The 54,801-nt window shown below is 58.0% G+C and carries 50 protein-coding genes and 4 tRNA genes (1 of these 54 only partly in view); 29 read left to right on the plus strand and 25 right to left on the minus strand.

The window, feature by feature from the left end; genetic code table 11:
* From F568_RS0107975 to lpxC, 5 genes are all read left to right on the plus strand, one after another.
* A protein-coding gene (locus F568_RS0107975; RefSeq protein ID WP_019018195.1) for a D-alanine--D-alanine ligase crosses the window boundary here: on the plus strand, positions 1-302 show its 3' end. It extends 646 nt beyond the left edge of the window; only the last 302 of its 948 coding nucleotides appear in the window; its start codon lies off the left edge, out of view; its stop codon occupies positions 300-302.
* A 4-nt stretch (positions 303-306) separates the two neighbouring features.
* The gene (locus F568_RS0107980; protein WP_019018196.1) at positions 307-1,029 is read left to right on the plus strand and encodes a cell division protein FtsQ/DivIB; all 723 of its coding nucleotides are present in this window, start codon (positions 307-309) and stop codon (positions 1,027-1,029) included.
* Between the two features lie 206 nt (positions 1,030-1,235).
* Positions 1,236-2,513, plus strand: a complete 1,278-nt coding sequence (ftsA, locus tag F568_RS0107985) for a cell division protein FtsA (RefSeq protein WP_019018197.1) — start codon at positions 1,236-1,238, stop codon at positions 2,511-2,513.
* 37 nt (positions 2,514-2,550) lie between these two features.
* A complete protein-coding gene (gene ftsZ, locus F568_RS0107990; RefSeq protein ID WP_019018198.1) occupies positions 2,551-3,714 on the plus strand; it encodes a cell division protein FtsZ in 1,164 nt (387 codons plus the stop codon).
* 114 nt (positions 3,715-3,828) lie between these two features.
* A complete protein-coding gene (gene lpxC, locus F568_RS0107995) occupies positions 3,829-4,743 on the plus strand; it encodes a UDP-3-O-acyl-N-acetylglucosamine deacetylase (RefSeq protein ID WP_019018199.1) in 915 nt (304 codons plus the stop codon).
* Positions 4,744-4,806: 63 nt separating this feature from the next.
* Here the strand turns inward: lpxC and F568_RS0108000 are convergent, their stop codons facing one another.
* Positions 4,807-5,280, minus strand: a complete 474-nt coding sequence (locus F568_RS0108000; protein WP_040476029.1) for a DUF721 domain-containing protein — start codon at positions 5,278-5,280, stop codon at positions 4,807-4,809.
* A gap of 65 nt (positions 5,281-5,345) precedes the next feature.
* On the opposite strand from F568_RS0108000, the gene F568_RS0108005 reads away from it, so the two are divergent.
* From F568_RS0108005 to F568_RS0108020, 4 genes are all read left to right on the plus strand, one after another.
* On the plus strand, positions 5,346-5,693 hold the full coding sequence (locus F568_RS0108005) for a hypothetical protein (RefSeq protein ID WP_019018201.1): 348 nt from the start codon (positions 5,346-5,348) through the stop codon (positions 5,691-5,693).
* A gap of 68 nt (positions 5,694-5,761) precedes the next feature.
* Positions 5,762-8,488 carry a preprotein translocase subunit SecA gene (secA, locus tag F568_RS0108010; protein ID WP_019018202.1) on the plus strand — a complete coding sequence of 909 codons (2,727 nt, stop codon included), beginning with the start codon at positions 5,762-5,764 and terminating at the stop codon, positions 8,486-8,488.
* A gap of 130 nt (positions 8,489-8,618) precedes the next feature.
* On the plus strand, positions 8,619-9,833 hold the full coding sequence (argJ, locus tag F568_RS0108015) for a bifunctional glutamate N-acetyltransferase/amino-acid acetyltransferase ArgJ (RefSeq protein WP_019018203.1): 1,215 nt from the start codon (positions 8,619-8,621) through the stop codon (positions 9,831-9,833).
* Between the two features lie 27 nt (positions 9,834-9,860).
* On the plus strand, positions 9,861-10,808 hold the full coding sequence (locus tag F568_RS0108020; RefSeq protein WP_026300407.1) for a Nudix family hydrolase: 948 nt from the start codon (positions 9,861-9,863) through the stop codon (positions 10,806-10,808).
* Between the two features lie 208 nt (positions 10,809-11,016).
* Here the strand turns inward: F568_RS0108020 and yacG are convergent, their stop codons facing one another.
* From yacG to pilB, 5 genes are all read right to left on the minus strand, one after another.
* On the minus strand, positions 11,017-11,259 hold the full coding sequence (gene yacG / locus F568_RS0108025; protein WP_019018205.1) for a DNA gyrase inhibitor YacG: 243 nt from the start codon (positions 11,257-11,259) through the stop codon (positions 11,017-11,019).
* A gap of 11 nt (positions 11,260-11,270) precedes the next feature.
* Positions 11,271-11,891: a dephospho-CoA kinase gene (coaE, locus tag F568_RS0108030; RefSeq protein WP_019018206.1), complete on the minus strand. Its 621-nt coding sequence runs from the start codon at positions 11,889-11,891 to the stop codon at positions 11,271-11,273.
* Between the two features lie 61 nt (positions 11,892-11,952).
* Positions 11,953-12,819: a prepilin peptidase gene (locus F568_RS0108035; RefSeq protein ID WP_019018207.1), complete on the minus strand. Its 867-nt coding sequence runs from the start codon at positions 12,817-12,819 to the stop codon at positions 11,953-11,955.
* A gap of 20 nt (positions 12,820-12,839) precedes the next feature.
* Positions 12,840-14,087 (minus strand): type II secretion system F family protein, encoded by a 1,248-nt coding sequence (locus F568_RS0108040; protein WP_019018208.1) that lies wholly within the window; start codon positions 14,085-14,087, stop codon positions 12,840-12,842.
* Positions 14,088-14,158: 71 nt separating this feature from the next.
* On the minus strand, positions 14,159-15,973 hold the full coding sequence (gene pilB, locus F568_RS0108045) for a type IV-A pilus assembly ATPase PilB (protein ID WP_083932999.1): 1,815 nt from the start codon (positions 15,971-15,973) through the stop codon (positions 14,159-14,161).
* 602 nt (positions 15,974-16,575) lie between these two features.
* Here pilB and F568_RS26045 point away from each other — a divergent pair.
* Positions 16,576-16,956, plus strand: a complete 381-nt coding sequence (locus F568_RS26045; RefSeq protein ID WP_019018211.1) for a pilin — start codon at positions 16,576-16,578, stop codon at positions 16,954-16,956.
* Positions 16,957-17,119: 163 nt separating this feature from the next.
* Positions 17,120-17,296 carry a hypothetical protein gene (locus F568_RS0108060; RefSeq protein WP_229804149.1) on the plus strand — a complete coding sequence of 59 codons (177 nt, stop codon included), beginning with the start codon at positions 17,120-17,122 and terminating at the stop codon, positions 17,294-17,296.
* 140 nt (positions 17,297-17,436) lie between these two features.
* Here the strand turns inward: F568_RS0108060 and F568_RS0108065 are convergent, their stop codons facing one another.
* Positions 17,437-17,736: a hypothetical protein gene (locus F568_RS0108065; protein ID WP_019018213.1), complete on the minus strand. Its 300-nt coding sequence runs from the start codon at positions 17,734-17,736 to the stop codon at positions 17,437-17,439.
* Positions 17,737-18,239: 503 nt separating this feature from the next.
* Between F568_RS0108065 and F568_RS0108070 the strand changes: the two genes are divergently transcribed.
* Entirely contained in the window at positions 18,240-18,731 is a 492-nt protein-coding gene (locus tag F568_RS0108070) for a response regulator transcription factor (protein ID WP_189459571.1), read from the plus strand.
* Between the two features lie 44 nt (positions 18,732-18,775).
* Here the strand turns inward: F568_RS0108070 and F568_RS0108075 are convergent, their stop codons facing one another.
* Complete coding sequence (locus tag F568_RS0108075) at positions 18,776-19,939, minus strand: cation diffusion facilitator family transporter (protein WP_019018215.1); 1,164 nt, start codon at positions 19,937-19,939, stop codon at positions 18,776-18,778.
* Positions 19,940-20,018: 79 nt separating this feature from the next.
* On the opposite strand from F568_RS0108075, the gene F568_RS0108080 reads away from it, so the two are divergent.
* Positions 20,019-21,500, plus strand: coding sequence for a TrkH family potassium uptake protein (locus F568_RS0108080; RefSeq protein WP_019018216.1), 1,482 nt, complete (start codon positions 20,019-20,021; stop codon positions 21,498-21,500).
* A gap of 190 nt (positions 21,501-21,690) precedes the next feature.
* Here F568_RS0108080 and F568_RS0108085 read toward each other — a convergent pair whose 3' ends face one another.
* Positions 21,691-22,854 carry a 1-acyl-sn-glycerol-3-phosphate acyltransferase gene (locus tag F568_RS0108085; RefSeq protein WP_026300410.1) on the minus strand — a complete coding sequence of 388 codons (1,164 nt, stop codon included), beginning with the start codon at positions 22,852-22,854 and terminating at the stop codon, positions 21,691-21,693.
* A complete protein-coding gene (locus F568_RS0108090) occupies positions 22,851-23,780 on the minus strand; it encodes a recombination-associated protein RdgC (RefSeq protein ID WP_019018218.1) in 930 nt (309 codons plus the stop codon). Before F568_RS0108090 ends, F568_RS0108085 begins: the two co-directional genes overlap by 4 nt.
* A gap of 194 nt (positions 23,781-23,974) precedes the next feature.
* On the opposite strand from F568_RS0108090, the gene F568_RS0108095 reads away from it, so the two are divergent.
* The 7 genes from F568_RS0108095 to rpsA all read left to right on the plus strand — a co-directional run bounded on the left by F568_RS0108095 (position 23,975) and on the right by rpsA (position 34,429).
* Entirely contained in the window at positions 23,975-24,409 is a 435-nt protein-coding gene (locus F568_RS0108095) for an acyl-CoA thioesterase (RefSeq protein ID WP_019018219.1), read from the plus strand.
* A gap of 176 nt (positions 24,410-24,585) precedes the next feature.
* Complete coding sequence (gene gyrA / locus F568_RS0108100) at positions 24,586-27,339, plus strand: DNA gyrase subunit A (RefSeq protein WP_019018220.1); 2,754 nt, start codon at positions 24,586-24,588, stop codon at positions 27,337-27,339.
* Positions 27,340-27,407: 68 nt separating this feature from the next.
* Entirely contained in the window at positions 27,408-28,490 is a 1,083-nt protein-coding gene (gene serC, locus F568_RS0108105; RefSeq protein WP_019018221.1) for a 3-phosphoserine/phosphohydroxythreonine transaminase, read from the plus strand.
* Positions 28,491-28,526: 36 nt separating this feature from the next.
* Positions 28,527-29,618: a prephenate dehydratase gene (gene pheA, locus F568_RS0108110; protein WP_019018222.1), complete on the plus strand. Its 1,092-nt coding sequence runs from the start codon at positions 28,527-28,529 to the stop codon at positions 29,616-29,618.
* 1 nt (position 29,619) lies between these two features.
* Complete coding sequence (locus tag F568_RS0108115) at positions 29,620-31,872, plus strand: bifunctional prephenate dehydrogenase/3-phosphoshikimate 1-carboxyvinyltransferase (RefSeq protein ID WP_019018223.1); 2,253 nt, start codon at positions 29,620-29,622, stop codon at positions 31,870-31,872.
* Positions 31,869-32,564, plus strand: coding sequence for a (d)CMP kinase (gene cmk, locus F568_RS0108120; protein ID WP_019018224.1), 696 nt, complete (start codon positions 31,869-31,871; stop codon positions 32,562-32,564). The genes F568_RS0108115 and cmk overlap by 4 nt, the downstream gene beginning before the upstream one ends.
* Before the next feature lie 185 nt (positions 32,565-32,749).
* A complete protein-coding gene (gene rpsA / locus F568_RS0108125) occupies positions 32,750-34,429 on the plus strand; it encodes a 30S ribosomal protein S1 (protein WP_019018225.1) in 1,680 nt (559 codons plus the stop codon).
* Positions 34,430-34,552: 123 nt separating this feature from the next.
* Here the strand turns inward: rpsA and F568_RS0108130 are convergent, their stop codons facing one another.
* The 4 genes from F568_RS0108130 to F568_RS0108145 all read right to left on the minus strand — a co-directional run bounded on the left by F568_RS0108130 (position 34,553) and on the right by F568_RS0108145 (position 38,205).
* Complete coding sequence (locus F568_RS0108130; RefSeq protein ID WP_019018226.1) at positions 34,553-35,329, minus strand: RNA methyltransferase; 777 nt, start codon at positions 35,327-35,329, stop codon at positions 34,553-34,555.
* Positions 35,330-35,508: 179 nt separating this feature from the next.
* Complete coding sequence (groL, locus tag F568_RS0108135; RefSeq protein WP_019018227.1) at positions 35,509-37,143, minus strand: chaperonin GroEL; 1,635 nt, start codon at positions 37,141-37,143, stop codon at positions 35,509-35,511.
* 68 nt (positions 37,144-37,211) lie between these two features.
* Positions 37,212-37,505, minus strand: a complete 294-nt coding sequence (locus tag F568_RS0108140; protein WP_019018228.1) for a co-chaperone GroES — start codon at positions 37,503-37,505, stop codon at positions 37,212-37,214.
* Between the two features lie 187 nt (positions 37,506-37,692).
* Positions 37,693-38,205 carry an FxsA family protein gene (locus F568_RS0108145; protein ID WP_019018229.1) on the minus strand — a complete coding sequence of 171 codons (513 nt, stop codon included), beginning with the start codon at positions 38,203-38,205 and terminating at the stop codon, positions 37,693-37,695.
* Positions 38,206-38,375: 170 nt separating this feature from the next.
* Between F568_RS0108145 and F568_RS0108150 the strand changes: the two genes are divergently transcribed.
* Entirely contained in the window at positions 38,376-39,137 is a 762-nt protein-coding gene (locus tag F568_RS0108150) for an SDR family oxidoreductase (RefSeq protein ID WP_019018230.1), read from the plus strand.
* Positions 39,138-39,208: 71 nt separating this feature from the next.
* Here the strand turns inward: F568_RS0108150 and F568_RS0108155 are convergent, their stop codons facing one another.
* The gene (locus tag F568_RS0108155; RefSeq protein ID WP_019018231.1) at positions 39,209-39,478 is read right to left on the minus strand and encodes a ComEA family DNA-binding protein; all 270 of its coding nucleotides are present in this window, start codon (positions 39,476-39,478) and stop codon (positions 39,209-39,211) included.
* Positions 39,479-39,683: 205 nt separating this feature from the next.
* Between F568_RS0108155 and pyrF the strand changes: the two genes are divergently transcribed.
* A complete protein-coding gene (gene pyrF, locus F568_RS0108160; protein ID WP_019018232.1) occupies positions 39,684-40,400 on the plus strand; it encodes an orotidine-5'-phosphate decarboxylase in 717 nt (238 codons plus the stop codon).
* Here pyrF and lapB read toward each other — a convergent pair.
* The 3 genes from lapB to F568_RS0108175 are packed head-to-tail and all read right to left on the minus strand — an operon-like array spanning position 40,378 to position 42,203.
* On the minus strand, positions 40,378-41,565 hold the full coding sequence (lapB, locus tag F568_RS0108165; protein ID WP_019018233.1) for a lipopolysaccharide assembly protein LapB: 1,188 nt from the start codon (positions 41,563-41,565) through the stop codon (positions 40,378-40,380). The two genes, pyrF and lapB, sit on opposite strands and share 23 nt — an antisense overlap.
* Entirely contained in the window at positions 41,566-41,871 is a 306-nt protein-coding gene (locus F568_RS0108170) for a lipopolysaccharide assembly protein LapA domain-containing protein (protein ID WP_019018234.1), read from the minus strand.
* A 35-nt stretch (positions 41,872-41,906) separates the two neighbouring features.
* A complete protein-coding gene (locus F568_RS0108175; protein ID WP_019018235.1) occupies positions 41,907-42,203 on the minus strand; it encodes an integration host factor subunit beta in 297 nt (98 codons plus the stop codon).
* A gap of 201 nt (positions 42,204-42,404) precedes the next feature.
* On the opposite strand from F568_RS0108175, the gene F568_RS0108180 reads away from it, so the two are divergent.
* A complete protein-coding gene (locus tag F568_RS0108180; RefSeq protein WP_019018236.1) occupies positions 42,405-42,683 on the plus strand; it encodes an FAD assembly factor SdhE in 279 nt (92 codons plus the stop codon).
* A 343-nt stretch (positions 42,684-43,026) separates the two neighbouring features.
* Here the strand turns inward: F568_RS0108180 and nadB are convergent, their stop codons facing one another.
* Positions 43,027-44,592: an L-aspartate oxidase gene (gene nadB / locus F568_RS0108185; RefSeq protein WP_019018237.1), complete on the minus strand. Its 1,566-nt coding sequence runs from the start codon at positions 44,590-44,592 to the stop codon at positions 43,027-43,029.
* Positions 44,593-45,163: 571 nt separating this feature from the next.
* On the opposite strand from nadB, the gene F568_RS0108190 reads away from it, so the two are divergent.
* The 3 genes from F568_RS0108190 (at position 45,164) to F568_RS24885 (ending at position 46,566) form a co-directional block, all read left to right on the plus strand.
* Positions 45,164-45,769 carry an exopolysaccharide biosynthesis protein gene (locus tag F568_RS0108190; RefSeq protein WP_040476071.1) on the plus strand — a complete coding sequence of 202 codons (606 nt, stop codon included), beginning with the start codon at positions 45,164-45,166 and terminating at the stop codon, positions 45,767-45,769.
* 75 nt (positions 45,770-45,844) lie between these two features.
* Positions 45,845-46,012 carry a hypothetical protein gene (locus F568_RS24880; protein WP_019018239.1) on the plus strand — a complete coding sequence of 56 codons (168 nt, stop codon included), beginning with the start codon at positions 45,845-45,847 and terminating at the stop codon, positions 46,010-46,012.
* A 404-nt stretch (positions 46,013-46,416) separates the two neighbouring features.
* Complete coding sequence (locus F568_RS24885; protein WP_019018240.1) at positions 46,417-46,566, plus strand: hypothetical protein; 150 nt, start codon at positions 46,417-46,419, stop codon at positions 46,564-46,566.
* Positions 46,567-48,783: 2,217 nt separating this feature from the next.
* On the opposite strand, the gene F568_RS0108225 is transcribed toward F568_RS24885, so the two are convergent.
* The 6 genes from F568_RS0108225 to uvrY all read right to left on the minus strand — a co-directional run bounded on the left by F568_RS0108225 (position 48,784) and on the right by uvrY (position 52,358).
* Positions 48,784-48,871, minus strand: a tRNA-Leu gene (locus F568_RS0108225).
* A 37-nt stretch (positions 48,872-48,908) separates the two neighbouring features.
* Positions 48,909-48,982, minus strand: a tRNA-Cys gene (locus F568_RS0108230).
* Between the two features lie 93 nt (positions 48,983-49,075).
* A tRNA-Gly gene (locus F568_RS0108235) sits at positions 49,076-49,150 on the minus strand.
* Between the two features lie 62 nt (positions 49,151-49,212).
* Complete coding sequence (pgsA, locus tag F568_RS0108240) at positions 49,213-49,761, minus strand: CDP-diacylglycerol--glycerol-3-phosphate 3-phosphatidyltransferase (protein WP_019018245.1); 549 nt, start codon at positions 49,759-49,761, stop codon at positions 49,213-49,215.
* A 61-nt stretch (positions 49,762-49,822) separates the two neighbouring features.
* Positions 49,823-51,643: an excinuclease ABC subunit UvrC gene (gene uvrC / locus F568_RS0108245; protein ID WP_019018246.1), complete on the minus strand. Its 1,821-nt coding sequence runs from the start codon at positions 51,641-51,643 to the stop codon at positions 49,823-49,825.
* A 67-nt stretch (positions 51,644-51,710) separates the two neighbouring features.
* Positions 51,711-52,358, minus strand: a complete 648-nt coding sequence (uvrY, locus tag F568_RS0108250; RefSeq protein WP_019018247.1) for a UvrY/SirA/GacA family response regulator transcription factor — start codon at positions 52,356-52,358, stop codon at positions 51,711-51,713.
* Between the two features lie 253 nt (positions 52,359-52,611).
* Between uvrY and F568_RS0108255 the strand changes: the two genes are divergently transcribed.
* The 3 genes from F568_RS0108255 to F568_RS0108275 form a co-directional block, all read left to right on the plus strand.
* A tRNA-Ala gene (locus F568_RS0108255) sits at positions 52,612-52,687 on the plus strand.
* A gap of 702 nt (positions 52,688-53,389) precedes the next feature.
* Positions 53,390-54,277 (plus strand): DMT family transporter, encoded by an 888-nt coding sequence (locus F568_RS0108270; RefSeq protein WP_211213432.1) that lies wholly within the window; start codon positions 53,390-53,392, stop codon positions 54,275-54,277.
* A 299-nt stretch (positions 54,278-54,576) separates the two neighbouring features.
* The coding region (locus F568_RS0108275; protein ID WP_019018251.1) for an SDR family NAD(P)-dependent oxidoreductase at positions 54,577-54,801 on the plus strand (225 nt) is incomplete at its 3' end.

The following is a 54,801-nucleotide window of genomic DNA, read 5'->3' on the forward strand; positions in this document are numbered from 1 at the left end:
TCTACGATTACGAGGCCAAATATCATTCCAACGAAACGCTTTATCATTTGCCTTGTGGTCTTGATGAGCCAACCGAGCGGGTATTGGCAGCGCTATGTCGGCAGGCCTTCGATGCGATTGGCGGCCATGGCTGGGGGAGAGTAGACGTGATGCGTGATGCTCAAGGCCAGTTCTGGTTGTTGGAGGTCAACACCGTTCCCGGCATGACCGACCACAGTTTGGTGCCGCAGTCGGCTGCGCACGCCGGTCTTGGGTTCGACGCGCTGGTGCTGCGCATTCTCGCTACGTCACTGGAGCGCTGATAGCATGGCCTCGGCCGGATCTCGCGGCTCACTCCTTGGGTTGGTTTTGCTGCTGATACTGCTGGGAGCCGGTGGGCGGACCCTTTGGTTGTGGTTGGACCGGCCGGTCGAACGTGTATCGATTCGCGGTGAACTGGAATATGTAAGCGCTAGCTACCTGAGGGAGCAACTGGCACCGCTGGTGCGCGGCCAGACGTGGCTGACGGTGGATCTCAAGGCGCTGCGCGAACAGGCACGGGCCATCGATTGGCTGGCTGAGGTCAGAGTTTCGCGCCACTGGCCGGATGCCTTGACCTTCGAGCTTTACGAACAGGAGCCGGTCGCGCGCTGGAACGACAACCTGCTGCTTAATCCGCGTGGCACACCCTTCCGGCGTGGCGAGGTAGATGTACCAGATGACTTGCCCGATCTGGCGGGGCCAGAGGGCAGTGGCGCCGAAGTCCTGGCGCTTCTCGATCAGTTACAGAGTGGCCTTGCCCCGTTGGGCCTGAATGTTACCCAACTACGCCTGGAAGACCGGGGAGCTTGGCGTTTCCAGGTCAACGACGGTGTCTGGGTCATGCTTGGTCGCAATCAGCGCGATACGCGCCTGGCCCGCTTTGCAGTTGCCTGGCAGCGTCAACTTGGTGAGCAATCTTCGCAGATTCGCTATATCGACTTGCGCTACCCTAACGGCGTTGTCGTAGCCTGGCATGGCGAGACAAATGTCGAGGTTTCGGAAGGATAGTAACGTTAGCGTTGCTTTTTTTAACGCGAGAGCCCGCCAGCAAAGGTGTCGAGGTATTTCTTTCAACAAAAAATCCCCGTATTCTGTTGCTGACTTTGAGTATGGGCTGGTTAAATAATAATTATTGTTTACTTAATTGGCCAAAATACCTTATTTAGTAAATCAGTGGTTCAAATATTGTGAAGATCGAGGAGTGACCCCGACCCATGGCAGGACAATCCAATGCTTCCAATATGGTCGTCGGGCTGGATATAGGAACATCCAAGGTAGTAGCTATCGTTGGCCAGCCAAATGACGATGGCGGGTTGGAGATTGCCGGGATCGGTTCCCATCCTTCGCGCGGAATGAAAAAGGGTGTGGTCATCAATATCGAATCCACGGTGCAGTCCATTCAGCGTGCCGTGGAAGAAGCCGAACTGATGGCCGGTTGTGACATCCACTCAGTTTATGTCGGGGTGGCGGGCAGCCATATTAGTTCGATGAATTCCGATGGTGTCGTCGCGATCAAGGACCGTGAAGTCACGCCGTCGGACATCGACCGTGTCATCGACTCTGCCCGGGCGAGGGCCATTTCCGAAGGGCAGCGCATCTTGCATGTGCTACCTCAGGAATTTGCCATCGATACTCAGGAAGGCATTCGCGAGCCGTTGGGCATGTCCGGCGTTCGGCTAGAGGCCAGAGTTCATCTGGTGACGGCTGCCCTGAATGCCGTGCAGAACATAGAAAAATGCGTGCGGCGTTGCGGACTTGAGGTGGATGCCATCATTCTTGAACAACTCGCCTCGAGCCATGCGGTCCTTACCGAGGACGAGCGAGAGTTGGGCGTCTGCATGGTTGATATCGGTGGCGGTACGACCGATATCGCCGTGTTCACCGAAGGTGCTATCCGTCATACGGCCGTCATTCCGATTGCCGGTGATCAGGTAACCAACGATATCGCCATGGCGTTACGCACGCCGACGCAATATGCCGAGGATATCAAGGTCAAGTACGCCTGTGCGCTGACCCAACTGGCCTCGAGCGATGAAATGATCAAGGTTCCCAGTGTGGGTGACCGCCCGGCCCGAGATCTGTCTCGCCAAGCCTTGGCCGAAGTGGTCGAACCTCGTTATGAGGAACTGTTTACTTTGGTACGCGAAGAACTGCGACGCAGCGGTTACGAGGACCTCGTGGCGGCGGGTGTAGTACTCACTGGAGGAACGTCGCGTATGGAAGGGGTGGTCGAACTGGCCGAAGAAATCTTCCATATGCCGGTACGTATCGCCTGCCCGCAGAACGTTCGCGGTCTGGCTGACGTGGTGCGTAATCCGATTTATTCCACGGGAGTGGGTTTGCTACTCTACGGAATGCGGGATGCCAGTAAGCAGGCCCAGAGCCGAGCGGTATCCGCCCAGCCCCGTAGAGAGGAAATCTCTCGGCGTGGTAGCAAGGATGGCATCTCGACGCTGGAACGGGTCAAGAGCTGGTTCAAAGGAAATTTCTGACAGGGGCCGCATCCATGCGGTCACAGGAGACGGGGCAATGTTCGAACTGGTAGATAATGCACCTTCCAGCAGCGCAGTCATCAAGGTGATCGGCGTTGGTGGAGGCGGCGGCAATGCCGTCAATCACATGGTCGAAAGCAACATCGAAGGCGTTGAGTTCATCTGCGCCAACACCGATGCGCAGGCGCTCAAGCGTGTTGCTGCCAAGACCGTTCTCCAGTTGGGTAGTGAGATCACCAAGGGGCTCGGTGCCGGTGCCAGCCCTGAAGTCGGCCGTCAGGCGGCGATGGAAGATCGCGACAAGATCGCTGAGCTCCTCCAGGGCGCCGACATGGTCTTCATTACTGCGGGTATGGGTGGTGGCACCGGTACCGGCGGGGCGCCTGTCGTCGCGCAGGTGGCAAAGGAACTGGGTATCCTTACCGTTGCCGTAGTGACTCGGCCTTTCCCCTTCGAAGGCCCTAAGCGCATGCGTGTGGCGGAAGAGGGTATGCGCGAGCTTTCAGAGCACGTCGACTCGCTGATTACCATTCCCAACGAGAAGCTGCTGGCGGTGTTGGGCAAGAGCGCCAGTTTGCTGACAGCCTTCAGTGCGGCCAATGATGTATTGTTGGGGGCCGTGCAAGGGATTGCCGAGCTGATCACCAGTCCTGGCATCATCAACGTCGACTTTGCCGACGTCCGTACAGTAATGTCCGAGATGGGCATGGCAATGATGGGTACTGGTGGAGCCACTGGCGAGAACCGAGCCCGTGAAGCTGCCGAAAAGGCGATCCGCAGCCCGCTCCTGGAAGATATCGATCTGCATGGTGCGCGAGGGATTCTCGTCAACATCACTGCTGGCCCCGATTTGTCGATCGGCGAGTTCAATGATGTCGGCGCGACCGTACAGGAGTTCGCTTCGCAAGATGCCACCATCGTGGTGGGGACTGCCATCGACATGGAAATGGCTGACGAGCTGCGTGTTACCGTAGTGGCAGCTGGCCTCGATGGTCGTAAGGAAAAGGCCGTGACCCGCGAGAGCGCCTCACGTCCAGAGACAACGGACTATCGCAAGCTGCAGCAGCCTACGGTCATGCGTCAGCAGGCGGCCAAGGCCGATCAGGACAATGCCGCCAAGGCGCGCCAGGAGAAGCGTAAGTCACAAGAGCTAGACGATTACCTCGATATCCCGGCTTTCCTGCGGCGTCAGGCCGATTGAGTTGTGCTATCGGAGCCATAGTGATGGCCGGACGACGAAATTTTGTTTAAACAGTCGTTTGATGGTATAGTGAACACTGTTTGACAACCTTTAGTGACAGCCTGGCCATTGCCCATGATCAAACAACGCACTCTCAAGAATACCATGCGCGCCACTGGCGTCGGTCTGCATTCCGGTGAGAAGGTCTACCTCACGTTGCGTCCGGCTCCGGTCAACACCGGGATCGTGTTCGTGAGAACCGATCTCGAGCCCGAGGTGCGCATACCGGCACGTGCCGAAAACGTCACCGACACTGTGCTGTGTACTGCCCTGTCCAGCAACGGTGCCAAGGTGGCTACGGTTGAACATCTAATGTCCGCGTTCGCCGGCCTGGGTATCGACAATGCGATTGTCGAGCTCAGTGCACCGGAGGTGCCGATCATGGATGGAAGTGCAGGGCCTTTCGTCTTTCTTATCCAGTCGGCCGGTATCGAAGAGCAGAACGCAGCCAAGAAGTTCATCCGCATCAAGCGCGAAATTGGCGTGTGCGAAAACGGTAAGGAAGCGGTTTTTCTGCCTTATGACGGCTTCAAGGTATCGTTCTCCATCGATTTCGATCATCCAGTATTCGAGCATCAGAACCAGACCGCTGTAGTCGACTTCTCGACCACTTCGTTCGTCAAGGAAGTGTCACGAGCGCGTACCTTCGGCTTCATGCGTGATCTGGAGTTTCTGCGCTCACAGAACCTGGCGCTGGGTGGCAGCCTCGACAATGCCATCGTGGTCGATGAATATCGTATCCTGAACGAAGGCGGGCTGCGCTACGAGGATGAGTTCGTCAAACACAAGGTCCTCGATGCTATCGGCGATCTTTACCAGCTTGGTTACAGCCTGATTGGCGAGTTCCGTGGCGTAAAATCCGGTCACGCCCTCAACAACCAGTTATGTCGCGCCATGCAGGCCAACCCCGATGCCTGGGAAATCGTGACCTTCGAGGGTGAAGCCCAGAAAGCGCCGATCTCTTACGCAGCACCTGCCATGGCAGTTTAATTGCACCGTATTTGGTAAACCAGGCTTCGACGCCGACCCGAACGGGTCGGCGTTTTTTTATTCTCAGGATTTTCGCTCAGCATGAGCAGCCAAGCGCTCCAGCGAGCGACGCAGGCGCGGGTCTGTCGTATCGGCGGCACAACAAGAGATTTCATCGGCGGCACGTGATGAGAGCTTGCGATGCTGAGTGACCGGCAGCTTCGGTGGCGAGATAGGGCGGACCTTGAAAGTGAAGCCCAGAACGGCCTCGAACTCGGGCAATTGTCGCAGGAGTGCCAAGAGGCGTGCCTGCTCATAACGCAGCCAGGTTAACCAGGCGGCACGATCAGTAATCAGCGTTAGTTTGCCCTGACGATAACCCCCGACGAAAACATGCTCACGTACGTCCTCGGGCAGGTGCTGACGCAGATGCTGCTGGGCACGATCAATGACTCGGGCCATGCGCATCAGGCCGCTGAGCTCACCTGGCGCAGCTTGCGAACCGTCAAGCAGCCGGGTCATGGGCTGGGCGTAGAAACGCTTAGCCTTTATACTCATGGGCTTGCTCGCCACTTTGCGAATCGATAGCGGCAATCTAACACGCAAGGGAGTCCTTCAACAGCATGACCTGTGCCAACCCCTCAACGGCTCATGAGGAGCGCCCGACTCGCCGGCGGACACGTTGGTGGCTGGCGGGGTTGCTGGTCGGCTGCCTATTGCCGGCGGGGCTGGTACAGGCGGAAGCATTGCGCTTGGCGGAAAGGCTGACCCAGATCTGCCTGATGGCGCCCGACGCCATCCGTGCCCAGTCACGTCGAGTCGCGCGTCGCAAGGCACGACGCTCCCTCCCGCTACATGTCGCCCTGTCGCGTCGTCCCATTATTCCAGCCTGCCGGCCGGCTATGGGAATGCCCTGTGCCGGGCAGGATGTCCTGAACCGACGCGGTCCGCCGCAGGCTTTATTGGCCTGACGCCATCACGCGACCATGGCGGGATACCTCGATCTTCCGCCAGTACCTTTTCCGTTTCAGGACAACTTATGCTTAATACCGTTCTCCGTAAATTGGTCGGCTCCAGGAACGACCGCGAAGTCAAACGCATGGGCAAGCTGGTCAGCGAGGTCAATGCGTTTGAAGAAAGCACCCAGGCGCTGTCCGATGCCGACCTCCAGGCGCGTACCGAGCAGTTCCGCGAGCGTCTGCGTCAGGGCGAATCGCTCGACAAGCTATTGCCAGAGGCCTTCGCTACCGTACGCGAGGCCAGCCGTCGCGTGATGGGGATGCGTCACTTCGATGTTCAGCTGATCGGCGGCATCACTTTGCACCGTGGGCGTATCGCCGAAATGAAGACCGGTGAAGGCAAGACCCTCGTTGCTACCCTGGCCGTTTATCTCAATGCGCTTCCTGCGCGGGGCGTTCATGTGGTGACCGTCAACGATTACCTGGCGCGGCGCGACGCCGATTGGATGCGGCCTCTCTACGAATACCTCGGTCTCAGCGTCGGCGTAATCTATTCCGGCCAGACGTCGGGCCAGAAGCGCGAGGCTTATGCCTGCGATATTACCTATGGCACCAACAACGAGTACGGCTTCGACTATCTGCGCGACAACATGGCCTTCTCGCTCGAGGACAAGGTCCAGCGCGAGCTTCATTATGCGATTGTCGATGAGGTCGACTCGATTCTTATCGACGAAGCACGTACGCCGCTGATCATCTCGGGTCCGGTCGAGGAAAACACGCAGATGTATCAGGTCGTCAATCGCCTGGCGACCGAGCTCAAGCGCTGCGAGGACGAGGAAGACCCCTCGACCGGCGACTTTACCCTCGACGAGAAGCAAAAGCAGGTCGAACTCACCGAAGAGGGCCACCACAAGGTCGAGGAACTGATGCGCCGTCAGGGCCTGCTGAGCGAAGGCGATTCGCTGTATGCTGCCCAGAATCTCGGTCTCTTGCACCATATGCATTCGGCGTTGCGTGCACGCCACCTTTTCCATCGTGATGTGGATTACATCGTCAATGACGGCGAGGTGGTCATCGTCGACGAGCACACCGGGCGCAGCATGCCGGGGCGTCGCTGGTCAGAGGGTCTGCATCAGGCCGTCGAGGCCAAGGAAGGCGTAGCCATCCAGAAGGAAAGTCAGACCCTAGCGTCGACCACCTTCCAGAACTATTTCCGTCTCTACGAGAAGCTGTCCGGCATGACCGGGACCGCCGATACCGAGGCGTTCGAGTTCCGTCAGATTTATGGCCTGGATGTCACCGTCATCCCGACCAACAAACCCATTACCCGTATCGATTACAACGATCTGGTGTATCTCTCCGCCGAAGAGAAGTTCGAGGCGATCATAGAGGACGTAAAGACCCAGCGCGAGGCCGGACGACCCATTCTGGTGGGTACCGCTTCCATCGAAACGTCGGAACTGCTGGCGGGGCTGATGAAGCAGGGCGGCATTCCGCACAATGTCCTCAATGCCAAGCAACACCAGAGCGAAGCCGAAATCATCGCCCAGGCTGGGCGGCCCGGTGCCGTAACCATCGCAACAAACATGGCCGGCCGTGGTACCGACATCGTACTAGGGGGCAACTGGGAAGCCGAAGTCGCCAAGCTAGACGATCCAACCCAGGCCCAGATCGACGAGATCAAGGCCGAGTGGCAGAAGCGCCATGATGCCGTGCTGGCGGCAGGGGGGCTGCATGTCATCGGCTCCGAGCGTCACGAGTCCCGGCGTATCGACAATCAGTTGCGCGGCCGGGCTGGCCGGCAGGGGGATCCAGGGTCGACGCGCTTCTTCCTGTCGCTGGAAGACAACCTCATGCGCTTGTTCGGTTCCGAGCGCGTTCAGCGTTTGATGCAGGCGCTGGGGCTGGAACGCGGTGAAGCCATCGAGCACAAGATGGTGTCCAATGCCGTCGAGCGTGCCCAGAAGAAAGTCGAAGGCCGTAACTTCGACATTCGCAAGCAATTGCTCGAGTACGATGACGTGGCCAATGATCAGCGCCGGGTAATATACGAGCAGCGCGACGAGATTCTCGGGGCCGAGGACGTTTCCCAGAACGTAGCCGGCATTCGCGAGGAAATTCTCAATGGCACCATCAGCGACTACGTGCCGCCGCAGAGTCTGCCCGAGCAATGGGATCTCGATGGGCTTCAGCAGGTGCTCAAGACGGAATTCAATCTCGATGTGCCGCTGCAGCAATGGGCTGAAGAAGATGAGAACTTCCACGAAGAGGTGCTGCGCGAGCGGCTACAGAACAGTCATCGTGAGGTCTATGCCGCCAAGGTCGAAGCCATCGGCGAGGAGCTGATTCGCCGCTTCGAGAAGCAAGTCATGCTCCAGGTGCTCGATACCCGCTGGAAAGAGCATCTGCAGTCGATGGACCATCTGCGTCGCGGGATCCACCTGCGCGGTTATGCTCAGAAGAACCCCAAGCAAGAGTACAAGCGCGAAGCCTTCGAACTGTTCCAGGCGCTTCTCTTCAACATCAAGCACGACGTCACGCGCATACTCAGCCACGTTCAGGTGCGTCGCGAGGAAGAAGTCGAGGAACTCGAGCGCAAGCGCCGCGACACTCTCGAGCGCGAACGCGCCACAGCGCAACAGACTCGGGAAGATTCAGCTCGTGAAGACGCTGCCAGCGAGGTCGACGAAGGGGCCCAGGACGACAGGCAGACTGTGCGTCGAGAAGGACCCAAAGTAGGGCGCAACGACCCGTGCCCGTGCGGATCGGGTAAGAAGTACAAGCAGTGTCATGGCAAGCTAGCCTAGGGGATTGGGGGCTATTGCGCTCGGCAATGCGGCGTGTTTCGCCTTGCCTTGCACGTGCCCCCAAATGCGTTCTGGTGCATTCGGGTAAATCGGGTTTCGGTAAGTTCCGAATTGAATAGGGAGTTAGCAAATGGCGGTAGGGCAGGCGTATTTTCCCGAAATGCCGGTCATCCAGGGCGTTCGGCTGGGCTCAGCCAAGGCGGGCATCAAAAAGCCGGGACGTCGCGATCTGGTAGTGATCGAGGTTGCCGAGGGTAGCCGCGTCGCCGGAACGTTTACTCGCAATGCCTTCTGTGCCGCCCCGGTACATGTCGCACGGCGCCATCTGGCACACGGCGGGACGCGTTACCTGCTAATCAATACCGGCAACGCCAATGCCGGGACCGGCGAGAGCGGCATGCGGGATGCCGAGGCATGCTGCCAAGCATTGAGTGAGTTGACCGGCACGTCGGCCGAAGCCGTGTTGCCATTCTCTACCGGTGTGATCGGTGAGCCATTGCCGGTTGAACGACTCCGTGCCGGGCTTCCGGAGGCAGTTTCGTCACTGAACGATTCAGGCCAGGCATGGCGACTCGCGGCAGAGGGTATTCTGACCACCGACACGCGGGCCAAGGGAGCCACTGCCACCTGCGACATCGATGGCCAGGTCGTGACGATCAACGGGATCAGCAAGGGCTCCGGTATGATCAAGCCCAACATGGCTACCATGCTGGGGTTCGTGGCGACCGATGCCGATATCGATCAGGCGTTGCTGGAGTCCCTGCTGCGTGACGGTGTTGATCGTTCCTTCAACTGCATCACGGTCGATAGCGACACCTCGACCAACGATGCCTGTATGCTGATCGCCACGGGACGCAGCGCGCGCGTAGCGAGCGACGAAGCGATTGCTGAGTTCCGGGCCGCTCTCGATCGGGTGCTCATCGAATTGGCCCAGGCCATCATTCGTGACGGTGAGGGCGCAACCAAGTTCATCACGCTTGACGTCTCTGAGGCGCGTTCACGTCAGGAAGCGCTGGATGTGGCGTTTACCGTGGCGCATTCTCCCCTGGTTAAAACTGCGCTCTATGCGTCCGATGCCAACTGGGGGCGTATTCTCGCCGCAGTGGGGCGGGCCCCAGTGGAAGATTTCGACGTCGGGCGCGTAGCAATCGATCTTGGCGATGTGCGGTTGGTAGAGAATGGCGGGCGTGCCGCCAGCTATAGTGAGCAGGCCGGCACCACTGTCATGGCCCAGGAAGAGATCGCTATCCGCATTCGCCTGGGGCGGGGCGACTTCACCGCCACGGTCTGGACCTCCGATCTCTCACATGAATATGTCAGCATCAATGCCGACTACAGAAGCTGAACAGACGCTGAAAGGTAATTTCGCATCATGATCAAACGAAGGGTACACGTGGCGGCAGCCGCCATTTTCAGCAGCGATGGTCAGGAAGTTCTGCTCGCCCGACGTCCCTCCACGGTCGACCAGGGTGGCCTGTGGGAGTTTCCCGGTGGCAAGTTGGCCCCATTCGAGACGGGGTTCGAAGCGCTGAAGCGGGAACTGCACGAGGAACTGGGCCTGTCCATCGAGCGTGCCCAGCCACTGATTCGCGTGCATCACGAGTATCCCGACAAGCATATTCTGCTCGATGTCTGGCAGGTTCATGCGTTCAGTGGCGAGCCCTATGGGCGCGAAGGGCAGGCGGTACGCTGGGTGCCCATGGGGGAGCTTTTCAATTACCCCTTCCCGGCAGCGAATCTACCGATTCTGCGCGCTGTCATGCTGCCTACCGAGTACTTGATTACCGGTGAGGAAAGCGACGACGAGACCTTCCTGACCAAGCTTGAACGTGCGCTGATCGAAGACAAGGTACGTCTGGTGCAACTTCGTGCCAAGAACCTTGATGAAGCCGCCTATCTGCAGCGTGCCGAAAAAAGCCTTGAGCTATGTCGCCGTTACCAGGCGCGGTTATTGCTCAATGGCGAGCCTCGGCTACTGGACACAGTCGATGCCGACGGCATCCACCTGACCAGCGAGCGGCTGATGTCGCTCGAACGTCGTCCAATCCCGGAAGGCAAATGGCAGGCAGCTTCGACCCACGACCGCGCCCAGCTCGAGCAGGCTGCTCGCATCGGTTGCGATTTCGTGACTTTGTCGCCACTGCGCACCACGCCGACCCATCCGGATGCCATGCCGTTGGGCTGGCATGACTTCCAGCAAATGGTCGAGACTGCCGGTATGCCGGTATTCGCCTTGGGAGGAATGACACGTCACGATGCGAACCATGCAAGAGCCGTTGGAGCGCAGGGGATCGCGTCGATCCGCGATTTCTGGAAATAGAACCTGTCCGAAAGGCCTGCGCTCGCCAATACATTGTTGGAAAAAGCCTCAAGCTGCTGATTTATTCCAGTAAATTCCGCACTTCCGGCTTTTTCCGCCTACTCCTGGCATCGCTCGTCAGCTTTTTCAGCAAGTAAGGAAATGGCCATGGTTACTACGGTAATCATGGCCATTTCTTTTTGACTTGGGAGGCTTGGTGCGGAAGCGCTTAAGTGTTTCCACCGCGTTCCAGGCGGTCGATCAGCTCGTCGAGGTCGGCTTCGTCCATGGCGGGTTCGCCGGCAATCCGGTGGGACTCGTCGGCCCAGGCGCCCAGATCAAGCAGGCGGCAGCGCTTGGAACAGAATGGCCGATAAGGGTTGTCCGTAGACCAGACCACCTTGGTGCGGCACTGAGGGCAGGCGACCTCCAGCGGACGTTCGTTCGATGCGTTGTGGTTTGAATCAGTCATGGTCACTCTTGTTAAGCAGGAGTTGAGGCGGCCAGCTGTCGATAGCGCCGATCCAGCTCAGCGACCTGACGCGCCAGATCGTCGTGGCTGCCTTGATTGTCGATTACGTCATCGGCACGCGCCAGGCGTTCGGTCCGGGGCATCTGTGCCCGGATGATCGCCTTTACCTGCGCTTCCTCTACCGTATCGCGACCCACGGTGCGCGAGATCTGCAAGGCTTCCGGAACGTCGATGATCAGGCATCGGTCTACCAGCTTATGCTGTCCGGACTCGAATAGTAGCGGTGATACCAGAAGGTGGTAGGGGCCACCGCTAGCACGCATGTCTGCCAGGTAATGCTCCAGCCGCTGACGTATGCGGGGGTGAGTCACGGATTCCAGCCAGCGACGCTCACTCTCGTCGGCAAAGACGAGCGCGCGTAGCGCGCGCCGGTCTAGGCGGCCTTCGCTATCGATGACCTCGGGCCCGAAGCGCTCGGCAATATCGGCCAGGGCGGGCTCGCCGGGCTCTACGATTTCCCGGGCGATGATGTCAGCGTCCACCCAGGGAATTCCCAGCTTGGCGAACTCGAGCGCCACGGCGCTTTTGCCCGAAGCGATGCCGCCCGTCACGCCGATGGTCAAGGGACGCATGAGGTCTCCGTCATAGGCTGATAGATTGCACTAAGAAAATGCTGAATGTACTAGTAGGATCCTAACCGAGCAGGATGGCTTGATAAACGGCCATTAGCGGTGCGCCGAAGAGTAGCGCAATCCAGCCAGCCATGGCCAGGAACGGGCCGAACGGCATTGGCATGCCCCGCAGCCGGGGAATCGTTACCTGTGCCAGGATGCCGACCACGGCCCCCGCTCCGGCTGAAAGGATCAGCAGCAGGGGGAGCATCTCCCAGCCCGTCCAGGCGCCCAGCGCTGCCAGCAACTTGAAGTCGCCGTAGCCCATTCCCTCCTTGCCGGTCGCCAGCTTGAACAGCCAGTAGAAGCCCCACAGCACGAGATAACCGGCTACGGCACCGATCACGGCACTCTCCAGCAGCAATGGCTGGAACATGACCTGGTACAACAGGCCCAGCCACAGTAGCGGCAAAGTCAGCACGTCGGGGAGCAGTTGGGTACGTAGGTCGATTATCGCTAGAGCGAGCAGAATCAGGCAGGCCGCCAGCACGAACAGGCTCGCCAGATTGGCCCCGTAAAGTGCCACCACAGCTACGGCCAGCGCCCCGCCAGCCAGCTCGACCAATGGATAGCGAATGCTGATCGGCTTGGCGCAACTCGCACAGCGCCCGCGGCGCTTCAGGTAGCCGAACAGGGGAATATTGTCATGCCAGGCAATCGGCTCACCGCACCGCGGGCAACTGGAACGTGGCGTGGCCAGATTGACTTTCGGCAGCGCCGACCCCGGCTCCTCAGCCGGTAACTCCAGTGCTTCACGCGCCTCGGCACGCCATTGCAGCATCAGCATCGCCGGCAGTCGGGCAATCACGACGTTCACGAACGACCCGAGGGCCAGACCAAGGATAACTACCAGCGGCCACAGCAACAGTGAAGGAAGCGTCAATGCCAAGAAAACTCCTTAGGTAGGGATTAGATGGCAGTGCCTAGCTCGAAGATAGGTAGATACATCGACACCACTAATCCTCCGACAAGCACTCCCAGCACCACGATGATAAACGGTTCGAGCAGCGAGGTCAGCGCGTCCACCTTGTTGTCGACCTCTTCCTCGTAGAAGTCGGCGACCTTGTTGAGCATGGCGTCCAGCGAACCGGCTTCTTCGCCGATGCCGACCATCTGCACTGCCAGCGCCGGGAACAGGTTGACGTTGCGCATGGCGAAGTGCAACTGCTGGCCGCTAGAGACATCCTCGCGCACCTGCTGAACGGCACGTTCATAAACCTTGTTGCCGGCAGCGCCGGCAGCCGTATCCAGTGCATCCACCAGCGGCACGCCGGCACCGAAAGTGGTTGCCAGAGTGCGTGAATAGCGTGCCACCGACGACTTGTCGAGAATGTTGCCGATGACTGGCAAACGCAGCACCAACTGATGCATACGATAGGCAAAGCTTTCCGAACGCTTGATGCCCTGGCGAATCGCAACGATCCCGGCGATCAAGCCACCTAACCCCCACAGCCAATACTGCTGAGCGAACTCTGACAGGGCGATGGTCATGCGTGTCATCGCTGGTAGCTCGGCCCCGAAGCCCTGAAACAGGCTTTCGAACTGGGGCACGACCTTGATCAACAGCAGGGCGGTGACGGCGATGCCAACGGTTATGACCGCCGCCGGGTAGTACATCGCCTTGCGTACACGGCCCTTGAGGGTTTCGATCTTCTCGCGGTAAGAGGCCACGCGGTCGAGCATGCGATCCAGCGAGCCCGACTGCTCGCCGGCCTCGACCATGTTGGTGAACAACCGGTCGAAGTGCTTGGGATGCTGGCGTAGCGCCTCCGAAAAACTGGAACCGGCGGAGACGTCATTGGCGAGTTTCTGCACCAAGCTGCGCATGGCCGGATTGTTCAGGCTCTCGGCAACCACATTGAAGGCTTGCAGCACCGGCACGCCGGCACGGATCATGGTCGCCATTTGGCGTGCAAACAACATGACATCACGAGACTTAATGCGCCCACCGCGCCCGAACAGGCTACTCTTGCGGCGGATGCTCTTGACGATGATGCTCTGACCCGACAGCTCGCGCTCCACTTCGCCACGGTGGCTGGCGACGATTTCTCCACTCACGGGTTTGCCGCGGCTGTTCTTGCCAGTCCAGCGCCAACGGTACAGCTTGTTCTGCTCCCGCGACTTGTAGCCGCGCGAGGCACGGACGGATGTCACCATAGTGTCCCCTGCGATGATGCCTGGCTCGTGTCGGCAGGCTTATTATCTTATCGGCCAAACCCTCTGGGGGTTCAGTCCTTGGTGATACGGTTAATCTCTTCCAGGCTGGTAATGCCGGACAACACCTTGAGCAGGCCGCTACGCCTCAGGTCCGGATGGCCTTCATGTCGTGCCTGGGCGGCAAGCTCCAGCGAATTCCCTTCTTGCATGATCAACCGGCTAATTGTCTCACTGACCGGCACCACCTCATAGATACCCACGCGTCCCTTGTAGCCCAATGTGCACTGGCGGCAGCCGACCGGGTGGAAAAGGGTAGCGTCATTCAGCTCTTCATCGCTGAAACCTTCCTGTACCAGCACCTCACGAGGGATTTCCGACGGCTGCTTGCAATGCGGGCACAGTTTACGCGCCAGGCGCTGGGCGATAATCAACGACACCGAGCTGGCTATGTTGAACGGCGCGACACCCATGTTGCGCAGACGGGTCAGCGTCTCGGCGGCGGAGTTGGTGTGGACGGTAGAGAGTACGAGGTGCCCGGTTTGCGAGGCCTTCACGGCGATTTCCGCGGTTTCCAGGTCACGTATCTCACCAACCATTACCACGTCCGGGTCCTGACGCAAAAAGGCACGCAAGGCGCTGGCGAAATCGAGACCGATGCGTGGCTGGACATTGACTTGGTTGACGCCGGGCACCTTGATTTCCACCGGGTCTTCGGCGGTCGAGATGTTGCGCTCCGCCGTGTTCAGGATGTTGAGCCCGGTATAAAGCGTGACGGTCTTGCCGCTGCCTGTCGGGCCTGTGACCAGGATCATGCCCTGGGGCTGGTCCAGGGCGTGCTCGTACATTGTTTTCTGTTCTGGTGTGAATCCCAACGCATCGATCCCCAGGCGAGCGGTAGCAGGGTCGAGGATACGTAGCACGACCTTCTCGCCATACACCGTGGGTAGCGAATTGACGCGGAAATCGATGGAGCGGTTTTTAGATAGGCGCAGCTTGATCGCGCCGTCCTGCGGCAGGCGGCGTTCGGAGATATCCAGCCGCGACATGATTTTGAGACGCGCGGCAATCCGGGTGCGCATGGCAAACGGGGGGCGGGCAACCTCGAGCAGGATACCGTCGATACGAAAGCGGATACGAAAGCTCGACTCGTAGGGCTCGAAATGGATATCCGACGCGCCCCGCTGAATGGCGTCGATCAGGATCTTGTTGACGAAGCGCACCACTGGCGCATCGTCACTGGACGCGGTGATCGCCGTGTCCTCGGCCTCGCTCAGCTCATCCTCGAAAGCCAGCTCGCCGATGGCATCGCTGCCGCCATCGAGCTGTTCCAGCATGTGGTTGGTGTCGGACTGGGCGAGATAGCTCTCCAGGGCTGGACCGAGCTGGTCCACCGAGGCAAGCACACCCTCCACCGACAGGCCGGTGGCGAACTGCAACTCGTCGAGCAGGGCCAGTGACGACGGGAAGGGGACGGCGACCGTTAGCCGATGCTCGGTGCGCATCAATGGCATGATCTTGTGACGGCGCAGAATCTTTTCCGGCATGTCACGGGCCGGGGGGAGGGCATCCAGTCGCAGTGCATCCAAGTCGATCATCGGCAGGCCGTACTCGTGGGCGGCGACTTGGGTGGCGTCGCGCGCATTGACCAGGCCATTATCGATGATCTGCTGCAGCAGGGACTCCTCGCTCTCGCGGTTCTCCTGCTCGGCGCGTCGTGCGGCCGCCTCGCTGAGCAGACCTTCCTTCACCAGCCGCCGCGACAGGCCACTCAATGACTCGCCACTCGAGGAAGACGTCCTGACCAGGGGAGGCTCCCTGTCGCGTTGCAAGGCGTCGTCGTCGGTGTCGCTGAGCGAGGAGTAGGGCGGCTGATGAGATGACGTCATAGGCTGGAGTTGGTCACTGCAGAGGACGAGGCTTAGTAAAGGGAGCTTGTCGGCGATTCTTCTGTACCCGAATTCTAGCGTCAACGGCTGGGGGCAATCATCCCGGCGGCAGTCAACGCCAAGTGATTTGACAGTATCCCCTTGTGGTCATTAACACTGTTATTTAATGTAACGTTATACTCAAGCCTGAGGAAAAATACTCAGCCTGGGGTATGTGTTGCTGCTGGCAACGAGGATTACGAGCCCCATACCGGCGGCCAGTGACTCGCATTGCTGGGTGGTAACGGGGGCATGTCAGCGGCTGTAGGCGCGAGGCGGTAGTAAACCCGCAAAAAGACGCGGGTTCCGTGCGGTAAATGAGCGTTTGATGGCCACGATTTTGCCTTATGGTTTGTTCGAAAGGGCGCAAGGCATTGTCCGACAGGCCGGTGATGAAGCGGCGCGGCGTATGACAGGGCAGGCCCGGTGCCAGCACGAAAACGTTGAAGCCAAGCGGTACACGCCAGCAACGAAATGAGATAGGTTCTCGCCACGCCTGAGTTACAGGCTCGGCAACCGAAGAACGACTGACAGGGCGCAAAGGCCCTTACAGAGGAATGACGATGAAAAGAAGCATGGGAATAAACATGAAGGGACAGGGCGGTTTTACTCTGATCGAGCTGCTGATTGTGGTGGCGATTATCGGGATTCTCGCTGCGGTCGCGATTCCTAGGTACCAAGATTACGTACAACAATCGGCTATTAATGCATGTGAGGCTGAACTATCAGCTTTGAGAACACCTTATTCATTGTATTTGGCAAATGGTGGGGATTCCGATACAACATCAACGGATGGAGACTTCATTTTCCCATCTGGTGATAACTCTGCTTGTACTGGTCATGCATACGCTAATGATCAACTTACAGCGAGCGCAAAGGACAACGCCACCACTACCGTGTCAGTTGCTTTATATCAGGGCGATACCAATAATATTCTGAACTAAGTAAATTGAGGCGGTTATTAACCGCCTCAATTATATAAGGTAATTGACCGATTTTGGTTAGGAGGAGAAGTTGGCTGTATTTAAGGTTAGCTACGAACCCTACTTTCCTAAGAAAAACATAGCTTTTTATGAGGTCCTAGCCTCCTATCCTCATGTTCACATCATGGACTCTTTCTGGCTAATCGAGGCCGATAGCGATGCCAAGACGATACGTGACGAGCTGCACGTACACCTCGAAGGTGGCGATGTATTGTTCGTGGCTCAGGTGAGTAAGGATTGGGCGGGGGCGGGGACTCAATGCGAACAGTGGCTGAATGCGTCCAACAGGAAATACGCTTGAGTAAAATTTCGATTCCAGGCGACTCAACTCTTATATAGCCTGGAATCGATATCTTGATAACGTCGGTCGCTATTTTTCTTGGCTTTCTTCGTTTTTATTACTCGCCTGTCTCTAACTTTTCATCCCTTTGAACACCGCTTTTAGTAAAGCGCCTGCTCCTCGTCTACCACTTCCTTGAGAATCTCCAGATATAGCCGGTCGGCCTCGGAGTGCTCGTTCGGATCCTCGGGGATATGCACGCTCGTAGTATCCGAGATGTCGTTGGCGATTCTGGCCATGACCTCGCGGTCGTTGCTACGCCCCGATTCGGCCTGCTCCTGATAGGCACGACGGGCGATCTCCAGCGAGCGTTCCAGAATCTGCGGGTCTTGCAGCAGTTTCTTGATGAAACCACGCAGTTCGTTGATGACGCGAACTTTCTGCATTTCGGAGCTGGCCATATATCCTCCCGGTTGGTTGACTAAGGTCGTTCTGAAAAGTACCTGCGTTTGCCCCATGCTGAGTTAAAAATTGGCTCAGAATGCTCATTTACTTCCGTAAACTTCGCTTCTTTTTCAATTTTTGCCTTGTCTGGGGTTCGCTCGTGGACTTGTCAGGCAAACTTTGCATGGAAGATAGCATGCCCGCCCCTTAAGCGTCAGCGCTGTTAATTTAGTCGCTCAACATGTTAGGTGACTAACAAGATCACTATATTGCCTGTTAACCCTGTGGTTACTTTGTGTTACAAAAATGAAAAGTTAGTCCATGTAATTGAATGGCCTAGGTAGGGCGAGGATCAGCCCAGCCATCCTGATAAGCGAGAACAGCGCAATAACGGACTATGAAACGACATCTCTTCGTAAGCCAGGATGAAACCCTTGTTGCCCGTGCGTCTTCGGCTTTTCCCGATGCTCGACAGTGTACGTTGCGGCAGGCCCGCTCCCAGGCATGCAGGGGGGATCAGGTGTGGTTGCTAACCGAGGAGGAAGGGTGGGTCGATATGGTGGCGAGATTGTCGAAACGTGGCGTTTTAATGGTAACGCTGGCTTATCGACCCGATGCACGACAGGCCTTGCTGGCATTAGATGCAGGCGCAAGGGCCTATGTGCCCGCAATGGCGCCGCTCCCGTTATTGGCGCAAGTCGCTTTGGTAACCGCCAATCAAGGGTTATGGATTTGGCCGGAATTGCTGCCGCAGATGGTTGGTTGTGCCTGCCGTATGTTGCAGGAGAAAACTCCTGCAAGTAATAGTGTCTTGTCGTGCTTGACGGAACGGGAGTGCGACGTGGCCTTGGCGGTGGCGGCAGGCAAAAGTAACAAGGAAGTCGCGAACGAGCTGGGCATTGCCGAACGTACGGTCAAGACTCACTTGGGCGCTGTATTTCGCAAGCTTGGCCTGCGGGATCGTATGCAATTGGCGGTGACGCTGTCGGGCAAGTCGACCGAAGCACTCTAAAGGGGCTTGGCTTGTCCGTTTGGCGTCGCTCAAGATCCACGGTTTCATGCCTTGCCTGGCCCCTGCCAGATACGCAGACGGCCAAGCCAGGGTAGGGAGGTGCCAGCTTCGCGTAACTGACGGGCTTGTTCATCGAGGCCGGGATGACTGTCGAGAGCAGGCATATATAAAGAGACGTCGATCTGATTGTCCAGGTAATGAAGATCGAGCGCGACACGGCGTTGCCATGCTTCGATATTATGCCAGGCCGTGTCCAGTGCTGCTTCTACCTCGGAGCGTAGTGGCTGTTCAGGCAGTTGGGTAGGGTCATCGAGATCCGAATCGTCCTGTGGGTCGATGTGAAAGGTCACGTCGGACAGGCTGGGGAATGCCTGATTCAATTCACGACAGACCTGGTTGCCGATCTCATGAGCTTCCGAGACGGTAACGCGCGGCGCTACAACGATATGCAGATCAAGCAGCACCTGCCCGCCAATGGTCCGAGTGCGCAGTTGATGGACGCCGCGAACGCCATGTACCTGACGTGCCAGGGCACGCATCTGTTTCTGTTCCTCTTCGGGTAGTGCCGTGTCGATCAACTCGCGTACCGCCTCCCAAATCAGCGCTCCGCCGATCTTGCCGATCAAGAGTCCCACAGTGACAGCGGCCAGGGCGTCCAGCCAACCTGCCCCGAATTGGGCACCGACCAAGCCTATCAGTACGACGACCGTCGATAGCGCGTCGCTGCGAGAATGCCAGGCATTGGCAGCGAGCAGGCGGGAGTCGAGGCGTTTCGCGATTCGTAGGGTATAACGGAAAATCCACTCTTTGCCGATAATACCAATGCCTGCAAGACCAATCGCCCAGATGCCAGGCGGCAAGATGGTGACTCCTGCCATTAGGCGCGTCAGGCTGGCCCAGGCAATGCCGCCTGCCACAAAGATCAGAACGCTGCCCAGCAGCAGGGTGGCAAGGGTTTCGATGCGTCCATGGCCGTAAGGGTGGTTGCGATCCGGTGCCTGACGGCCAAAGTGTGTGGCTACCAGTACCAGGGCGTCGGTGGCCAGGTCGGAAAAAGAGTGCACGCCGTCAGCGATCAGTGCGGCCGAGCCGACGAGATAGCCGACAGTGACTTTGGCGATGCCCAGTAGTGTATCGACCACGGCACCGATCAGAGTGACCTTATGCGCTTCGCTGGTCTCGGCTTGGTGGCGGCCGGGTTCATACATCGGCGAAAACTCCAAGAATATAAGAAAACTCTACGCTATAGTTGCCGCCGGCCATTACATACGCAAGGGAAGAGAACGCATGGCCTCGTTTCGTTTGCCACTCCGGCATGCCATGGTGAGTTGGGCGCCAGTGCTCAAGGTGTTGGCCGTGCTCTGGCTGGTACTCGCGTCGTTCATGGTGCTGCCGTGGTTGGTATTGTTGCTTGAGCGGGACCCGGATGCCTGGGCCTTCGGGTGGTCAATACTGATCGTGATGACGTCCGTCTTTCTGGGGTGGTCCCTGACACACCGAGTCTCGATCGAGCTCAAGCCGCGTCACATGTTTGTCCTGACGACCCTGAGCTGGGTTTCGATTTGCGGATTCGCCAGCCTGCCGCTCATTCTGGGGGCGCCGCAGCTCTCGTTCACCGATGCCGTGTTCGAGTCGGTGTCGGCCATTACCACGACCGGTTCGACGATCCTGGTGGGAATCGAGCGCCTATCAGATGGCCTGAAGTTATGGCGGGGCATGATGCAGTGGTTGGGGGGCATCGGCATCATAGTCATGGCGATCGCCATCCTGCCTTTTCTCAAGGTCGGCGGCATGCGTCTCTTCCAGACCGAATCCTCCGACTGGTCCGATAAGGTCATGCCACGGACCGGTGGTATCGCCAAGGCCACCATGACGGTCTATGGTGGCCTTACACTGGTAGCCATCTTCAGTTACTGGCTGGGTGGAATGCTGCCGCTTGATGCCGTGGTGCACGGCATGACTTCGCTCGCTACGGGCGGTTTTGCCAATTCGGATGCCTCGTTCGGTGCTTATGCGGATAAGCCTGTGCTGCTGTGGCTGGGGTCGCTTTTCATGCTCAGTGGCGCGCTGCCCTTCGTACTTTACATTCGCAGTGTTCGCGGCTCGCCATCGGCGTTATGGCGCGACCAGCAGGTTCGTGGTCTGTTATGGCTGCTGCTATTGGTCATCGCGCTATTGACAGGGTACCTGATTGCCAAGGGCGCACCGGCGTTCGACGCGCTGACCCAGGTCACGTTTAACGTCGTGTCGGTAGTTACCACGACGGGGTACGCTTCCGGTGATTACACGCTGTGGGGCCCCCTTGCGGTGGCAGCGTTCTTCTACCTGACTTTTGTCGGAGGCTGCAGTGGCTCGACCAGTGGTGGCATGAAGATATTCCGCTTTCAGGTCGCGATGGTTATGCTATTCAACCAGTTGCGGTTTCTGGTCCATACCAACGGCGTCTTTGCCCAACGCTACAATGGCACTGTCCTGACCGACGAAGTTGTGCGCGGCGTCATCGCCTTCTCGTTTTTCTTCTTTCTGACCGTCGCCGGATTGGCCCTGGCCCTTGCGATGCTTGGACTGGACTTCGTGACGGCACTGTCCGGGGCGGCCACAGCGGTTGCCAACGTCGGCCCAGGGTTGGGCGACATCATTGGACCGGCAGGCAACTTTGCGACCTTGCCCGACGCTGCCAAGTGGTTGCTATGTGTGGGGATGCTGATGGGACGCCTGGAGATCTTGACGGTCCTGGTGTTACTGACTCCGATGTTCTGGAGAAAGTGAACGGAACTGGCTGTACTCGGCCATACTTCGTTAGCAGTCAGTTCGTTCGTGAGTCCAACCCCGGCGTCCCAACGAAATGCTCACTTAACAGCTAGTGAGCTCGCGTGCGGGACCAGTCCGCTTTTCACTGATTTTGCCTAGGCTATACGCCCCGGGCTGGCGCTCGTCATTTCTTTAGCGCGCTTCGTTGTCAGTCGCTGCGGATCCGGCCTGCGCGGTTGAGAATGGGGTTGGCGTATTGGGCTAGCCACCAGTCGCGCAGTTCGCTGGGTACTTCGTTGAGGCGAGCAGTGAATCGCTCACGATCAGCGCTTGTGACCTCGCCCAGGTCGAGAAGATCGGGGGCCTCGCCGCTGGCCTCGAGTGCCAGTTCGTGGCTGGGGAAGGTGTGGTAGCCACCCAACACCTGGCGGTTGATCTCCTCGGCGACTTGCTCCGGCGTATCGAAGTCGGCAGTCAAAGGGGTGCCGAAGGTCAGCTTGATGCGGCCCTTGGCACCGGTAATGCCGGTGACGATCGAGCGAATGTCCTCGAAATCGGCTTTTTCATAACGCCCCTCGGTATGCACGGCATACAGCTCACGTGCCTTCTGCACATCGCAGGGGTCGTATTCGTAGCTGATCGATACCGGCACCATATGCAGTTCACGGATGGCATCGCCCAGGCTGGCTTCCTTGTCCTGCTGGCGGCGCGCCATGGTGAGCATCTTGATGATTGCCGGATCGGCTTGATCAATACCGTCCTTGGCGCGGCCTTCACGCTGGGCCAGCCACACCGAGTGGTTATCGACGGTAATCGAATATTGAATGTACCGCGAGAGTGCCTGGTAGGCGGCGAGCATGGCCCGCTTGCCCTTGGCGCTACGGGGGACGATAAAGCTCTTGTTAAGGCGCATCAGGTCGGTGACGTAGGGTTTTTGCAGCAGATTGTCACCGATGGCGATACGCACCGTGTTGCGGCCGGCCTGATAGAGCGCGAAGTTGACGAATGCCGGGTCGAGCGCGATATCGCGATGATTGCCGATGAACAGGTAGGCCTGGTCGGGGTCGAGCTTATCGAGACCCTCTACCTCGAAGGCGTCGGTAGTCTTGGCAATCATATGCCGCATATAGTCGGCGATGCGATTCTGAAGCTTGGCCACGCTATCCACGCCACGCATCTGGCGTGACAGGGCGCGGCCTGCGAGAAAGCGGGCCAACCACGGGGTATAACGCGCCATCCGAGGTAGCCTATAGCGCGTAATGGCGTCGAGGAACTCGTTATTGTGTGCAAGCCGCGCAAGTACCTCGGCGACTTCGTCGTCGTGGTAGGGACGGATGTTTTCGAAGTTTTCCTGGGATAGCTGATTTGTCATGGCGTCGGCGTGGCGGGTGTGGCTTCGCCACCCAGCCATTCGATAAGTTGTTCGATAGTGTGTGAAAGTGATCGGGTCATCAGCGCGAAATCGGTCTCGAGGCGCAGGATGGGGTCGTCGCCATCATCGGTCTGGCTGGCTTCGTCGATCAGGGCGTCGGCAAAGCGCAGGCTCTTCAGGGCAAGGTCATCGGTCAACACCAGAGATAGCGACTCGTCGATAGTAAAGGCCAGCCGGGTTGCCTGACGTCCAGCCTCGAGCGCCGTCTGGATCTCTTCGCCATCGAGGTCGATTTGACGTCCGCGCAGCACGCTTTCGTCACCGCTGATGGCCTTGAGTTCGACCTGGTCACCCAGGACAAGGGCCGCCGGGCGCTTGTCCTGATCGCTGAGCCATTCCGTCATGGCGCGCATGGGCGTCGCCCGGGTGGCCAGTGGCGTTACTTTGAGACTGCCCAGGGTCTGGCGCAGCAGGTCGAGAACATCCTCGGCGCGCTTGCGGCTAGAGGCGTTGACGCCGATCAGGTGACGCTGGGTATCCCACCAAAGATCGATACGCTGAGTGCGCACGAAGGCGCGCGGCAGGAATTCCTCGTAGATCTGTTCCTTGAGGGTCTGCTTTTCCTGGCGGCGCAGCGGGCGCCCCTCGGCCTCTTCGCGTTCGGCGGCGCGACTTTCCATCTCTTCCTTGACCACCGAGGCGGGTAGTAGCCGCTCCTGGCGAAGAGCCGACATCAGGCGGTGACCTTGTATCTCGTGTAGATGCTGCTGACTGCCTCGGCCGGCTGGTGCACTCCAGCCCATGCGCTTGGCTTCAACGCTGCCTAGCGGACGAAAGGCCTGCTCATCGAGCGCCACGGCCAAATCGTCATCGCTTAGTGCTGGGGCGTCATGCACGCGGTAGAGATGCAAGTGCTTGAACCACATGGTGTCGTTCCGTTTGAAAGGAGGCACATTATGTCGAATAGCGCTGGAGGGTGCCAGTGGCATTCGGGTAATGGCAAGTGAGTCCATGCTTGTAAAGACGGTGCCTCAGTTTAAAACATCCGTTTGTTACTCGATGGCGATCTGACTAGAATCGAGTGTTGTTTTTACCCTTATATCAAAGGATCTTCCCGGCCATGGATCAACGTATCGCCCGCTCGACCGTGCGCGTGCGCGGCTTTCATCTTGATGGTTATGCCCACGTCAATAATGCACGCTACCTGGAGTTCCTCGAGGAAGGGCGCTGGGCCTATTTCGAGCAGCAGTTTGACCTGGCGGCCTTGTTCAATCAGGGGTTGGCAGTCGTGGCGGTCAATCTCAATATCAACTATCGGCGTGCCGCGGTCATGAATGATGAGCTGGAAATTCTCACCTCGCTGTCAAGATTGAACCATCGTAGCGCCGTCATGCATCAGGAAATCAATCGCGTCGATGGCGGAAAGCGCATTGCTGATGCCGATTTCACCTTCGTGCTGCTCGATAGTCGATCCGGCCGAACCATGAGTATCGAAGACGATCTGCGCGAGACGCTCAAGCCGTTGATACTCGAGCCCGAAAGTCGGCCAGGATGATCGCTCCGCGCGCTGCCTTAATCCTTCGCACAATGGTATAATCCGCCGATTACGATCTCTCCCGACTCGGAAGATCGGCCATCCCGTCTGCGTGCCGTCAGGCTCCGCATGGGATGATGCTTGCATGCCATATGCCAGCTGCTTACCAGTCGCAGTGCCAAAGGATTTGACAACCCATGGGTGATATCGCCAGAGAGATTCTTCCAGTCAATATCGAGGACGAGCTGAAACAGTCGTACCTCGACTACGCGATGAGCGTGATCATCGGCCGCGCGCTGCCCGATGTTCGCGATGGCCTTAAGCCAGTACACCGCCGCGTACTGTTCGCCATGCATGAGCTTGGCAACGACTGGAACAAACCCTACAAGAAGTCCGCGCGTGTGGTCGGTGACGTCATCGGTAAATATCACCCGCACGGCGATAGCGCGGTGTACGACACCATCGTGCGTATGGCGCAGCACTTCTCGATGCGCTATGTGCTGGTCGACGGCCAGGGTAACTTCGGTTCCATCGACGGCGACAGCGCTGCAGCGATGCGTTACACCGAAGTGCGCATGGCCAAGTTATCGCATGAGCTGTTGGCCGACCTCGAGAAGGAAACCGTCGATTGGGTCGATAACTACGACGGCACCGAGCGAATTCCCGATGTGCTACCTACCAAGGTTCCGAACCTGTTGGTCAATGGGGCCTCGGGCATTGCCGTGGGTATGGCGACCAATATCCCGCCGCACAACATGGTCGAGGTCATCAACGGTTGCCTCGCCCTGATCGACGATTACACGCTGACCGTCGACGATCTGATGGAGTACATTCCCGGCCCTGATTTCCCTACCTCGGGCATCATCAATGGCAAGGCGGGTATTCTCGATGCCTACCGGACGGGGCGGGGACGTATCTATGTCCGGGCGCGGCATAGTATCGAGTATCACGAGAAGTCCGGGCGCGACCATATCGTCATTACCGAGTTGCCCTATCAGGTCAACAAGGCACGTCTGATCGAGAAGATTGCCGAGCTGGTCAAGGAAAAGCGTATCGAGGGTATTGCCGAGCTACGTGACGAGTCCGATAAGGACGGGCTGCGTGTGGTGATCGAGACCAAGCGTGGCGAGTCCGGTGAGGTGGTCGTCAACAACCTGTTCGCCCAGACCCAGCTGCAGACCGTATTCGGCATCAACATGGTGGCGCTCGATAACGGCCAGCCCAAGACTCTCAACCTCAAGGAAATTCTCGAGGCCTTCGTACGGCACCGTCGTGAGGTTGTGACCCGTCGTACGCTTTATGAACTCAAGAAGGCGCGTGAGCGCGGCCATATTCTCGAAGGGTTGGCGGTCGCCATCTCCAATATCGACGAGGTGATCGAGCTGATCAAGGCGTCGCCGAGCGCCGCCGAGGCCAAGGAGAAACTACTCGATCGTGCCTGGCAGCCCGGGCAGGTCACCGGCATGCTGGACCGCGCCGGCGCTACATCCTGCCGGCCCGAGGGGTTGGAGGAGGGGTATGGGCTCGCCGAGGACCGCAGCGAATACCGGCTGTCCCCGGCTCAGGCCCAGGCCATTCTCGAACTGCGCCTGCATCGCCTGACAGGCTTGGAAACCGAGAAGCTGCTCAACGAATATCTGGGCATTCTCGAAAGGATCGCCGAGCTTACGGAGATCCTGGCCTCCGCTGATCGTCTGCTCGAAGTCATCCGCGAGGAGCTGATCGCGATTCGCGACCAGTACGGTGACAAGCGCAAGACAGAGATTCAGATCAGTCGTCTGGACTTGACCATAGAAGACCTGATCAACGAAGAGGACATGGTCGTCACCATTTCGCGCAGCGGCTATGCCAAGACGCAGCCGATCAGTGACTACCAGGCCCAGCGCCGGGGTGGTCGTGGCAAGTCGGCGACGAGCATGAAGGACGAGGATGTCATTGAGCATCTGCTGGTCGCCTCGACCCACGATACGGTGTTGCTGTTCTCCAACAAGGGCAAGGTCTACTGGTTGAAGGTCTATGAAATACCTGCAGCCAGCCGAGGGTCGCGTGGCAAGCCCCTGGTCAACCTGCTGCCGCTGGATGCTGACGAGTCGATCAACGCCATGATGCCGGTCCGCGAATATAGCGAGGACTGCTATATCTTCTTCGCAACTGCCAGCGGTACCGTCAAGCGCACCTCGTTGGACCAGTTCTCGCGTCCGCGTAGCGTCGGTCTGATTGCCATCGATCTTGAAGAGGGCGACCGGCTCGTTGGGGCGGCGATTACCTCGGGCAACGATCATGTCATGCTGCTGTCCTCCAATGGCAAGGCGATTCGCTTCGAAGAAACCAACGTGCGCGCCATGGGCCGTACTGCTCGTGGCGTACGGGGCATGCGCCTGCAGAAGGGTGCCGAGGTCATCAGTCTGATCATTCCTCAATCGACCTTGATCGATAGCGAGGCGGATGATGACCAGCGGGACGCAGAGGGCAACGTCAGCCATGTCAGTAATGGCAACGACGAACAGATCTACATCCTGACAGCCTCCGAGAATGGTTACGGCAAGCGCACCCGGCTCGAGGAGTTCCCGTTGCGGGGTCGTGGCGGCCAGGGTGTCATCGCCATGCAAACCAGCGAGCGTAACGGGGCTCTGGTAGCCGCCATGCAGGTGGCCAGCAAGGACGAGATGATGCTGATCACCGATCGTGGCACCCTGGTGCGTACTCGGGTTGAAGAAGTCTCGGTCACCTCGCGTAACACGCAGGGCGTCATGCTGATCCGCCTCGGTGAGGCCGAGTCACTGGTCAAGACGGTGCGTATCGACGAGCCGGCCGAAGACGCGGTGGATGATGCCTCTCTGGAGGATGATGCGGTACCGGCCGAAGCCAAGGATGTCACCAATCATGGCGTGGAAACGCCTATCGACGATGCCTCGGCTGAGGCATCGTCAGACGAGCCGGATTCCGAGTAATAACGATGCACAGCGACCGCCGCTTACCCGGCGGTCGTTTTCGTAGGTCTTTGCGAGAGTCAGCGCTGATGACACGTCACCATAATTTCTGTGCCGGCCCAGCGGCACTTCCCGCCCCAGTCCTTGAACGCGCTCGCGACGAGATGCTCGACTATCAGGGGCGTGGACTTTCCGTCATGGAAATGAGCCATCGTAGCCCCGAATTTACGGCCATCGCCGAAGGGGCGGAAGCGACCCTGCGTTCGCTGCTCAACGTGCCGGACAATTACCGGGTGCTATTCCTTCAGGGTGGGGCCTCGACTCAGTTCGCCATGCTGCCCTACAACCTGCTGGGCAATGGCGGAACCCCCAACTACCTCTATACGGGTATCTGGGGCAAGAAGGCAATTACCGAGGCCAAACACTTGGGCGGGGCGCATATCGCCGCGTCCAGCGAGGCCAACGGGCTGACTGCCGTGCCGCGGCCAAGCGACATTGTCCTGTCCAGTGATGCGGCGTACCTGCACTACACCGACAACGAGACGATCGGTGGGCTGGCCTTCGATTATATTCCCGAATGCGGCGCACCACTGTGTTGTGACATGTCATCGTCGATCCTTTCCGCGCCGTTGGACATCTCGCGCTTCGGTGTGATCTATGCCGGGGCGCAGAAAAACATTGGTCCAGCAGGATTGACGCTGGTTATCGTCCACGAAGACCTGCTCGATCGTGCTCATCCGGACGCTCCGACCATGTTCAACTACCGTGTCATGGCCGAACACGGCTCGATGTACAACACTCCGCCGACCTATGCCTGGTACCTGGCTGGCTTGGTGTTCGAGTGGCTGCGTGATGATATCGGCGGGCTTGACGCGATGAACGCTATCAATGAACGCAAGGCGGCCAAGCTTTATGGTGCGATCGACGCCAGTGACTTCTATAGCAATCCTATCGAGCCGATCAACCGTTCGCGAATGAATGTCCCCTTTGTGCTGGCCGATGAGTCGCTCAATGACCTTTTTCTGAAGGAATCCGAGGCGGTCGGCCTGCTCAATCTGAAAGGGCATCGTAGCGTGGGCGGCATGCGCGCCAGCCTTTACAATGCGGTTCCGGAAGCCTCCGTGGATGCACTGGTGAGCTTCATGCAGGATTTCGAGCAACGTCGCGGATGATGCGGGTTGGAAGTGCTGAGTGAGAGGAACTGAAGAATGAGCGAATCCCCGGTCAATCTCGACGAGTTGCGCAATCGCATCGATGCCATCGATAGCGAAATCCTGCGCCTGATCAGCGAGCGGGCCATGTGCGCCCAGACCGTTGCCCAGGTGAAGACCGCCGATGATCCTCAGGCGGTATTCTACCGTCCCGAGCGTGAAGCTCAGGTACTGCGGAGGATCATGGCCCTGAATACCGGACCGCTGGACTCCGAGGAGATGGCGCGCCTGTTCCGCGAGATTATGTCCGCCTGCCTGGCCCTCGAACAACCTGTCAAGGTGGCCTATCTTGGGCCGGAAGGCACGTTTACCCAGCAGGCCGCGCTGAAGCACTTCGGTGAAAGCGCCAAAAGCCTGCCAATGGCAGCCATCGACGAGGTGTTTCGCGAGGTCGAGGCGGGGGCTGTCAATTATGGCGTGGTCCCGGTGGAAAATTCGACCGAAGGGGTGGTCAACCATACGCTGGATTCGTTCATGGACTCATCCATGAAGATCTGCGGCGAGGTGGTGTTGCGCATACACCATCATTTGCTGGTGTCGTCTACCACCCGACAGGACAAGATATCGCGCATCTACTCTCACCCGCAGTCTTTCGCTCAATGCCGTAAGTGGCTCGATGCGCATTATCCTCAGGCTGAGCGGGTGCCGGTCTCGTCCAACGCTGAGGCTGCGCGCCTGATCAAGACCGAGTGGCACAGCGCCGCGATCGCCGGTGACATGGCTGCCAAGCTGTATGGACTCGACAGGATCGCCGAGAAGATCGAGGATCGACCGGACAATTCCACGCGCTTCTTGATCATCGGGCATGAAGACGTACCGATGTCCGGCGATGACAAGACCTCGTTAGTAGTCGCCATGCGTAACCAGCCGGGTGCCTTGCATGACCTGCTCGAGCCGTTCCATCGTCACCAGATAGATATGACGCGTCTCGAGACGCGTCCATCGCGTACTGGTGCGTGGAATTACGTCTTCTTCATCGACTTCAAGGGGCATGTCGATCAGCCGGAGGTGGCTGCCATGCTCGAAGAGGTCCGTGTACGGTCTGCCGAAGTGAAAGTACTAGGATCCTATCCCCAGGGCGTTCTCTAGTATGGGTGGCCAGCGTAGCGTATCTGACGCGGGCGGAGTGAACGAGCCGCGTATTCTCATCGTCGGCCTAGGGCTCATCGGCGGGTCGTTGGCTGCCGGGCTGAAAGCATCGGGCTACAAAGGAAAGATTGCGGCCTGCGATCGCGATCCGGCTGAGATCGAACAGGGCGTTGCCCTCGGTGTCATCGACGAAGGTGGAACCGAACTGGCGGCGCTGGTGCCGGGTAGCTCACTGATTGTACTGGCTGTACCGGTGCTGGCCATGGAGCCGGTCATGGCTGAACTGGCCCCGTTGATAGAGGATCAAGTGGTTACCGATGTCGGCAGCACAAAGCTGGCGATTCATCAGGCAGCCGAGCGGGTCTTCGGCCGGTTGCCGCCGCGATTCGTACTCGGCCATCCCATTGCTGGCTCCGAGAAGAGCGGGGTGGCGGCCTCCAATCCGTCATTGTACCGCCGTCACAAGGTGATTCTGACGCCCCAGTCCGATACCGACCCTGAAGCGGTAGCACGAGTCCGAGCGCTGTGGCAGGCCTGTGGCGCCCAGGTGCTGGAAATGGACGTGGCGCGACACGACCAGGTACTGGCGCGGACCAGTCATCTGCCGCATCTTCTGGCATTTTCGCTTGTGGATACCCTGGCGCGCCAGGACGAGCGACTCGATATCTTTCGTTACGCCGCGGGCGGATTTCGCGATTTTACCCGTATTGCCGGTAGCGATCCGGTGATGTGGCGCGACATCTTTACGGCCAACCGTGAGGCCGTGCTGGAAGCGCTGGACGACTTCGAGGTTGGTGTTGCGCGGCTTAGGCAGGCTGTTACTGACGGCGATGGCGATGCCATGCTGGGGATCTTCGACCGGGCCAGCCATGCCCGACATTATTTCGATACTCTTTTGAATCAGACGAGATATCAGGCGATGGAACAACGCAACGTCCGCTACCGTGTCAGCCCCGGCGGCAGTGTCCTGGGCACGATTCGCGTCCCGGGAGACAAGTCGATCTCTCACCGATCGATCATGCTCGGTGCCCTGTCCGAGGGGGTGACCCAGGTTCAGGGCTTCCTCGAAGGCGAGGATAGCCTAGCCACGCTACAAGCATTCCGGGAGATGGGGGTGGTCATCGAAGGGCCGCACCAAGGCCGCGTAACTATTCATGGGGTTGGCATGCATGGCCTGAAAAAGCCGGCCGGTCCCTTGTATGTCGGCAATGCCGGCACCGCCATGCGCTTGTTTGCCGGCCTGCTTGCCGGTCAGGCGTTCGATACCGAGCTAACCGGCGATGCCTCGCTGACCAAGCGCCCCATGGGGCGAGTTGCCGATCCGCTGCGCCAGATGGGTGCGGTCATCGAAACGGCTGAAGGTGGTCGGCCGCCCCTGAAAATCAAGGGCGGGCAGGCGCTCATGGGCATCGACTACGACATGCCCATGGCCAGTGCCCAAGTGAAATCCTGCCTGTTGCTGGCCGGTATGTATGCCCAGGGCGAGACGCGTGTGCGCGAGCCGGCACCAACCCGCGACCATACCGAGCGCATGCTCAATGGCTTCGGCTATCCGGTGAATCGCGAGGGTGCCGTGGCCATGCTGCAGGGTGGTGGGCGCCTCACGGCGGCGCCTATCGATGTGCCTTCCGATATTTCGTCTGCAACTTTCTTCCTGGTGGCTGCTGCGATCACGCCGGGTGCCGATCTGACCCTCGAGCACGTCGGTATCAATCCGACTCGCGTCGGGGTCATCAACATCCTCAAGGCCATGGGCGCCGACCTGGAGCTGTCCGATGAGCGCGAGGTCGGTGGCGAGCCGGTCGCTAACGTTCGCGTGCGCTATGCACCGCTCAAAGGGATCGAGATTCCGGTGGACCAAGTGCCGCTGGCCATCGATGAGTTCCCTGCACTGTTCATCGCCGCTGCCAACGCCAACGGTGTGACCCGGCTGCGGGGCGCCGAGGAGCTCCGCGTGAAGGAATCCGATCGGTTGCAATCCATGGCCGATGGTCTTGCCATTCTCGGAGTCGAAAATAAGCTATACGAAGACGGCATCGATATTGTCGGTAGTGGTAGCGATGGGCCCAGCTACGGCGGAGGACATATCGACAGCCATGGCGATCATCGCATTGCCATGGCGTTCACCATTGCCGGGCTGCGCGCCAGTGGCAATATCGTTATCGACGACTGTGCCAATGTGGCGACGTCGTTTCCCGGCTTCGTCGATCTGGCGCGTCGGGTGGGGCTGACTCTGGAGGAGGTGAGTGCATGAACTCCCCGCATCAAGCGGCGGTGCTGACCCTCGATGGGCCCGGCGGTGCCGGCAAGGGAACGATCAGCCGGCTTATTGCTGAGCGTCTGGGTTGGCATCTGCTTGATTCCGGTGCCTTGTACCGGCTGACCGCACAAGCGGCCGTAAAGCATGGCGTCTCGTTTGATGACGAGCCGGCTCTGGCGCGTTTGGCCGAAACGCTGGACGTAACGTTCCTGGCTGAGGATAGCGTCACACGGGTCATGCTGGAAGGCGAGGATGTCAGTACGGCCATTCGCACCGAAGCCGCCGGAGAGCGAGCATCACAGGTTGCCGTCTTGCCCGCGGTACGCCAAGCGCTGTTGGCACGCCAGCGCGACTTTCGGCAGATGCCGGGGCTGGTCGCCGATGGTCGAGATATGGGAACCGTGGTCTTTCCCGACGCACCTCTCAAGATATTTTTGACTGCTTCGGCTGAAGAGCGTGCTAGGCGACGCTTCCTTCAGTTGCAGGAAGCTGGCGAAAATGCTAGTCTACCGAGTCTTTTAAAAGAGATTCAGGCTCGAGACGCGCGCGATATGCAGCGCGCCGTGGCGCCACTCAAACCGGCACATGATGCCATTGAGCTGGATACCACCGAGCTGGCGATACCGGATGTGGTGGATCACATACAGAGACTTCTCGCTGATCAAGGCTTTATTCCTTCGGCCTGAGTCCAGTGAGACAGACGCTTCCGGGTCCCCCGGCAAGATGTGAAGACGTGGTTCGGCAACTGACTGAAAGCCGAGCCAGGTCAAACCAGCGCTAACATCCCCGGGGATTTGTGCAGTAGGCCCGTACTTGCTGGTGGTGCGGAGAAGGCGACAACCGCCATTAACGTTGATCACGTAGGATGCTCATGAGCGAAAGCTTTGCTGAATTGTTTGAACAGTCTCTCCAGGACATCAACATGGAACCCGGTGCCATCGTCATGGCAACCGTGGTGGACATCGATGGTGACTGGATTACCGTCAACGCCGGCCTGAAGTCCGAAGGGCAGATTCCCGCTGCTCAGTTCAAGGACGATAATGGCGAGCTGACCATTGGCGTTGGCGACGAAGTCAAGGTTGCATTGGAAGCCGTTGAAGACGGTTTCGGTGAAACCCGCCTGTCCCGCGAGAAGGCCAAGCGTGCCGAAGCGTGGAAAGAGCTGGAAGCAGCCTTCGAGAAAGACGAGATCGTCAAGGGCGTGATCAACGGCAAGGTCAAGGGCGGTTTCACCGTCGACGTGGCATCTATCCGTGCCTTCCTGCCGGGCTCTCTGGTCGACGTTCGCCCGGTTCGCGACACCGCGCACCTGGAAAACAAAGAGCTCGACTTCAAGGTCATCAAGCTCGATCCCAAGCGTAACAATGTCGTAGTTTCCCGCCGCGCCGTCCTCGAAGCCGAGAACAGCGCCGAGCGCGAAGCTCTGCTCGCTACCCTGCAGGAAGGCCAGCAGATCAATGGTATCGTCAAGAACCTGACCGATTACGGTGCGTTCGTTGATCTGGGTGGCGTTGACGGTCTGCTACACATCACCGACATGGCCTGGAAGCGTATCAAGCATCCTTCCGAGATCGTGGCCGTTGGTGATGAGATCAACGTCAAAGTGCTCAAGTTCGACCGCGAGCGTAATCGCGTATCGTTGGGCCTGAAGCAGTTGGGCGAAGATCCGTGGGTCAACATCAAGGATCGTTACCCGGAAGGCACCAAGGTCAACGCCCGCGTCACCAACCTCACCGACTACGGCTGCTTCGCCGAGCTGGAAGAGGGTGTCGAGGGTCTGGTTCACGTGTCCGAAATGGACTGGACCAATAAGAACATCCACCCGTCCAAGGTCGTTCAGGTCGGCGACGAAGTGGAAGTCATGGTTCTGGACATCGACGAAGAGCGTCGTCGTATTTCCCTGGGTATCAAGCAGTGCACCACTAACCCGTGGGAAGATTTCAACGCGCGCTACAACAAGGGTGACCGCGTTTCTGGCACCATCAAGTCGATCACCGACTTCGGTATCTTCATCGGTCTCGAAGGTGGCATCGACGGTTTGGTTCACCTGTCCGACATTTCCTGGACCGAGACCGGTGAAGAAGCCGTTCGTCAGTTCAAGAAGGGCGACGAAGCCGAAGCGGTCATTCTGTCCATCGATCCTGAGCGTGAGCGCATCTCGCTAGGCATCAAGCAGCTTGAAACCGACCCGGTTTCCGAGTTCCTGGCTGTGAACGACAAGGGCGCTATCGTCACAGGTCGTGTAGTGGAAGTCGATGCCAAGGAAGCCCAGGTCGAGCTGGCAACTGATGTCATCGCCGTTCTGAAGGCTTCCGAAATCAGCGCGGATCGTATCGAAGATGCACGTAACGTGCTGAGCGAAGGCGACAGCGTCGAAGCGCGTATCGTGGGTGTGGATCGCAAGAACCGCGCCATCAGCCTGTCCATCAAGGCGAAGGATCAGGCGGCCGATACCCGTCGCAACGTGAACCGTGGGCGCGATCAGGAAACCGAGTCCGGTGGACCGACCACTATCGGCGACTTGATCAAGCAGCAGATGGGTCAGGACTGATATTGCCTCCCTCGGGGTGCTTTCCCCGAGGGATGATCAGCCAAATGATCATCTAAGCCGCGGCCTCCTTTGGGGGCCGCGGCTTTTTTATGCTGGCATTAATACCGAGTGACAACCGCAACGTCATTTTTTAGGCGCATCACCATTTACACCTGCATCGACGCAACGTGATGGGCCTGCCTTTTGCTCTATGGAATTTAAGAAGCCGCGCAGGATCGAAAGCTCCTTGCGTGTCGGCTGGGCCCGTGTAAACAGCGCGTGCATATGATCCCCGGTTCGTGCATGTGGCTGGGTGAGAAAACCGATGTCCTGCATCACGCGATGTAAATGGTCGTGAAACTGCGTCACTTGCTGCTGGGTAGGTAGAGGTGTACTACGCGGTGCAGCTGTTTTGAAATTGCTGTCCGGTCGATGTCGCCAGGCGCGGAATACTTCGTAAGCCAAGACCTGGACCGCCTGGGATAGATTAAGTATTCCGTAGTCAGGGTTGGCAGGGATACTCACCTGATGAGTACAACAGCGGATCTCTTCATTAGTCAGGCCGAAGCGTTCACGACCGAAAACCAAGGCAACCGGGGCGTCACTGGCAAATGAAACGATATCGCGAGCCATGTCGTCGGGCTCATCATAATGGGGAAGTGGCATATTGCGTAGACGTGCACTGGCGCCTACAACCTGCACGCAATCGGTTATGGCCTCTTCAAGCGTAGTGACTACGCGAGCGTTATCGACAACATCCTCCGCGCCGGCGGCTAGACGGCTGGCCTCCTCATCGGGAAATTGACGCGGGTTGACTAATGTCAGCTGATTCAGGCCCATGGTTTTCATGGCGCGGGCACTGGCCCCAATGTTACCGGGATGGAACGTCTGGACGAGTACGATGCGAATATTTTCAAGCATGAAGAGATGTCATGATTGCAGAATGAAGGGCTAGTTTACGTGAGGCACTCCGCCTGCGGGAGTCATTAGCCTTAGCGAGGGGCTGGTTTGCTGGTAATGAATAACTGGGCATGAAAAAGCCCCGCCAATCTATGGCGGGGCTCGATACTAGCTAAGGCTAGTGGTGCAGGGCCGACTGCTTACATCATGCCGCCCATGCCACCCATGCCGCCCATGTCCGGAGCGGCTTCCTTCTCATCCGGATCGTCGGCGATCATCGCCTCGGTGGTGATCATCAAACCAGCCACGGAACCGGCAGACTGCAGCGCAGAGCGGGTCACCTTGGCCGGGTCGAGAACACCCATTTCGAAGAGGTCGCCGTACTCACCGGTCTGGGCGTTGTAGCCGAAGTTGCCTTCACCATCCTTGACGCGATTGAGGATGACAGATGCTTCTTCGCCAGCGTTGGTGACGATCTGACGCAGCGGAGACTCCATAGCACGGATCGCAATGGCGATACCGTGGGTCTGGTCTTCGTTGTCGCCCTTGAGGTCCCGGATCTTGGACAGGATGCGGACCAGAGCGGTACCGCCACCAGGTACTACGCCTTCCTCGACGGCTGCACGAGTGGAGTGCAGGGCGTCTTCGACGCGAGCCTTCTTCTCCTTCATCTCGACCTCGGTCGCGGCACCGACGCGGATGACGGCAACACCGCCAGCCAGCTTGGCGACACGCTCCTGCAGCTTCTCGCGGTCGTAATCGGAGGATGTCTCTTCGATCTGGGCGCGGATCTGGCTGACGCGCGCTTCGATGTCGCCCTCGGCACCTGCACCATCGATGATGGTGGTGTTTTCCTTGGACATGGTGATGCGCTTGGCGCTACCCAGATGATCCAGGTTGGCCTGCTCGAGGGTCAGGCCGACTTCTTCGGAAATCACCGTACCGCCGGTCAGGATGGCGATATCCTGCAGCATGGCCTTGCGACGGTCACCGAAGCCGGGCGCCTTGGCAGCCGCAACTTTGACGATACCGCGCATGTTGTTGACGACCAGAGTCGCCAGAGCTTCACCTTCGATGTCCTCGGAGATGATCACCAGCGGCTTGCCAGCCTTGGCGACAGCTTCCAGTACCGGCAGCAGTTCGCGAATATTGGAGATCTTCTTGTCGACCAGCAGCAGCAGGGCGTCTTCCAGCTCGACGGCCATCGTGTCCTGGTTGGTCACGAAGTAGGGAGACAGGTAGCCACGGTCGAACTGCATGCCTTCGACCACTTCCAGCTCGTCTTCGAAGCCGCGGCCTTCATCGACAGTGATGACGCCTTCCTTGCCGACCTTCTCCATCGCTTCGGCGATGATCTGACCGATGCGCGCATCGCCGTTGGCAGAGATAGTGCCGACCTGAGCGATGGCTTTGGAATCGGTGCAAGGTACGGAGAGCTGCTCGATTTCCTTGACAGCTGCAATGATGGCCTGATCGATACCGCGCTTCAGGTCCATCGGGTTCATGCCGGCTGTCACGCCCTTGAGACCTTCATTGACGATGGACTGGGCCAGAACGGTAGCGGTGGTAGTACCGTCACCCGCCACGTCTGAAGTCTTGGAAGCGACTTCCTTGACCATCTGCGCGCCCATGTTCTCGAACTTATCCTTGAGCTCGATTTCCTTGGCGACGGAAACGCCGTCCTTGGTGACGGTCGGGGAGCCGAAAGACTTCTCGAGAACGACGTTGCGGCCTTTCGGGCCCAAGGTAGCTTTTACAGCGTCGGCGAGGATGTTGACACCACGTGCCATGCGCTTGCGAGCGTCATCTGAGAACTTGATCTGTTTCGCTGCCATTTTCTTTGCTTCCTGAAGTCAGTGCGATAAACGATTAATGGAATAAAGGACCGGGTCTTAGCCCGCTATTAACCTTCAACCACGGCAAGAATGTCTGATTCGCTCATGATCAGAACTTCTTCACCATCGATTTTCTGCTTTTCGACGCCGAAGCCTTCCTTGAAGATGACGGTATCGCCAACCTTGACGTCCAGCGGACGTACTTCACCGTTGTCGAGAATCCGGCCGTTACCGACGGCGAGGATTTCGCCACGAGTCGGCTTTTCCTGGGCGTTGCCCGGGAGCACGATTCCGCCAGCTGTTTTCTGTTCTTCTTCAACGCGACGGACGACGACGCGATCGTGCAAGGGACGGATGTTCATTGCTCACGTTCTCCTGATAGTTGCATGACTCGAAGTGCATGATCCCTGTCGAGCAAAGCTCAAGGGGTGGGAAGCCGAAGCTACCCGCTGTTATTGACCAAACGGTAATACCGCATGATCGAATTCGTTACTGATCCCCTTAGTGGGGTCGGTGAAATCCCTTTCAAGGCCGGCAAAGAAAAAAATTTCAATAGCGCGGCTCGTCCTTGGAAATAAAGTCGCCTTCGATGGGTGTGCCCTGATTCTGGTCTTTGTCGTTGTGTTCCTGATCTAGCGGATCGCTCTCTTGGCGGGGCTGTTGAGACCAGCCGTCGCTTCCTCGCGTATAGCCTGTCGCGGTAAAGCTTTGGAAACGAAAAGGGAGACGTGACAAAAACCTGCCCAGAAGTCGCCGTGACGTAGGCAAGAGGCACATGAAGCCCAGGGCATCGGAGAGAAACCCTGGAGCCATGAGCAGGGCGCCGCCAAAGATCAGGGCCGCGCCGATCATCAGTTCGTCGGAGGGTATTTCCCCTTGGGCAAGGCGCTGCTGAGCGCGCTGGAACGTGGCCAATCCTTCGCGACGTACCAGATGCAGGCCCAGGAAACCGGTTCCCAGAATGAGCAGCAATGTCATTAGCAGGCCAATCTGGGCGCCTACAGAAAACAGAATGACGAAATCCAGCAGGGCGAACAGGGTAAAGGCAAAGAGAATCGGCATAGGTGCTCCGGATCACGTGACTTTTCAGGAAATGGTGGCGAATCGACAGATTGCAAGTCCATTCAAGCATCCAGCTCCCCGCCTAAGGCCAATAGCGGTGGCGATCCAGGCATGCTATGGTCAATATATGTTGCAGTGCACAACGAGTGCTGAGCGCAGGAGATAATATTATGCAGCTAGAAGGTGCGGTGGTTGCCATTACGGGAGGAGCGCGTGGCCTGGGGCTGGCCATGGCCAAAGAGCTCGGAAAGCGGGGCGCGCGCTTGGCATTGATCGACATGCAGGGAGATTCGCTAGATGACGCGGTCAATGCTCTGAAGGATGTCGACATCGAAGCGCAGGCCTTCATCGCTGATGTTGCCGATGAAAACTCGGTGATCGAAACCTTCGCCGAGATACGTGAGCGCATGGGCGCTCTTTATGGCCTGGTCAACAATGCCGGTATTACCCGAGACGGGTTACTGGTCAAAGCCAAAGCGGGGCGTGTCGAAAGCCGTATGTCCCTTGAGCACTGGAAACAGGTCGTCGACGTCAATCTGACTGGTGTATTCCTATGCGGACGTGAGGCGGCCAGCCAAATGATCGAGGCGGGCCACGAGGGTGTTATCGTCAATATTTCCAGTATTTCCCGCGCAGGGAACATGGGGCAGAGCAACTATGCAGCTGCCAAAGCGGGAGTAGTTGCACTGACGGTTACTTGGGCCAAAGAGCTTGCACGTTACGGCATTCGTGTCGGAGCGGTGGCACCTGGATTCATCGAGACGGAGATGACGGCATCGATGCGACCCGAGATTCTCGAGAGGATCACCAAGGGCGTTCCGCTGGGGAGGTTAGGGCAGCCTGAAGCTATTGCCGATAGCGTGCGCTATATCTTCGAGAACGCCTATTTCAGCGGCCGGGTCATCGAGTGCGATGGTGCGCTGCGTATCTAGGCGGTTACGACGGCAGGCACTGTGGCCCCTCGGGACGATGCCTGTGCCTGCCTGATCAGATGCTGAGATGTTCAGATCTCAGCTTGCGCACGCAGGCCTTCGATCGTTCCAGTACCAATGCCACTGACGCGATCGAGTTCGTCGACGCTCGTGAACGGGCCGTTAGCGGTGCGGTCTTCCACGATGGCCTGGGCCTTGGAGTCACCGATGCCGGGCAACTGTGCCAAGGTTTCGGCATCTGCGGTATTGATGTTTACGGTAGAGGCTGCGTCCTGAGCCATGACCAGCGAGGCGCTGCCGAGCAACAGGCTGAAGGCGGCCGCCTTGAGCAAGCTTTTCATCTCATTTCCTTCTGTTTCTGATGGGCGAAAGTGTTGCCGGTCCTACCCTAATCTGCAGGCTTGGCTAAGAAATAGAGAATTTACCGGTGAATGACGTAAGCCATTGACTCGACATGACGACGTTATCGCCTGCAACCTTGGCGGGTTCATGCCGGCTTCAGGACGACGCTGGTATACTGGCGACGAATATCGTTCCGGAGTCGTCATGCCTTCCCCTATTTCCCCTTTGATCATCGCGCTGGATTATGCGTCGCTGGATGCGGCTTTGTGCATGGCGGATCGTCTTGATCCGCGTCGTTGCCGCGTCAAGGTCGGCAAGGAGCTTTTCACGCGCAGCGGGCCTGACATTCTCGAAGCGCTTCACGGTCGGGGATTCGAGGTGTTTCTTGATCTCAAGTTTCACGATATCCCCAACACCGTAGCCAGTGCCGTCCAGGCAGCAGCAGAGCAAGGCGTGTGGATGGTCAATGTGCATGCTTCGGGTGGTCGTCGAATGATGACCGCGGCGCGTGAACGTCTGGAGCAGCACAATCTCGCTACTCGCCTGATCGCCGTAACGGTGTTGACCAGCATGGAGCGAGGCGATCTGGCCGAGCTCGGCCTAGATGTCGAGCCGGTGGCGCAGGTGGAGCGGCTAGCCTCGCTAGCACACGCGAGTGGCATGGATGGCGTGGTGTGTTCGGCCCAGGAGTCCGCACGCTTACGCGAGATTTGCGGCGACGCTTTCCTCAAGGTGACACCCGGCATTCGCCCTGCCTTCGCCGAGACTGGAGATCAGCGCCGAGTCATGACGCCTGCCGAAGCAATGGCTGCAGGAAGTACGCATCTGGTCGTCGGGCGACCAGTCACCCAGGCAGCCGATCCCATGGCGGCGTTGGCTGCCCTCGAGCAGGAACTGGCTATTCGCCCTCAAGGCCAGTGATAGGCTTGGTAGTGCCCCAATGGCGGCAACTGGGGCACTGCCAGAGCAATTGCCCACCCGAGAAGCCACATCGCTGGCAGCGAAAACGCGGACGGACTTTGAGCAGCTTGTCGGTGTGCTGCTTTAGCAGGACGATGCGCTCGCGCTGTGGCGTGACAGTGGTGTCCAGCAACGAGAGGTCCATCAGATAATCGATACCGCGCAAGCTCGGAGTGCTGGCTAGATGCTCGCTGACCAGACGGGTTGCGGCCTCGACGCCTTCACGGCGTTCCAGTAGTTGGGCCAGCATGAGAACGGCGCTGATATGCGGCGTGGTCGTAATCGACTGGTGGAGGTACTGCTCCAGGTCGCGTTCATTTTCAAGCTTGAGGAAAGCATCGCGTAGCGGCTCGAGAATGACGGGAGTAAAGTCACGATCCTGTTCAGGGATACGCTTCAGGTAACGTATTTCCCACTTGTAATGGCCCGTGTCCTGTTCGAGTTTGGCCAGAAGCCAGTTGGCTCTGACGCAGCTGTCATCGATGGAGAGTGCCTGGCGCAACCGCTTGCGTGCCAGCGCAGGACTGGCCGATTGCATGTTCTGCTGTGCCAACTCGCAAAGCCAGTGTGCCGCTGCCCGGCGGATATCCTTATCCTGGCGTACCATCTGGGGCAGGGCCACGTCCAAGGCCTGTTGCCATTCGCGCTCGCGTTCGAACAGGTCCACCAGTAGACGCCGGGCTGCCTGTCGTATCCCGTCGTCGTGGGTGTCCCGTAGCACTTGTTGAAGCAGGCGTTCGGAACGGTCGAGCAGCCCAAGATGCAAGAAATCGCGAGCCAGCTCCAGCTGGACCTGATCACCCTGAGCGTTAGTCAGCGAGGGCCTGGCCAGCAAATTCTGATGAATTTTGACGGCGCGGTCGGCCTCGCCGCGAGTACGAAACAGGTTGCCCAGCGCGATGTGGGTTTCGATGGTATCACTATTGACTTCGAGTGCCTGTACGAAGGTCTCTATGGCACGGTCGGGCTGCTCATTGAGCAGATAGTTGAGGCCCACGAAATAATCGCGGGACAAGGTGGCTTGCTGCTGCGACTGGCGACGTGACTTGACCGCCTCGCGGCGCCCCAGCCACCAGCCAATTGCAATTGCCGCCAACAGCAGGGCCAGCAGCAGCAGGTCTGGCATTTAAGGAATTTCCTTGAACTCCTGAATCCGGAGGCGGTCGAGCTCCTTACGCTGCTGTTGATTGTGGCGCTGGGCTCGGGTCAGCAGCGTACGTAGTCGCAGGTAGACCCCAGTCATTGCCAGCATGCCCAACAGTACGCCACAGGCTAGGGCAATCAGCAGCCAGAGCGATAGCGAGGCGGGGGGCAACTCGACCCAGATTAGGTTCAGTGGTAGCGCCTGCTGGTTGTTCACGGCGAAGAGGATGCCTAACAGCAAGACTACCAGCAGAATCACGGCCAGCAGCAGCCCTTTGAGCCAACGCATAGCAATATCCTTTTTGAATTCGGTCTCGTCCGGGGTCAGTAGCCCAGCGCGCGGCTGGCGTTGACCTGTTCCCTTAGTTCCTTGCCTGGCTTGAAGTGTGGCACGTATTTGCCATCGAGATCGACAGGATCGCCGGTTTTGGGGTTACGGCCAAGGCGTGGTTCTCGATAGTGCAGCGAAAAGCTGCCGAAGCCACGTATCTCGACACGGCCACCATCGGCCAGGGCGTCTGTAATATCGTCGAGTATGATACGTACTGCAGCCTCGACTTCCTTGATGGACAGCTCGGGCTGTCGCATGGCGATCTGTTCGATCAACTCGGACTTGGTCATCGATATCTCCGTGCGGCATGGCCTGCCCAGCAGGCAGCATGTGTTGTTGTTTTGTTCAGCATACTGCGTAAACCGTGAGAAAACAACGCACTAGCCAGACGACAAACGCCACACTTTTCACGGGGCGGCAGTGACAATATCGTACCCGGGAAGGCTCGGGTATACTTTCGCCACATTCATCCGAGACACAAGGGGCCCCTGGTGAGCGAAGATACCACCCTCAAGCGCCTATATTGGCATTCCCGGCGTGGCATGTGGGAGCTCGACCTGTTGCTGCTGCCTTTTCTGGAGCATCGGTATCCCGATCTGGACGAGGGCGATCAGGCGGCATATCGCGCGCTGATCGAAGAAGAGGACCAAGACCTGTTCTTTTGGCTGATGCGTCGAGAATGGCCCGGAGACGATGCGCTGCGCCGTATTGTGAAAATGATCGTGGCATATGCTGAAACAACCAGTAACGATCAATATCGTACCCTCTGACTGGCAACGACGATCGACCTTGGCGATTATTGTGGCCGTATGCCTGCTCCTAGCCGTCTATGGACCGCCGTGGCTTGTCGCCACGGCGGTTATTTGTTTTGGAGTGGTTGAGTTACGGGAACGCAAGCAACGTCGCGTATGGCAGTTGCGCTGGGTACCGGGAAAGGAGGGCGGCTGGCAGTGCCGGGAGGCGTCAACCGGAGAATGGCGTAATGTTCCTCTTCACTATACTTACTTGGGCCCCTGGCTCATCGGGCTGAGTGTGGGCGGGGCCCACCACTGGCTATGGCCCGATAGTGCCAGTGCACAGGAACGCCAGGCCCTGCGGCGGATACTGATCTGGTCAGCATCGTGAAATGCGAGAAGCGCTTGTCTCGGACTGGTGGTCCGGGTAGTCGCAGTTATAGTGGAGGCCGCGGGATTCGCGGCGGGCACTTGCCATCTCCAAGGTCATGGTGGCGAGATTCAGCATATGGCGCAGTTGATACTGGCCAAGGCTGGCGGCATTTTCCAACTCCAATGCGGTGCATAGACGTTTCAGCTTGCACAGGGCCTGACGGCCCGCAGCCAGTCCCGCGTCGCTACGCACGATTCCCGCGCTGTCGCTCATGACACGACGCAAGCTCTGTATGGTACGGGCTATGTCATCGTAAGAAGAGGCTGTCGCTAGTTGTTTAGGTACGTTGACGGGGGCGGCAGGCCTGCCTCCCCTGGCTTGTCGTAGCGCCCGTGCCGCCGAGCGTGCATAGACCAGACACTCTAGCAGGGAGTTGCTAGCCATCCGGTTGGCCCCATGCAGGCCGGTACACGCGACCTCTCCGATCGCATACAGATGGGGAACACTACTGGCGCCACTGGCATCGGTGGCGACGCCGCCGCAGCTATAGTGCGCTGCGGGAACCACCGGAATCGGCTGGCGCGTAATATCTAGCCCACGGCTCAGGCAGTGGGCATGAATGGTGGGGAAGTGGGCACGAATCGCTTGTGCCTCCAGATGGGTCACGTCCAGCAAGACATGCTCCGTTCCGCTGTGCAGCATTTCGCCGTGGATGGCACGGGCCACAATATCGCGGGGCGCCAGTTCAGCCCGTACATCGTAATCGGGCATGAAGCGCCTTCCATCGACGGTACGCAACAGGCCTCCCTCGCCGCGGACCGCTTCGCTGATCAGAAATGGCATACCCGAAGGATCGTAAAGGCAGGTGGGGTGAAACTGTTGGAATTCAAGGTTCATCAGGGTGGCGCCGAGTTCGGCGGCCATGGCCATGCCTTCGCCGCACGCCGGGGCTGGGCTGGTGGTGTGAAGATACAGGCCACTGGCGCCTCCCGTCGCGAGTACAGTGTCGCGTGCTGTCATCACGAATGGCTGGCTATGTTCATCCAGGCAATACGCCCCACAGCATTGCCCCTGGTCATCCTCGAGCAGCCGGGCGGCGCTCAGATCGTCTATGATGCGGATACCCGGCGCTTGCCGGACCCGTGCTATTAGTGTGTCGATGAGGGCCTGCCCGGTCGCGTCGGCAGCATGAATGATACGCCGCGCGCCGTGGCCGCCTTCACGCGTTAAATGATAAGGGTAACGTGCATCCGGCGAGGTATCCGGCGTAAACGGCACACCTAGCGATATCAGCCAATCGATCGCTTCATGGCCGTGCTCCACGGTAAAGCGCACTGCGCTTTCATCGCATAAACCATCGCCGGCAATCAATGTGTCCTGAATATGAGCTTCTATCGCGTCCTGGGGGTCGAGGACCGCGGCAATGCCGCCTTGGGCCCAGCGACTGGCGCCAAGGCTGCTCGAGGATGGAATCAGCAGCGTCACGTCACGATGGCCAGCCGCTTCAAGAGCTAGAGTTAGGCCGGCGACGCCACCGCCGATGATGAGTAGGTCATGCTCGCTGCACATCATGCTTGCCGGTCCCGAATATTCCGTTGAGTTTACCGTCGAGGGCCGGTTCCTGCGGTGAAACCGACTGAAGGGGCAGGGGGCAAGCCGAATCGAGAGTAGGTGTTATCGATATATGGCAACCCAGGCCGACGTGTTGCCGGCAAGACCGGCATGTAACGCAGCGTTATTCTGCTATAGGGGCTATGAAATGCCAAGGTGCCCTTATTATCAGCGGGTTGTACCTGATGGGAGAGATAAGCAAAAAAAACCAGCGTCAAGACTGACACTGGTCGATGCTTAAAGCGAGTGTGCATAGCTTTGAGGGATCCGTGGCAATACTAGCTGGCTTCCTGCCGCTGATGCCGTCCTTTCCTCAGGTCCGTTCATCCTGAACGCGCAATTCCATTTACTGGCGGCCTTCCTGGCCGCTGCATACTGCACATTTCCTACCTTAGTAGTGATATCCGGCGGGTGCAAACCGATGCGGTATGCAATAAGTGTTTTTTGTAACTAGCTTGTTGTCATAAGACCCCTCGGATACGTCTGCCCGTGTTAATCTGAGTAGGGAAAGTGAAAGACAATGGACTGTCAGATGACGAATCAAGAATCACAGCAGCCCCCCGAGGACCTCGAGGGGCTGCTGGACTTTCTCGAGGAGGCGGGCAAGGAAGTTGATGCCGACTCGATAAGTGTGGAAACGATGCTTCACGCTGTCGGCACTCGCTCGTTCGGGGCGATGTTGCTGGTTCCTGGCTTACTCACCTTTTCACCACTCAGTGGCATTGTCGGCCTGCCTTCGTTGTGCGGTCTGCTGGTGCTGTTAATTGCCGGACAATTGCTGGTAGGCAGAAAACACTTTTGGCTGCCCAAGTGGCTGTTGAAGCGTTCGATACCTCGTAAGCGGTTCCTCAAGGCGCTGCGCTTTCTACGCCCCGGCGCACGTTGGGTCGACAAGCTAATCAAGCATCGTCTGACCATGCTGACACATGGTGCGGCGACTTGGGTTGTAGCTGTCATCTGCATTCTTATTGCGCTGAGTATGCCGGTGCTGGAACTGATGCCGTTTGCCAATAGCCTTTCAGGAGCTGCGCTTGCCGCTATTGGATTGGGGCTCATTGGGCGTGATGGGTTGCTAGTCGTGCTGACGGTAGCGATCTATTCGATTGGTCTCGGGACGATTATTTATCAGTTTATGTAAATTTTTGTCCCGAAAGCCCAGCGGGATCGCATGAAACAAGGATGTGACAAGATAGATCGAAGGAAGGGAACAGCAATGAAATCGCTCGCTTTGTTGGTTGTCTTGCTTATTGGGGTGTTGTTCGGATTCGTGATGCTGAGCGGATCGGTGCATACCGAAGAGAATGAACCAGCTTGGGACTTAAACGCTGAGTTGGAGATGGAATCTCAAGCGGAACGTTCCGGATGGGGTGGGCCGGGATGATGTGAGTTTGAAAGCCGCTAAGTATCGGCCTAGCTAACGTCTGAGTAGTCAGTCTTCTTGGCTAGTCGCTGCTCTACTGGGTTACCTCCGCGTATGGTGTGATAACGTAGTTGGGCGACAAGGCCAGCTACGCCATAGCAACGGCGGTCGTGGCACGGCAGATTTATGTGGTGTACTGCCGTTACAGAGAGTGAGCAGGACTGGTCGAGAGCACTTGTCAGTCGACGTGCGCCGTCATGACTGAGCTGGAAGGAGAGGGACTCGGTCGGTATGTAATCCAGATGGACGGTCCATGGTTCGACCGCTTACCTGATGAGGGCGGGTAGTTAGCGTTCTCGGTAAGGATAAAGCTTCGGCGCAAAGCGGGATACCGCGTCCAGGAGGAGCTTGAAGGAGACACAAACATGAAGCCTCTCGTATTGCTAATGATCTTGTTTGTCGGCGTAGGGTTCGGCATTTGGTATTTGAATGAAGAGCGTGCCTCAACGGCGGCCCAGAACGAGCTACTGCAAAGCTACAATCAAGACCATGCTTCACGGAGCGAGTGGAGCTGAACGAAAGTTTCGTCTTATGACTGAAGCCGCCCTCGAGGTGACTTCTCCTCTGAAACAACCACTTGGAAGCATTCGATGTTTCTAATGGCCGCCCCTTATTCACTATGCCGCGTCCAACCACGACCAGCGAGAATCACCTGCCAAGCCAGCCTTGGCTGGCGATGTCCTGTTGTCGAACTCACAGGAGAGAACCCATGCAGAACGTAGAGCGTCTTGAGGTTGGTATGACTACACAGATTGGCACGGACCAGGTGAGTGACCCTCAGGTGGGAAAGGAGTATGTGCGGGCATTGGATTCCAATAGCTGGCTCCTTTTTGCCGAAGACTCGGCTGAGGAACGCTCCATTGTTGTACGCATCGATAGCATCGAGGGTGATGTTTGCCACTGTACAGTTACGAGGAGGCTAGATAGTTCAGTGTGACCCGCCTCGACCTCTAGCTAGCCTTGCCGTTTTCCTGTGCTCACATTGGCAGAAAACGGCGGCACACAGGTGGGCGAGGGTATCGCTGTGAACTGTATCGACCCGTTTACCGCTAACGTGGATAAGTGGCCGCCTGTCATTGGCGAGCATCAAGGTCCACATGAATGGCATCCAGGCATCGGTTGCCGTTGAGATCCCATACATAAGGGCAGGGCGGGAAAGCGTGCTGCGGCAAGTGATCCCATCCTTGGGCGATCATCCTGGACCGATTTCCTTGCAGGATCGTCCTGACCCGAGGCTTACTATGTCATTACTTGCTCAGATGTATGCTAACGCAAGTTAACGAATGGTGTAGGAGATTGCCGTCACGGTTTGTATGAAAAAAGCCCTAGCTATCGCCAGGGCTTAAGCGACGCGCATTGAAGACGAGCCCGGAGGCACGCGTAATAAGGCGTCGTTACAAAACATTACCAGCGTAAAGCTGCCAACCACCATTAGTAAAAGTTTATTGAGGCATTAGCTATAAGCTATCGAGAGCGGTTAGGGAAAACCAAGCAACCAGAGGGCGCAAAGAAGAAATGCGCAGGGGTCAACGAACACGATGGTTGCCTGGGCTGCGCGACTCACCATCAAAAAAAGATATCCGGTCGGCTATAGTGACCGCTCATCGGCGTAACCGCAGGGCCGTCTCTATGCTTCCTTGGCGATGTGGCGCAGTGTGACAAAGCTGATCTCGTTTGAGGTCCAGATAGGATTGATGAAAATTTCCCTAGCCTGAGCGTAAACGGCATAGCGTGCCAACAGCATATAGCATTCCCAGCAGAGCAGACGCCGAATCGGCCAGCGGGCGTTTCGATTCCCTGAAGCCCGCTGGTGTCTCCTTGCCCCATATCATCGGGCCGATAATCACAACGCTGCTGAACAAGGTTGTTGTGCCTCAATCGCGACAGTCGATCTCATTGATACCAATTAGAAAGTCAGAGCATGACGGGCTGCTGCGACCTGCTACGGCGTTAGGTATCCCGCTCTCAGTAATGCGCAGCTGGATGTGGCTAATGGGGTTAAAGCCACGCTGAAGCAGCTTGCCACCGGCGACGCAGTGTCGAAAGTTTGGCGTCGCCTAGGTGTTACTGCCTCTTAATGCGGGGAGATGTCTGATTGATCTAAACGGCTAACCGGGGCCAGTCTATAAGGGGAAGCAAGAACAAAAAGAGGGCTGCATGAGAAAGATTCTCCTGATGGCAGTTCTGCTTGCTGGAATAGCCTTCGGCTACCTAGCTCTAAAGCCATCTGAAGGACAGAGGCAGGCACAAGAGAGCTGGAATCTACAGCAACAACTAGAACGGGAGGCTGAGCAGGCTCGCCCTGGGTGGCGCTAGGTAGCAGCTCATCAGCTCATCACCGAAGCAACATAACTGATGCCGCTGCTGGGCGGCTTCTTCGTGGCTGGAGGGCTCGTTCAACTCCACAGTGGTCGCATAATCTGTGATCACGGAAGACCAATAGCGGTAAGTGCGGATCGTGCCGTTGCCCTGAGTGACGGTTATCTGCTGGAGAACCTGCCATTCCAGGTAGACCGGTAAGAACTACGCAAGGTGTTCGAGACAGAAAGGGAGTGATGACAAGCATCCAGAGTCTGTTGGGGCATTCGTCGCTGGTTGTCACGAGTCGATGTGCGCATGCGGACCCGAATCGCTGGGTAGCAAACGCGAACAAATTACCCTGCATAGGCGGACAAAACGCGGACAGCTTGAAGGGAAGTGAAGCAGGAATTGGGCTAAAGCATTGATTTAACTGGTGCCCGGAGTCGGACTTGAACCGACACGGAGTTAACCTCCGAGGGATTTTAAGTCCCTTGCGTCTACCGATTTCGCCATCCGGGCTGGGAGGGGTAGCCGGTCATGCCGAGCTATAAAGAAATGGAGGCTGGAGTCGGAATCGAACCGGCGTACACGGAGTTGCAGTCCGCTGCATAACCACTCTGCCATCCAGCCTCATAGAGTCGTACTCAGCAGGTAATTAGGATTCGGCTGCGCTGGTATCCCAGTCCGTGATCCTCAATACCTACTCTCCACCGTAGTGGAATCTGGAGCGGGAAACGAGATTCGAACTCGCGACCCTCGCCTTGGCAAGGCGATGCTCTACCACTGAGCTATTCCCGCTTGACTCGGAGACGCATTCTACAGATAAGTGCGCGTATGTCAAATGCTTATCGCCATTCCTCCTACATTGACCGTGACAATTCCGGCCATGCGGCACGCAGATATTGGTACATGGACCACAGTGTGAGGATGGCGGCGGCATAGAGCGTGTATACGCCAATATTGGCAATCAGGCTGTCGGGGATAGATCCCAGCAGAAGCAGAAGGGCAACCATCTGCAGGGTGGTCTTGACCTTGCCGATCCAGGAGACGGCAACGCTGCCTCGCTTGCCCATTTCGGCCATCCATTCACGCAGTGCGGAAATGACGATCTCGCGACCAATGATGACCAGTGCTGGCAGGGTCAGCCAGATCGATTCGTAGCGCTCAATCAACAGCGCCAGGGCAACGGCGACCATCACCTTGTCGGCGACCGGGTCGAGAAAGGCGCCGAATGGGGTGCTCTGGTCCCAGCGGCGGGCCAGATAGCCATCCAGCCAGTCCGTCACGGCTGCCAGGCCAAACAGGACGGCTGTCAGCGGCAAGCTCCAGGCATAGGGGAGGTAGAACAGCAGAACCAGCAGCGGAATGAACACGATACGCGCGAGCGTAAGAAGGTTGGGTATATTCATCGATGTATCGTGGGTCCCTTGCCAGTGGTCGAAATGATTATTCTATCTGTTGCGTTGTGTCTCATCCATGCAACGCCTGGTGAATAGAGGCGGCGAGGCTGGCGCTGATGCCCGGCACACGGGCCAACTCGTCACGTGTGGCATGACGTACCCCCTGCAGGCCGCCAAAGAACTTCAAGAGCTCGCGGCGGCGCTTGGGGCCAACGCCTGGAATATCCTGTAGCGTCGAGGTCCGGCGAGCTTTATCGCGACGCTGACGGTGGCCGGTAATAGCGAAGCGGTGGGCTTCGTCACGAATGTGCTGGATAAGGTGCAGAGCCGGCGAGCCACTTTCCAGGCTCAGCGTGTTATCCACGGTTTCGAGAAATAGCGTTTCCAGCCCGGCCTTGCGAGTGGTGCCCTTGGCGACGCCGATCAGCCGAATATCAGTGATGCCCTGTTCTTCAAGAACCTCTCGCGCCATGTTGAGCTGCCCCTTGCCGCCATCGATCAGCAGGATATCCGGACGTTTGCCGCTGTCTTGCTGTTGTTGCAACCGCTTGAAGCGCCGCGTCAGGGCTTGGCGCATGGCAGCATAGTCGTCGCCTGCCGCGACTCCTTCGATGTTGAAGCGTCGGTAATCCGATTTTACCGGGCCGTCCGGATCGAACACCACGCAGGATGCCACCGTCGCCTCGCCGTGGCTATGGCTGATATCGAAGCACTCGAGTCGGTTGGGCGTCTGTTCCATGTTCAAGGCCACACGAAGTGTTTCGAAGCGCTTGGACAATTGTGAGCGGTTGGCTAGCTGAGTACCCAGGTACTGCTCGGCATTGGTGACGGCCAGTTGTTGCCATTGGGCCCGGTGGCCGCGAACTTGATGAGCGACGCGAACACGCTTACCGGCATGTTCTGAAAGGGCGGTCTGCAGAATGCTGCTGTCGGGCATCGAGTGACTGGTTATCACCTCCGGGGGCAGCTCGCGGCCCTGACCCAGGTAATACTGGCTGACGAATTCACCGAGCAGTTCGCTGGGGGCCAGGTCGAGTCCATTCTCCGGTGAGTGATGTCGTGCTCCGAGCATGCGCCCCTGACGAACGGTCAACACGCTGACGCATAGGCCGCCGGGGCGCTCCGCTAGTGCGAAGATGTCGGCATCGCTGGCATCGGTATCGACGATCTGACGTTCCTGCAACCGGCGCAAATGCTGGACCTGGTCACGCAGGCGGGCGGCTTCCTCAAAGTCGAGGCTATGGCTGGCCGCCTCCATGGCTGCCGTGAGCTGACCGGTGACCTGTTCGCTCTTGCCTTCCAGGCACATGATGGCGTGCTCGAGGTCGCGACGATAATCTTCTTGGCTGATGTAGTCCACGCAGGGTGCACTGCAGCGGCCTATCTGGAATTGTAGGCAGGGGCGCGTGCGATGCGCGAAGACAGTGTCCTCACAGTTACGGATGCGAAAGATTTTCTGCATCAGCGCGAGACTTTCGCGCACCGCGTTGGAGCTGGTGTAGGGGCCCAGGTAGCGGCCATCATTGCGCTTGCTGCGCACGCGCTTGAACTCCAGGGCCGGGTAGGGGTGTCGGTCACTGGCGAAGACGTACGGGTAGGATTTATCGTCACGCAGCAGGATGTTGTATGGCGGCCGCAGTTCCTTGATCAGCGTTTGTTCCAGAAGCAGGGCTTCAGTCTCGCTGCGGGTAATGGTCACCTGAATATCGGCAATGCGAGCCACCAGCGCCTGGGTCTTGGTGTTGAGTGCGCCCCGAAAATAGCTGGCCAGGCGCGCCTTTAGACGCTTGGCCTTCCCTACGTAAAGTACGTTGCCTTGGTCGTCGAGCATCCGGTAGACGCCCGGTGCTTCGCTGACTGTCTTGAGAAAGTGCTTCGCGTCGAAACTCATGCCACCTTTGGACCGTTCAGACAAAATCGGCAGGGGCCGGGCCGCCAATTATAAGGTGGGCGGCGAATCACTCGTCGTTACTATAGCCGTCCACCAGCCCGTAGCGCAGCCCCAAATGTGTCAGTTCGACATCGGATTGCACGCCAAGTTTCTCGAAGATGCGATAGCGATAAGTGTTGACGGTCTTTGGGCTGAGAAACAGGCGGTCGGAGATGTCGCTGACCTTGTGGCAGTTGACGATCATCATCGCCACTTGCAGTTCGCGGCTGGAGAGTTGGTCAAAAGGGTTATCCTGAGCGTCGAGCTTAGCCAGGACCAGGCGCTGGGCGATCTCAGGGCTGATGTAGCGTTGGCCGACATGAATGGTGCGAATGGCGCGTACCATCTCATCAAGCTCGCTTCCCTTGCTGATGAAACCGCTGGCGCCTGCATCAAGCAGGCGTTGGGCAAAGGTTTCCTCGAGATAGGCTGTGAGCACGACCACTTTGATATCCGACATGCCGCGAACAATCTTGCGGGTCGCTTCCAACCCACCGATCCCGGGCATGCGAATATCCATGAGTACGATGTCGGGGCGCAGAGCACGTGACTGGCTAATAGCCTCTTCGCCATCGGCAGCTTCGCCTATGACTTGCAGTCCTTCTTCCTCATTCAGCATGCGAGCGATGCTGGTACGGACGAGGTGATGGTCGTCTGCGACTAGAACCTTGATCAAGTTCGCTCCTGGCGTAACAACGGTTAGTTCAGGCGTCAGCCTCAGGCCGAAGCGGGACCATGATTGTACTGAGTAGCGAAACGATGATCTACTGTATAGCACTGTTTCGCTAGGCTTGACTCAATGTATATTCGTCCTTATGATACGCACCGTTCCGACCGCAAGGCAGCGAAGTGCCTGTGCTGACGATGAAATATCGGTTTATGCTGGCGGACGTTGTACATCTTGAGAAGCATCAAGCTTGAGATGAATTGGGGCCTTAGCTCAGCTGGGAGAGCGCAACGCTGGCAGCGTTGAGGTCATCGGTTCGATCCCGATAGGCTCCACCATAGATTCGAGAAATCAGCCGCTTAGAGTACATGCTCAGGCGGCTTTTTTCATGGCAGGTGAAAACAGGTAAAATATTCACTCGGCCAGCGCTTTTATCCTGCTTCCAGAAGGGCCTTCATGTAGAGTGCTGCCCCCTTCGCTTCCTGCCATCTGATGCCGTGGCCATCGAGATAATGCTGGGTCATATCCTCGTCTGCATGACCCATTAGAACCTGAATATCACCGACCGAAACACCGCTGTCTTCGAGCAATTCGAGCCTAAAGAACGGAACTCATGGAAGGTTGGTTGGGCTTCTTTTGACATAGAACAGCTACTCGCCAATTTTATCCTCAGCTTGGCGAATTCGCGGGAAATCATGTCCTCGGTCACCTTGCTCCAATGCTCCAGAGAGCGGGTTTCGGGGGCAATCGACACCCTATCTTCCGGAGCTTCGTCTTCGCCATTCTAGCTGCCCACTGGATAACGCTCAGCTTCGAAATTTGCCACACGGCGATGGCAGCCAACCCTCGCCGGGATCGGGCTGGTAACTATCACCCTGCCTCCGTAACCTGCTGATGCTGACCGCCGGCTTACTGATTTGGGGGACCAGCATCGGGCTGTTTTCGCCGGTCATTGTCGAGGCGTTTCACCGTATCGGGCGTAGCAGTGCGGCACTCACCGGCGCCAACTGTCTTATTTCAACATGAAGAAGCGAGGTCAAATAGTGGGTGCGAGTACAGCTTTTGTGGCGCTAGCGGCTCTTTTCTGGGGGCTATCTGGCGGGATCGGCGGGATTCTTATGGCTGATGGCTGGGATGCGTTCGTGGTTTCATTCTACCGGGGCACAATCGGACTGTTGTGCGTCCTCGTCTGGCTAATGCTGCGTCCACACGGAAATGGGCTGGCAAATCGCCGGTTATGGTTCTGGTCAGTCATTGCCGGTGTCGGCGTAGCAGGTAACTTCTCGTTCTATTTCCTGAGTATCGCGCACGGCAGCGTTGCGGTTGCGGCTACGCTGATGTACTGCGCACCAGTGTTCGTATATCTCGTGTCATTCGCTTTGAAGCTGGAAAGGCCCACCCCGCTCAAGTGGGCCGCGATCGCGGTGGTAATGCTTGGTATTATGTTGCTTACGCAGATTTATGACGTCGGTGCGAATGGCGTTACGGCAATGGGGGTAGGTGCCGGCCTGCTTGCCGGACTGTCCTACGCGATATTCATTTTCGGTTTCAAGTATGCGGCGGCTCACGGTAGCCCGCAGGCTATTCTCTCGATAGCTTTTGCGATACTTGCCACCATCCTTATCTGGCCGAGCGATGCCGACCAGACAGTTTTAGTCCTGAGCACACCGGATTGGCCGCTATTCGCCGTATTGGGTGTGCTCGGTGCAGGATTGTCTTTCGTTCTTTATATCGTCGGCCTGGAACATACGGCCCCGGCCGTGGCCTCGATTGTGGCAATGGTCGAACCGGTTACCGCGACGCTGTTCGGCGTCGTGGTGTTAAGCGAAAACCTAGTGGGTCCGCAAATTCTGGGTATGGGACTGATAGTAGTCACAGTGACCGCGCTGAGCGTATATACGAATTCTGGACGGCCACCTTCCGGTTAGAACACTAGCTGATTAGCGTTTAGGGCTGTGGCTCGATTCCAAACCTCTGATGTGGGGCCTGAGGCATGCGCGATCGTCAGCTGCTGGGCTGATGAGCCGCGTCATGAGTCTTACGCTTGGTTGCCATTGATGGCGTTATGGAGGGGCGCATACATGCCCTGCCGCCACGGCCAATGACCGAGAGCCTACCTTCCCAGTCGAGCATCGACGGTATCGCATAGCGCGCGCTATGAGCGTGACTATACTGATTACCCGGCTTTGAACGCTGAGCAATGACCGGATTTGGCCAAGGAGGGATTATGTCTGGGATTAAAGATAAAGTTGTCATTATCACTGGGGCAAGCAGTGGGCTGGGTGAGGCGACTGCTCATCGCCTGGCCCAGGCAGGCGCCAAGCTGGTGTTGGCCGCACGACGTGAGGACCGGCTCAAAAAACAGGTAGATGCTATCGAGCAGCAGGGCGGGACAGCAACCTATCGCGTCACCGACGTAACCGACAAGGATCAAGTCCAGGCCTTGGCGAAG

The sequence above is a fragment of the Modicisalibacter luteus DSM 23508 genome (assembly GCF_000378505.1).
GTDB classification, from domain to species: Bacteria; Pseudomonadota; Gammaproteobacteria; order Pseudomonadales; family Halomonadaceae; genus Modicisalibacter; species Modicisalibacter luteus.

What these genes read in the sequence shown, in the direction of transcription:
- F568_RS0107980 (WP_019018196.1), top strand. Translation starts at nt 307, where the DNA reads ATGGCCTCGGCCGGATCTCGCGGCTCACTCCTTGGGTTGGTTTTGCTG.
- F568_RS26045 (WP_019018211.1), top strand. Translation starts at nt 16,576, where the DNA reads ATGAAAAGAAGCATGGGAATAAACATGAAGGGACAGGGCGGTTTTACT.
- pheA (WP_019018222.1), top strand. Translation starts at nt 28,527, where the DNA reads ATGAGCGAATCCCCGGTCAATCTCGACGAGTTGCGCAATCGCATCGAT.
- gyrA (WP_019018220.1), top strand. Translation starts at nt 24,586, where the DNA reads ATGGGTGATATCGCCAGAGAGATTCTTCCAGTCAATATCGAGGACGAG.
- serC (WP_019018221.1), top strand. Translation starts at nt 27,408, where the DNA reads ATGACACGTCACCATAATTTCTGTGCCGGCCCAGCGGCACTTCCCGCC.
- nadB (WP_019018237.1), bottom strand. Translation starts at nt 44,592, where the DNA reads ATGATGTGCAGCGAGCATGACCTACTCATCATCGGCGGTGGCGTCGCC.
- F568_RS0108000 (WP_040476029.1), bottom strand. Translation starts at nt 5,280, where the DNA reads ATGAGTATAAAGGCTAAGCGTTTCTACGCCCAGCCCATGACCCGGCTG.
- F568_RS0108145 (WP_019018229.1), bottom strand. Translation starts at nt 38,205, where the DNA reads ATGCCGATTCTCTTTGCCTTTACCCTGTTCGCCCTGCTGGATTTCGTC.
- ftsZ (WP_019018198.1), top strand. Translation starts at nt 2,551, where the DNA reads ATGTTCGAACTGGTAGATAATGCACCTTCCAGCAGCGCAGTCATCAAG.
- F568_RS0108190 (WP_040476071.1), top strand. Translation starts at nt 45,164, where the DNA reads ATGACGAATCAAGAATCACAGCAGCCCCCCGAGGACCTCGAGGGGCTG.
- F568_RS0108065 (WP_019018213.1), bottom strand. Translation starts at nt 17,736, where the DNA reads ATGGCCAGCTCCGAAATGCAGAAAGTTCGCGTCATCAACGAACTGCGT.
- F568_RS0108130 (WP_019018226.1), bottom strand. Translation starts at nt 35,329, where the DNA reads ATGCTTGAAAATATTCGCATCGTACTCGTCCAGACGTTCCATCCCGGT.
- yacG (WP_019018205.1), bottom strand. Translation starts at nt 11,259, where the DNA reads ATGACTGATTCAAACCACAACGCATCGAACGAACGTCCGCTGGAGGTC.
- F568_RS0108085 (WP_026300410.1), bottom strand. Translation starts at nt 22,854, where the DNA reads ATGACAAATCAGCTATCCCAGGAAAACTTCGAAAACATCCGTCCCTAC.
- F568_RS0108040 (WP_019018208.1), bottom strand. Translation starts at nt 14,087, where the DNA reads ATGGTGACATCCGTCCGTGCCTCGCGCGGCTACAAGTCGCGGGAGCAG.
- pyrF (WP_019018232.1), top strand. Translation starts at nt 39,684, where the DNA reads ATGCCTTCCCCTATTTCCCCTTTGATCATCGCGCTGGATTATGCGTCG.
- pgsA (WP_019018245.1), bottom strand. Translation starts at nt 49,761, where the DNA reads ATGAATATACCCAACCTTCTTACGCTCGCGCGTATCGTGTTCATTCCG.
- pilB (WP_083932999.1), bottom strand. Translation starts at nt 15,973, where the DNA reads ATGACGTCATCTCATCAGCCGCCCTACTCCTCGCTCAGCGACACCGAC.
- F568_RS24880 (WP_019018239.1), top strand. Translation starts at nt 45,845, where the DNA reads ATGAAATCGCTCGCTTTGTTGGTTGTCTTGCTTATTGGGGTGTTGTTC.
- argJ (WP_019018203.1), top strand. Translation starts at nt 8,619, where the DNA reads ATGGCGGTAGGGCAGGCGTATTTTCCCGAAATGCCGGTCATCCAGGGC.
- F568_RS0108060 (WP_229804149.1), top strand. Translation starts at nt 17,120, where the DNA reads ATGGACTCTTTCTGGCTAATCGAGGCCGATAGCGATGCCAAGACGATA.
- F568_RS0108095 (WP_019018219.1), top strand. Translation starts at nt 23,975, where the DNA reads ATGGATCAACGTATCGCCCGCTCGACCGTGCGCGTGCGCGGCTTTCAT.
- F568_RS0108140 (WP_019018228.1), bottom strand. Translation starts at nt 37,505, where the DNA reads ATGAACATCCGTCCCTTGCACGATCGCGTCGTCGTCCGTCGCGTTGAA.
- cmk (WP_019018224.1), top strand. Translation starts at nt 31,869, where the DNA reads ATGAACTCCCCGCATCAAGCGGCGGTGCTGACCCTCGATGGGCCCGGC.
- uvrC (WP_019018246.1), bottom strand. Translation starts at nt 51,643, where the DNA reads ATGAGTTTCGACGCGAAGCACTTTCTCAAGACAGTCAGCGAAGCACCG.
- groL (WP_019018227.1), bottom strand. Translation starts at nt 37,143, where the DNA reads ATGGCAGCGAAACAGATCAAGTTCTCAGATGACGCTCGCAAGCGCATG.
- F568_RS24885 (WP_019018240.1), top strand. Translation starts at nt 46,417, where the DNA reads ATGAAGCCTCTCGTATTGCTAATGATCTTGTTTGTCGGCGTAGGGTTC.
- F568_RS0108090 (WP_019018218.1), bottom strand. Translation starts at nt 23,780, where the DNA reads ATGTGGTTCAAGCACTTGCATCTCTACCGCGTGCATGACGCCCCAGCA.
- F568_RS0108020 (WP_026300407.1), top strand. Translation starts at nt 9,861, where the DNA reads ATGATCAAACGAAGGGTACACGTGGCGGCAGCCGCCATTTTCAGCAGC.
- F568_RS0108150 (WP_019018230.1), top strand. Translation starts at nt 38,376, where the DNA reads ATGCAGCTAGAAGGTGCGGTGGTTGCCATTACGGGAGGAGCGCGTGGC.
- coaE (WP_019018206.1), bottom strand. Translation starts at nt 11,891, where the DNA reads ATGCGTCCCTTGACCATCGGCGTGACGGGCGGCATCGCTTCGGGCAAA.
- F568_RS0108115 (WP_019018223.1), top strand. Translation starts at nt 29,620, where the DNA reads ATGGGTGGCCAGCGTAGCGTATCTGACGCGGGCGGAGTGAACGAGCCG.
- F568_RS0108175 (WP_019018235.1), bottom strand. Translation starts at nt 42,203, where the DNA reads ATGACCAAGTCCGAGTTGATCGAACAGATCGCCATGCGACAGCCCGAG.
- lpxC (WP_019018199.1), top strand. Translation starts at nt 3,829, where the DNA reads ATGATCAAACAACGCACTCTCAAGAATACCATGCGCGCCACTGGCGTC.
- rpsA (WP_019018225.1), top strand. Translation starts at nt 32,750, where the DNA reads ATGAGCGAAAGCTTTGCTGAATTGTTTGAACAGTCTCTCCAGGACATC.
- F568_RS0108005 (WP_019018201.1), top strand. Translation starts at nt 5,346, where the DNA reads ATGACCTGTGCCAACCCCTCAACGGCTCATGAGGAGCGCCCGACTCGC.
- secA (WP_019018202.1), top strand. Translation starts at nt 5,762, where the DNA reads ATGCTTAATACCGTTCTCCGTAAATTGGTCGGCTCCAGGAACGACCGC.
- F568_RS0108075 (WP_019018215.1), bottom strand. Translation starts at nt 19,939, where the DNA reads ATGTATGAACCCGGCCGCCACCAAGCCGAGACCAGCGAAGCGCATAAG.
- F568_RS0108170 (WP_019018234.1), bottom strand. Translation starts at nt 41,871, where the DNA reads ATGCGTTGGCTCAAAGGGCTGCTGCTGGCCGTGATTCTGCTGGTAGTC.
- lapB (WP_019018233.1), bottom strand. Translation starts at nt 41,565, where the DNA reads ATGCCAGACCTGCTGCTGCTGGCCCTGCTGTTGGCGGCAATTGCAATT.
- F568_RS0108080 (WP_019018216.1), top strand. Translation starts at nt 20,019, where the DNA reads ATGGCCTCGTTTCGTTTGCCACTCCGGCATGCCATGGTGAGTTGGGCG.
- ftsA (WP_019018197.1), top strand. Translation starts at nt 1,236, where the DNA reads ATGGCAGGACAATCCAATGCTTCCAATATGGTCGTCGGGCTGGATATA.
- F568_RS0108155 (WP_019018231.1), bottom strand. Translation starts at nt 39,478, where the DNA reads ATGAAAAGCTTGCTCAAGGCGGCCGCCTTCAGCCTGTTGCTCGGCAGC.